Raw genomic sequence first — 56754 nt, 5'->3', positions numbered from 1 at the left:
CGGTGTTTGAAACAACACCTATGAATGCTATCCGCGGGGTTTTCGAGACCAATGTCTTCGGTACGATGAACGTCATTCAGGCGATTACGCCTTATTTCCGCGGGCAAGGCGGCGGAACCATTGTAAATATCACTTCGAACATAGGCTTTACCTCATTCCCGCTTTTTTCGGTCTATGCAGCGTCAAAGCATGCAGTCGAAGGACTGTCGGAATCGCTGGCCTACGAGCTTGAATCGCAAAATATCTCCCTCAAACTGGTGGAGCCAGGTTCCATGCTAACGACAAGCTTCGGGTCGAACACCATGTCCGCATCCCAAGATGCGTCCGTTCCAGAATCGTACAAGCCTTATTTCGATCACATGATGCAATGCATGATGACCTTTCCATTTGGTAATGCTGATGTGAACCAGGTGGCCGGCCAGATTTACGCTGCTGCCAACGATAAGTCTGACCGACTACGCTTTCTTGCAGGTCCGGATGCGGAAGAAACGGCCAGACTGAGATGGACCACGTCGGAAGAAACGTACATGACTACTTTGCGGGAACTGTTGGGGCAAACCGCATGGAAAAATAGTCAAGGAAAGTAACGTTTCAAATAACCCAAACCAGCTATTGTTCATGTAGAGCACGATAAAAGCCTCAGTGATGTACCATGTACATTTTCTGGGGCTTTGCCGATCTTTAAAGAAATACTCGGGTGTGTAAAAACGAAACCAGAATGTAAATGGGGATTTAGATAAAGGAACCCAATATGCTGCTCCACACGAGCCCGCTGCTGAAATCAGCCGGAGTTAGAGGGATATAACGGCTTGAAAGCGTGCCCTACACAAATGATGGGTTGTGAAGATGATGAATAAACCACAGAGAACAACCATGAAAAAATATGAAAATCAGATTCCGACCGATATGAGAATGGGTTTAGCGACAATATTTAGCTTACTGAGGGATGCTCTATTAACAAGAGGGAGACTAAAGCCTGCAACTAATCTTGCTGTAGAGACATTTACGTTAGCGGACATAATGACTGTTCCGAATGCTGCACGTGTAACATGGTTTGGCCATTCGGCTTTTCTACTTGAACTAGAGAATAAAAGACTTCTCTTTGATCCGATGCTAGGCACTCGAATTCCTTGGGTTGGCGAGAAACGATACAGCAGGAAGCTGCCTCTTCAGCCAGAGGATTTTCCCGCGATGGATGCGATTATCTTATCCCATGATCACTATGATCATTTGGACTATTCTTCAATCCGTAAACTAAAGGATAAAACCCATCGATTTATCGTGCCAAAAGGAGTAGGGCGGCATTTGATCAAATGGGGAGTCGCACCGGAAAAAATTTCTGAGCACCAGTGGTATGAAGAGCTCTTGATTGACGGTCTTACGTTGGCCTGTATGCCGGCGAGGCATTTCTCAGGAAGAGGGATGTTCAACCGTAATTCTACCCTGTGGTGCTCATGGGTCATCGTCGGGAGCGACACGAGGGTTTACTTCAGTGGAGATAGCGGCTATGGTCCTCACTTTAAGGAAATCGGTGAGATTTACGGACCGTTCGACTTGACAATGATGGAATGCGGGCAATATGACGAACGGTTTTTGATTCATATGAAGCCTGAAGAAACGGTGCGAGCTCATCTTGATCTTAGAGGAAAGCTCTTGATTCCCATTCATTGGGGAGCGTTCACGCTAGCCTTTCACTTATGGACTGATCCCATAGAACGGGTCACAAAAGCGGCGTCCGAACAAAAGGTCAACATCGCAACTCCAAAAATCGGCGAAACTGTTATCATAACGTCCAAGGAAATTCCAACGAGTGCTTGGTGGAGAAAAGAGATAATGGAATAAGTTTTCTCTGCCATCTATTTTTTGCTGAAGCACTCCAGGATCAACTTAGCCTCTTCAACGTACTGGTTAGTTTTTCCGCAAGAACCAAAACGGAGCCTCGCTGGATTGCGGGTTCCGTTTTCTATGTGTTTTTAATTAAAATAACGTCCAACTTCAACATGCCGTCCCTTCGGTCAAATGAAGTTGAACACATGACGAATACTCCGGTGTTCCAGCAATAGCGGGAGGTAGAAATGGGCGACATGGATCAAATCCGAATTGAACCGAAAGATGGAAAGTTTGCCGTAGTATTGAAACACGGCGGATTGATACAGGAAATGGAGCTGCGGCATCAATGGGAAGAAGCGAAGCAATTTGCTTTCTACCTGTCGGATCGTATCCGGTTGGACGTGTTTTGTAAGGGAAAGAAACTAAGCCGCAAGTAGTGAGGTGCTGTTCAACCGCAAACAGCATCCCCCCATTTGGCGGCATCGTTGCTTCTCCTTGCCTCTCATCCTATGTGTTCTTCTATATCGTGCAGGATGCAGATGCCTGGCTCCTACATCTGCTTATCGGCCCAAAAACACAAACAGGACGACGCCTAGGACAACGCATCGTCCTGTTGATGAGAGGGGCTTGAATCTCAGCAGGCGGCGTTGGCCGCCGGATCTGTACTTTAAGGCCGCAGACCGTTCGCCTCGCGGACGAGCGAGAAGTACTGATCGGCTCTGACGGCTTCAAATTCCGGCCCGAGAGAGCCGTTCAAGGCGACGACGTCCGTCGGGGTCAAGCTCCAGGCGAGCAGGCCGAGTGAGATGAAGAGAGGCGACTTGCCGTCCCACTTCGCCTTGGCTTCCGCCAGAATGCGCTGGCCGTCCTTGACCGTGCCGATGCCCTGGATCGTCGAGATCGGCAGCTTGTTTTTGGCCAGCTCGACGCCGAAGCGGTCTTCCCAGCTGAGGAACAGGCCGGGGGCGTGATACTCGTCGGCATAGGCTTTCGCCTTCGCGTCGCTGAGCGGAACGTTCTCGCTGTCGATGCGGTTGAGCACGTACGGAATCGTCATGCCGGTTTTTTTCAAGTAAGGATAGGTTGACTTCAAATAGGACGGGAAGGTGCTGTCCGGCCAGGCGTTCGCGTAGAAGTACCCCGCTCCCGAAGGTCCGGAGATGAGCTGGTCGCTGGGCGTCGCCGTCTTCAGGTAGTAGTCCAGAATGGCGGGAGCGCCGTCGTACAGCAGCGGGCTGGATGTCCAGTTGAGCGGCACCTTGCCGCGTGCGGGATCGTCCCACAGGACGCGCATCCGATGCTGGTTGTACTGGAAGTTGTCGCCTTCGCTGAACGTATAGGTGATATAGATCTTGTTCTGCAGCTTCGGAGCTTTGGCCGCCTTGAGCGGCGCCGCTACCGATCTGCCGCCCGAGAATACGGTCATGTTGCTGAACCAGTCGGCGGCAAGCACGTACACGCTGTGCCGGGAGGTAATCTCCACGGAGCTGAATTCGCCGACGGTATCGTTGCTGAACCAGCCGAGATAAGGGGTCCCCGGCTGCACATCCGACAGGATGCGCTCGAACAGCTCCCGCTGCGCCGGCACGTTGGAGTCGAGCCAGAACACCATCGCCCTGTTCGCGACGGCGTAGTCGCGCAGGTAGCCGTAAGGCTCCTTCTGCTCGGAGGAGGCCGGCTGCTCGCTGCCCGCGCTGACCTTGAACTGGTTCCACATCTCGACGGATGCGGTCAGCTGCCTGGTGCCTGCCGGAGGCGTGAAGCGGTAGACGAAATAACGTCCGTTGTCGGCGAAGCGGTGGCCGCCGCTGCCGGCCGAAACCTGGGAGCTCTGGGCGTCGTACAGGAACGGCTCCTCCGCGGGAGTGCCGGGAACGAAGCTTGCGATCGTCTGCCCGTCTGCCTTGACGGCAACCTCGTGAACGGCCGGTCCCCAGCCGTCCTCGGGGAAGGCGTCGTCGAAGCGGAGATAGACCGACTGCTGGCCGAGGTAAGGCGACAGGTCGAGATCGTACACCTTGCGGTTGCCTGCGTCCCGCTCCTGCGACGTCTCCTGCGCGACCGTCTTGTACGAGGCTGGGATGCCGGTGGACGGCAGGCGGATGGATGTATCGGGACTGAGGCCGACGAGCATCCGATGGGTCGTCTGGCTCCATAGATGCTCGTACTGCCAGGTGTAGGCATCGAGCCGGTCCTTGAAGCGGCCCTGCAGATCGTCGAGCACCTTGAAGGAATAAGGAGAAGCCGTCAGCTTTTTCGCCAGCTCGGGGCTTGCGGCGACCGCATCCTTGATTCCCGCCAGGGTAGTCGCCACGTTGATGGAATCGGGTACTTGAGGGTCATAAACGATGATGCCCTTGACCTCGCTCTTGAACTTGTCCAGCAGCGACCATTCGCTGTCGCGGACTTTGTAGGGGACGTCGAGATCGTTCAGCCAGGCGAACTTGCCTTCTTCCTTGCTCTCGAGCAAATAAATGCGCGGCTCGCTGCGGTTGACGAGGCCTTGGAGCGTGGCCAAAAGCAGCTTCACATCGCCGGGGGCGTCATAGATATCCGCCACTTCAAGCTGCTTGGCCTTGGCGAAGCGGGGGAGCTGCTGCTGCTGGGGCCAGGAAATGGAGCCGGACGGGGAGCGATTCTCCTTCTGGGCATCCGGCTCGGCGGAGACGGCGAAGGAGAAGGACAATGTGCAGGCCAATGCAAGACTGGCTGCCGCAAGCTTGCGAATCATCACGAAACACCTCTTTTGTTCGGAATAGGTTGCTTTCCAAGCCTTGTTCGGGAGAACGGTCCCTGCGCTCCCGAGGCTCACCTCCTTGATCCGGGAGTGGCGAATTAATCAGGTTTGAATGCGCTTGCATTTATATTAAATATATTATACATATATAATTCAAGCACTTCGACAAAGAATGCAGGGAAAACACGCCGAAAGGCGGAGGTTTAGTTCTGGCGAAGCAGGGAGCTTCAAAAGGGATTTGCGGCTCTGTGCCCAGGGAGGAGGAATGGGAAACGGTTGCGCAACGATAAGCAAGAATATATTATATATACAAATCTCGGACCGAAACTGGTGATGGAAAATGAGCTCGACAGATCGAACTCCGCTGTATCAGAAAATTCAGGATTACATCCGTGATCTTATCGATTCGAACGAACTGAAGGAAGGCGACCGGATCCCGACGGAAAAAGAGCTGATGGACCGGTTCAACGTAAGCAAGATCACGGTCGTCAACGCCTTGTCCGGCCTGGCTGCCGAGAAGCTGATCTCCCGTGTGCCCGGACGCGGCACCTTCGTGAGCGGCCGGCAGCCTGAAGAGGCCGCCCCGGATTTCCCGCTGCAGCAGCCGGGCGCGGCATTATCGGCTCCGGAGCGGGGAGCGGGGAGACGGCGGAGCGGCCTGATCGGCCTCGTCATGCCTTCCATCGACGATTATTTCGCCATCCGGCTAATCGACGGCGTGCGCATGGCGCTTGAGGACAAGGGTTATCGAAGCGTGATCCTGCTCTCCGGAGGCCAGGTGGACAAGGAGAAGGAAGCAATCAAGACGCTGAAGGAGATCGGGGCCGAGGGGCTGCTGATCTTTCCCGTGGACGAGGAGCAGTACAATGAAGAAATTCTCGCGATGAAGTTCTCCGGATTTCCGTTCGTTCTGATCGACCGCTATCTGCCGGGGGTGGAGACGAATTACATCGCATCCGACGGAAGGATGGGCACGAGTCTGGCGGTGGACCATCTATGGGAGCTCGGGCATCGCGAGATCGCGATCTGCTCCGACTCGCCGATGCAGACCGTTACGGTTCAGGAGCGTCTCGAAGGGTACATGAACGAGCTGAAAAATAAAGGGGCGCTCATCAATCCCGCCCACATGATTACCGGCTTCCGGGTGGAAAGCCTCAAGAAAGCGGAGACTCATCCGCTGTTCCGGTATATCCGCAACCGGATGGCGACCGCTTATATCACGCTGAACGGGCGGCTCGCGGTGCAGATCTACCAGATGGCCCTGCAGGCCGGACTGCGCGTGCCGGAGGATCTGTCGATCGTCAGCTTCGACGATCCGACCTCGATCGTGGAGGAATTCAGCATGTTCACGCATATCCGGCAGTTCGAATTCGATATGGGCAGCCGGGCGGCCGAAAAGCTGCTGGAGGTCATACGTAAAGGCGGAGCCGGAGGCGGCTACACGAAAACGCTGCTGGAGCCCGAGCTTGTCGTCCGCCAGACGACATCGGGTCCGCCGCTTCAAGGATGACGACGCTTTGCGGTGGATCGTTCCGGCATATGCCGCGCGCTCCCGCAGAAGGCTTCCAGCAGACGGCTTCTCGCCTTCAAGGCGGCGGAGCCGTTTTTGGATGGCGCTGCTTATTCGATTCCGGTTCCTTCAGGGGACCGTTTTTTTATTCCTTTTTTTTCTAAAAAACATATTGAACATATACAATAGATATATTATAGTTGGATTGAGCTTGGGAAAAGAAATAGAGGCTGAGCCTGCATAAAGGAGACGGTTAAAGCATGCCATACGAAGTCATCCGGCCTGAACAATTGAGAGGCGTGCTGGGACGCCTGCAGGCGAATATATACGAGCCGGTCGCCGAGCTTGCCGTATCGGCCTGGGTAACGCCCGAGCCGGTGCCCTACGGGGAGCGCCGGTCGGGACGGCCGATCCAGCTTCAGGCTGGAGACCGCTGGGGAGAGCTGTGGGACTGCGCCTGGTTCCATTTCTCCGGTTCCGTGCCGGAACGGGCGAAGGACGAAAAGGTCGTGCTGCTCATCGACGTGAACGGCGAGCTTTGCCTGGTGGACGAGGACGGGTCGCCGGTCCAGGGGCTGACCAACATCAATTCCGAGTTCGACTTTTCGCTCGGCTTGCCCGGCAAGCGGGTCGTGCATGTAAGCGAGCGCTCGAGCGGAGACGAAGCCATCGACCTGTGGGGCGATGCGGGCTGCAACGACCTGTTCGGCCGCTACCGCAGCGGCACGCTCAAGGAAGCGGTCGTCGCGATCTGCCGGGAGGAGCTGCGGCAGCTGTACTACGATTTCGAGGTGCTGCTGGAGACGGCGGAGCGCCTGCCTGCCGGCTCCGCCCGCAAGGAGCGGATCTTCCGCACCTTGCATGACGCCTCGCATCGGCTCGTGGGCTTGACGGAAGAGGAGATCGCGCAGGCGCGGAGCCTGCTCGGCGAGCAGCTCGCCAAGCGCGGCGGCGATCCCGTCCTGACGATCAGCGCCGTCGGCCATGCGCATATCGATCTGGCGTGGCTCTGGCCGATCCGGGAGACGATCCGCAAGGGCGCCAGGACGTTCTCGACGGCGCTGTCCATGATGGAGCGCTATCCGGATTATGTGTTCGGAGCGAGCCAGCCCCAGCTGTACGAATGGATGAAGATCCATTATCCGAAGCTGTACGGACGGATCAAGGAACGCGTCGCGGAAGGCCGCTGGGAGCCGCAGGGCGCGATGTGGGTCGAGTCGGACACGAACGTTCCGGGCGGCGAATCGCTCGTGCGCCAGCTGCTCTACGGCAAGCGGTATTTCCAGCAGGAGTTCGGCCAGGAGATGAAGTCGCTCTGGATGCCGGATGTATTCGGCTACACGGCCAGCCTGCCGCAGCTGCTGAAGAAGGCCGGCGTCGATTACATGATGACGCAGAAGCTGAGCTGGAGCGTGTACAACCGCCATCCGCACCACACGTTCATGTGGGAGGGAATCGACGGATCGCAGGTGCTGACGCATATGCCTCCGGAGGATACGTACAACAGTCCGGCGGCGCCGCGCTCGATCGTGAAGGCGGAGCAGGAGTATTTGGACAAAGGCATATCCGACCGCGCGCTCATGCTGTTCGGCATCGGCGACGGCGGCGGCGGACCTGGGGAAGAGCATCTGGAGCGGCTCGCCCGGGAGCGCGATCTGCTCGGTCTCAGCCCGGTGGAGCAGGAGCCGTCCTCGCGCTTCTTCGAGCGGCTCGCGAAGGGCTCGGAGCGCTACGAGACGTGGCGCGGAGAGCTGTACCTGGAGAAGCATCAGGGAACGCTGACGAGCCAGGGCCGGAGCAAGCGCTACAACCGCAAGCTGGAGAAGGCGCTGCGCGAGCTGGAATTCGCCGCCGTGCTCGCCGGGATGGCGGACGGCAGTCCGTATCCGGCCCGGGAGCTGGAGGAGATCTGGAAGGAAGTGCTTCTCTATCAATTCCACGATATTCTGCCGGGCTCCTCGATCAAGCGGGTCTACGACGAATCGTTGGACCGGTACGCCGTGCTTCTGGACAAAACGGAACGGATGACAGAGGCGGCTTACGCCAGCGCGGCAGGCGGCGCATCCGGCACGGCCGTCTTCAACTCGCTCCCCTGGGAGCGGGAGGAATGGCTCCGGCTGGACGGCCGCTGGCAGCTCGTGCGCGTGCCTGCGATGGGCTTCGTTTCGGTGGAAGGAGCGGCTTCCGGGGCGAAGGATGCCGCCGAATTCCCTGATCTGCGGGCTTCGGCCGAGAGCCGGGTCATCGAGAACGGGCTGCTGGCGCTGGCCTTTGATGCGGAGGGCGGCATAACGTCCATCCTCGACAAGGAAGCCGGCCGCGAGCTCGTGCAGCCGGGACGGGGCGCCAACGCGCTGCGCGTCTACTCCGATGACGGGGACGCCTGGGACTTCCGCCAGGATTACCGGGCAGCCGGAGGGACGGCGCTGCGGCTCGAGGAGATCGAGGCGTTCGCGGACGGGCCGAAGGCCGGCCTCATCATGCGGTACGCGTTCGGCGGCTCGATCCTTGTCCAGCGGGTGGTGCTGACGGAAGGCAGCCGCCGGATCGACTTCGAGACGAAGGTCGACTGGAAGGAAGCGGGCAAGATGCTCCGCACGTCGTTCCCGCTCGGCATCCGCTGTGATTCCGTCAGCTGCGACATCCAGTTCGGCTACCTGAAGCGGCCGACGCATCGCAACACGATGTGGGATTACGCCAAGGACGAGATCTGCGCCCATCACTACGCGGATCTGTCCGAGCCCGATTACGGCGTGGCGCTGCTCAACGACTGCAAGTACGGCCACCGCGCCGAGGGCGGCGAGCTGGATCTCAACCTGCTGCGCAGCCCGTCCTATCCCGATCCGGAAGCCGACAGGGCCGAGCATGAGTTCACCTACTCCCTGTATCCGCATGCCGGCGACCATGTCCAGGCCGGCATCTACCGGCGCGGCTACGAGCTGAACGTGCCTCTGCGGACCGTGGCCGCGGCATCGCCGTCCGTCCGGTCCTCCGGGGACGGTGCCGAGCCGACGGCGGTTCAGGCGGCGGTGTCCGCCTGCGCGGCTGCAGCCGAGACAGCCGCAGCGGCCGATATGCTGTCGGCGGGAGCATCATCCGGCTGGGAGGAGGGACGCTCGTTCCTGCTGCCGGACCATCCGCATGTGATGGTGGAGGCGGTGAAGCGCGCCGAAGATGACGGAGACCTCGTCATCCGGCTGTACGAGACGGCCGGCACGAGACTGAAGACGACGGTGCGGGCGGGCTTCGCTCTCTCGGAAGCATGGCTGGCCGATCTGATGGAGCAGAAGCAGCGCCCGCTGGAAATATCCGGCGGAGCGGTCGAGCTGGCCTTCGACCCGTTCGAGGTCAAGACGCTCAAGCTGTCTCTCCAGCCGTAGCCGTCCGGTCGAGCCGATCGGCTGACCGCCAATAGGCTGCCGTTCTGAGAAGCCGAGGGATTGCTTTTGCGAACCGATGGTCTTCTTATTACCGTTCAGCGAAGCCGCGGCATTGCCCTTGCGGACCGATGGTCCGCTCGCCGCTTGGTGAGCCGCGGCTTCGCTCGACCCGATTCACCCGGAGAAGCGGCGCCTGCCGAACGACCGCAGGCGCCGTCATATCCGGCCGCTTCCCCATCCGACAAGGAGGTTGAATCCCATGATGGCTAACCCGCTCCTGAAGCGGATCTGGCGGCACAAGCTGTTCTACCTGTTCATGCTGCCCGGCATCGTCTGGTTTTTCCTGTTCTCCTACGTGCCTCTCTACGGCATTCAAGTCGCCTTCCGCGATTTCCGGTTTTCCGGCGGCTTTACCGGCAGCCCGTGGGCCGGCCTGAAATACTTCCATCAATTTTTCGATTATTACCAGTCCAGCCAGCTCATCCGCAACACGCTGCTCATCAGCGGCCTCAAGCTGCTCATCGGGTTCGCGATGCCGATCCTGCTGGCGATCCTGCTCAACGAGGTTCGGAGCCTTAAATTCAAGAAAACTTTGCAAACGCTTTCTTATTTGCCTTACTTCGTCTCCTGGGTCGTCGTCGTGACGCTCATGCAGCGCCTGCTCACCCCTTACGGCGGTCCGGTCAACGACCTGCTCCTCTCCTCCGGGGCCTTGAAGGACCCCATCCAGTTCCTCAACAACACCACCTGGTTCTACCAGATCATCGTCGGCTCCGACGTATGGAAGAACATCGGCTGGAACTCCATCATCTACATGGCCGCCATCGCCGGCATCGACCAGCAGCTGTACGAGGCGGCGAAAATCGACGGCGCGGGCCGGTTCCGCCAGATCTGGCATGTCACGCTGCCGGGAGTCCGCAACATCGCGGTCATCCTGTTCATCCTCGCCACCGGCAGCCTCATGAGCGCGGGCTACGAGCAGCTGCTGCTGCTGAACGGGCCGGCGACCGCCGCCATCGGCAGCGTGCTCGACGTGCATGTCATCAGCGCCGGCATCGGCGAAGGACGGCTCAGCTATGCGGCCGCGGTCGGCCTGTTCCAGAGCTTCATCGCGCTCGTGCTGATCCTGACCGTCAACCGGCTCGCCCGCAAGGTCAGCGACGTATCCCTTTTCTAATCCGAAAGGAGGTTCCGTTCATGGGAAGGCGCCAATTCTCCCTCTTCAGCGTGTTCAATTACACCGTCCTGACGCTGTTCGGGCTGTCGATGATCTATCCGTTCATCTATATCCTCGTCTACTCGCTGAACGACGGCAAAGATTCCATGCTGGGGGCGCTCTACTTCTACCCCCGCCAGTTCACGCTCGACAACTACGTGCAGATCTTCGACAACGCCAAAATCTGGCAGGCGTACAAGATCACGCTGCTGCGGACGCTGCTCGGCACGTTCCTGCATGTGACGCTGTGCACGCTGATGGCCTACGCGCTGTCCAAGAAGACGCTGCCCGGCCGGACGTTCTTCACCTTCTACATTTTCCTGCCGACGATCTTCAGCGCAGGCTTCATTCCCTACTTCATCACGCTCCAGAAGCTCCATCTCATCAACAGCTTCTGGGTCTATGTCATTCCGATGCTGTTCAGCTTCTTCCACATCGTCATCATCCGCACGTTCCTGCAAGGAATTCCGGAGGAGCTGGAGGAGTCGGCCCGCATCGACGGCTACGGCGATTTCCAGATCTTCCTGAGGATCATTCTCCCTCTGTCGGGGCCGGTGCTGGCGACGATCTCGCTCTTCATCGGAGTCTCCCATTGGAACGACTGGTTCAGCGGGGCTTACTACGTCTCCGACAAGAGCCTCATTCCTGTCCAGACGCTGCTTCAGCAGATGCTCACCGAAGCGGAAGCGCTGTCGTCCTCCATGCAGCGGGCGGCCCAGCAGGGCGGCCAGACGATGAACGTCAACGTGGCGGGAGCGACGCCGGAATCGCTGCGGATGGCGCTGCTGGTCATCACCGTGTTTCCGATTCTGTGCATCTATCCGTTTCTGCAGAAATACTTCGTCAAGGGCGTCATGATGGGCTCGGTCAAAGGCTAGGGTAAACGTCCCGCAGCCGGTGAACCGGGCTCAAGCCGGGCGGCTGGGAAGGGACTTTATCATATACCACTTACGAATATCGGAGGGGTTACCATGAGGAACAAGCGGAGCAAGGCTGCGGCGGCGCTGCTCGCGGCGGCGATGATGGGCGGCACGCTCATCGGCTGCAGCAACGGCGGCGGCAACGATGCGGCAGCGGGAAATGGCGGCGGGGACGGCGGCTCGGGCAAGGAAGTGACGTTGAAGATTTTGCACAACTGGAACGGATCCGGCACCGGGGACGTCGATCCGACGCCCGTCGCCAAGGCGATCGAGGAGAAGACCGGCGTCAAGGTGAAGATGGATTACACCAAGGGCAGCGAGGTCGAAAAGGTGAACCAGATCTTCGCGACGCAGGATCTGCCGGACATCTACACGGGACCGGCCTGGGGCGGGGAGCTGGACGGCATCATCAAGGCGGCCAAGGAGGATCAGCTCGTCGACATCTCCGGCAAGCTGGACAAATACCCGAACCTCGCCAAGGCGATCGCCAAGGAAAACGTGCCGCCGGCCCTGTACGACAAGGCGATCGGAGCGTTCGGAGACAAGAAGTACATGATGTACCAGAACCAGCCTTCGACGGACAAGGACGCCATGGACTGGTTGTACGGCTTCTACGTTCGCAAGGACATCGCGGAGAAGGTCGGCATCGACCCGCAGTCGGTCAAGACGAAGGACGACATGTACAATTTCCTCAAAAAAATCAAGGACGCGGGACTGAAGGAGAGCGGCATGCCGGTGTTCCCGCTTGGCGGCTTCTCCAACGGCTGGGCCGTCGGCATCGGCAATACGATGTTCTACGGCTCCGACTACGTGGACAAGGGCGACGGCACGCTTGAGCATGTCTTCTTCACCAAGCCGTACGAGGAGTACACGCTTTACTACCGCAAGCTGATCTCCGAAGGGCTGCTCGATCCGGAGACGTTCACCCAGACCGACCCGATCGCGCAGGAGAAGATCAAGCAGGGCCGCATCGCCGTCCTGGCCGCGCATCTGCCGGCGATCATCGATGCTTCCAAGAATTATGTGAAAGCGCATCCGGGAAGCGACTACGTGCCGGTAGGCCCGCTGGAGCGCGCCGGCGCCGAGCCGGACCGGCCGGTCGATCTCGGCATCCAGGGCAACAACGTGACCGTCATCACGAAGGCATGCAAAAACGTCGACGCCGCGCTGAAGCTGCTCGATTTCCTCGCGTCGGACGAAGGCTTCAAGCTGGTCCGCTACGGCGTTGAGGGCGTCCATTACGATATGGTGGACGGCAAGCCCGTCGCCAAGCAGGAGTTCTTCGACAAATTCGCGAGCGATACGACGGGCAAGGCCAAGAAGAACGAAGGCTTCAGCATCGGCTATGAGGATATGACCGGCCAGGACCGCTTGAATTCTCTTGGAGGCGACATCTGGGCGGATCAGGACCGGATCGCCAAGATGGACAACGCGCGCAAGATTTTGCGCCCGAACGGCATCTCGGTCATCTCGGCCTACAACCCCGGCGATGTCATGGCCAAGTCGCCGCAGTGGGAGGCGCTCAAGCCGTCCATGGATAAGATCGGGGACGTATGGAAGGAAGCGATCTTCGCCAAGTCCGACGATGCGGCGCTCAAGGTCATCGGCGCGCTGCGTGACCAGATGAACAAGACCGGTTATCCGGATGCAATCAAGTACGTGAACGACAACCTGAAGGGCAAGGAAGTCGTCAAGCTGGCGATGCCGAACTGACCCTGAGTCCGCAAGGCGCGGGGAAGCCGGAGACGTACGGGAAAGGCTGCGGGCGGGCTAGAAACCGCAGCTGGAAAGGGGACGGGCGAATTTGAACCGGAACGGGCAGGAAAGGCAGGAGTGGACGGGATTCCAGGAATCCCGTCCGTACGGGCCGAAGTATGATCTGCGTACCGACTTCGTCATGGTGTACGGCATCTCGGAGGATCTGTCCCGGCGGATCGAAGGGTGGAAGAAAGCCGGCTACAGCATCCATCTCATGACCGGCGTCTCCTGGGGAGAGTACCAGGATTATCTGTACGGCCGCTTCGACGGCCGGGAGCATTGGGATGAAGCGCAGACGGAGTCCTCCGGCAGTCGTCTGCTGCATGGCAAGGATGTGCCGTACATGGTGCCGACGATCTCGTTCGCCGACTACCTGGCCGCGCAGATCAAGAAGGCGATCGACTGCGGCGTCGAGGCGATCCATCTGGAGGAGCCGGAGTTCTGGGCGCAGGCGGGCTACGAGGAGGCGTTCAAGCGGGAATGGCTGAACTATTACGGGGAGGAGTGGCAGGAGCCGCATTCCTCGCCGGATGCCCAGTACCGCGCCTCCAAGCTGAAGGCGGCGATGTATTACCGCGCTCTCGACCGGATCTGCAGCGAAATGAAGGAGTACTCCCTCGTCGCCTACGGACGGAGGGTCCGGTTCTACGTGCCGACGCACAGCCTGATCAACTACACGCAGTGGCGGATCGTCAGTCCCGAGGCGCTGCTCGTCTCGATGCCGGCCTGCGACGGCTTCATCGCCCAGATCTGGACCGGAACGGCGCGCACGGCCAACGTCTACAAGGGAGTCCGCCGCGAGCGGACGTTCGAGACGGCGTACCTGGAGTACGGCATCATGCAGGAGCTTACGCGCGGAACGGGGCGGGAGATGTGGTTCCTGCATGATCCGATCGAAGACAATCCGCGCTACAGCTGGAGCGACTACCGCCGCAACTACCGGGCGACGGTAGCCGCCTCGCTGCTGCATCCCGGGGTCAGCCGGTACGAGGTCTGTCCTTGGCCCTGGCGGGTGTTCGAGCTTCCCTACCCGACCGAGGACGGGAAGGGCAAGGAGACGATTCCCGGCGGGTACGCCACCGTTCTGCTGACGGTCATGAACGTGCTGCGCGACATGCATAACCACGACGAGGTGTCGGGGGCTGACGGCGGAGAGGCTGCGGAAACGGGCGGCATCGGGCTCTGCCTCGCCAACTCGGCCATGTACCAGCGCGGCGACGTTCTGGCGGAGGGCGATGAGGGAGAGGGCTTCAACTACGACGGCACCGCAGCCGCAGGCGCCCTGACGGAGCGGCAGCAGGAGCTGCTCGACTGGTCGGCGTTCTACGGGCTGGCGCTGCCGCCGGTGAAGAAGGGCATTCCTCTTCGCCCTGTCCAGCTGGACAACGTGTTGACCTTCCCCGGTTATCTGGAGGGCTACCGGGTGCTGCTGCTCAGCTACGAATTCATGAAGCCGGAGCATCCCGGCATCCATCAGGCGCTCGGCCAGTGGGTGCGCGAGGGCGGCGTGCTGGTCTATGCCGGCGACGGCTCGGATCCGTTCCATCGCGTCAGCGAGTGGTGGAACCGGGGAGCCGGCAGCCGCATCTATGAGCGTCCCGAGGAGCATTTGTTCGAGTCGATGGGGCTCGGGAGAAATCCGGAGGAAGGAGAGCATGCCGTCGGAGATGGAGCGGTTCTGTATCTGAGGTCCCATCCGGCGGGGCTGTCCCGTTCCCCGGAAGGCGCGGAGAAGGTGCTCGCCTCGATCCGGCGCGCGCTGGAGCTGCGCGGAGAAGCGGATGAGTACAGGGAAAGCGGCATGCTGCGCATCCAGCGCGGCCCGTATGTGATCGCGCATGCGCTGGACGAGGAGGAAGCGGCGGGATCGGATGGAGCGGCAGGGGCGAATGCGGCAGAGGCTGAGATTGCAGCAGAGGCTGAGATTGCAGCTGGAGCAAGTACGGCAGGATTCAATGAGGAGGCGGCTGCCGCGCCCGCGACAGGCAGGGAGGCCGCCACGGCGGCGGTGCTTCAAGGATCGTTCATCGATCTGTTCGAAGCCGATCTGCCCGTTCTGCAGCGGGTCGAGCTGGCGCCGGGCGAGAATTGCCTGCTCTATGACCTGAGCTATGCCGGCGCAAGCGCCGAAGCTTCTGCGGGCTCTGCGCCGGAGGGAGGAGGCCGTAATGCCGGAGAGGCCGGCGGCTGCGCGGCCGCGCTGCTTGCCAGCTCGTCGCGCATCCGGGACGAGCGCCGGGAAGGCTCCGTCTTCTCCTATGTGTCGGAGGCGCCGGCCGGCATCCTGGTGAGCACAAGGCTGCGGGTCCCTTTCCGTCCCGCCCGGGCATCGGCTGAGCCGGCCGATGATGGAGCATCCGGGGAAACGTCGGGGGAAGCGTCCGGCTCTGCCGGATTATCCGGCCTGGATGGAGCCGGAGCCGCCGATGAGCTCTCCGTGGAGACCGTATTCGATTCCGCATCGTCCACGCTGCTTCTTCGGCATCCCGGCCGGCCGACCGGCGTCCGGATCACGTTGGCATGGAGTTGAATGGATGAGGAGAAGCCGCCTTTCCCCTGGATAGGCGGCTTTTACTTTTCTTTAAACTCATGGGTAAAAAGACCTAATTATTTGAACCGGATCTTCCGTTAATAAAGATGTCGGTAGAAGAGGACAAATTCAGCCAAGAGGTGGATCATGAGTTCCGTCAAAATCATTCACAAAGCCAAGCGCATCCTGGAAATCGTATGGGCTGGCAACGTCGCTCCGGAGGAAGTCGATGCCATCAATGCGGAACTGCTGCAAATGGTGAAGGACGAGGGCATGAACGATTTCAGCCTTGTCGTCGACATGCGGGAGATGAAGGCGTTCACTCCGGCGGCGAGGGAGCGGCTGGTGGAGCATCAACGCGATATCAAGGCTGCGGGCTTGAGCGCGGCGGCTGTCGTCGTCGCCAGCAAGATCACCGAGCTTCAGCTGCGCCGCGCGGCTGCGGAATCGCAGCATTCGACCGAAACGCATTGGTCCTCCTATGAAGAAGCGCTGCAGTATTTGATTGAAAAAGCCTGATTGCCGGGAAGGGCCTAGCAGCCCTGCGGGGCATCCAGGCTTGAATCGGCGGATGGCGAAAAAAATATCCGGAACAGGCCCGTTCGCTCCATGGAGCGTCCCGGACCTGTTTTTTTATTCCTGGTCGAGACGGAAGGCGATGATGGCATTGCCGGACGTCCGTGTACAGTACAGTCCAGTCCATGGGCAGCGGCGCGGGAGCGGAAGTCAGGAGCGGTCTATCCTCCTGGAAATTTTTGTGGCATGATAAGGCGGGAGGGGATTCTGTGAAGGCAAGAGCGGCTTGGACCGGAATCGGATTCGTGCTTGCGCTGGCAGCGGTCGTGTTCGTTCATCTCTTTACGCTGAGGCTGGAGCCGGGCAGAGGCCTTTCGGGCAACGGCAATCCCGGCTTGATTCCGCTCTTCTTCGTCTTCTTGTTCTATCCTTTGCTGCTGCTGCTGACCGCCAGGCTCCTGCGCGGAAGCGCCGCGGCGACCCGGGGCCGGTCCGCTCAGAATGCGCTGTCAGGATTGGCGCTGATCGTCCTGCTCCTGCTCGACGCGGCTTATATCCGCCGCAAGACCGCTCATCTGGATCTCATTCCAGAGTTCGGAGCTTTGAATATTTACACCAATACGATCTATGCCAACGTTTATCATTTCTTCATCGGGCTCGTCATGCTGCATCTCGTCATTCTGAACACCCGCTGGGGCGGCCGCAAGGTCCCCCTCCGGAGCGCGGAGCAGCCGGATCCGTACGGCACCGTGATCGACTGCGGCGGGGAAGAGAGGCGGCGGTAGCTGCTGAACGGGCTGGGAGAGGGGAGGGAGCTGTCCCCCCGTTCCATAGAGACGGCCGCGAAGGGACGGCTGCACGTCAATTGGATATTCATGGAGATTACCTTGGAAAAGGAGGGGCAGGCATGCCGGAACAAAAAGGACTGGGGAAGCCGATCCTGACGTTCGCCGATGCGGCTCAATTTGACGCCTGGCTGGAAGAGTTCCACGGGGAATCGTCCGGCATCAGGCTGCGGATCGCCAAAAAAGGAGCCGCGGAGCATTCGATTGCGTACGAGGAAGCTCTGGAATGCGCCTTGCGCTGGGGGTGGATCGACAGCCGCAAGGAGAAGGCGGACGAGGACGGCTGGCTGCAGCATTTCACGCCGCGCCGCTCCGGGAGCGTCTGGTCGCGGATCAACCGCGACAAGGCGGAGCGGCTCATCGCCGAAGGGCGGATGCGGCCGCCCGGCCTGGAGGCGGTCGACGAAGCGCGCCGCAGCGGCCGGTGGGACAAGGCTTACGAGAGCCAAAGCCGCATGGAGATGCCGGGGGATTTCGCGGCGGAGCTGGAACGGCGGCCGGCGGCCCGGGATTTTTTCGCCGGGCTGGACAGCCGGAACCGGTACGCGATGCTGTACCGCGTCCATCAGGCCCAAAAGCCGGAGACGAGAGCGGCCCGCATCCTCGCGTTCGCGGACATGCTTGAGCGGGGGGAACGGATTTATCCCAAGAAGTGAAAGCCGGGAATCAGCTCCGGAGAGACCGGGGTCATCGGCAGACGGAGCGTCTCGGAGGGCAGATGGCCCTGCCGGAATCGATTATTGATGATGACAGGGTGGATGAACGTGGATCTGACTTATCTGCGGACACGTTGGCGGCCTATTATCTCCCTCCGCATCTCCATGGAATCCGGGAACGGTATCCCGGCTTGTCGATCACGCTGCAGACGGCGCGGGAGGAAGAAATTCTGAGCCGGAACCTGCCGCATCGGCCTGGAGCTGTCCAACCCCGAGGCGATCAAGCGGATCGTAAAAGCCGGCTCGGGCCTTTGCCTGCTGCCTGCAATGGCAGCCGTTCAGGAGATCGGGAGCGGCGAGCTCGCCGTTCTGCCGTTTCACCATCCCGATATCCGGCTGGACTTGCAGCTGGTCATCCATCCGAGAAAATGGATTTTCCGGGCGCTGGCGGCTTTCCTCGGCGGCTTGGCCGAAAAGTGAAAAAGAGCGCCACCCCTTCCGAAGGAGGGACGGCGCTCTTTTTTGCTTGCGGACGTCAAGAGTTATTTTCCGTCCGTGCGCTTTTCCCCGTCGATCGGGACGATGACCTTGTTCTTGTACTCCGGATGGCTGGCGCGATCGATGGCTTCGAGCTCCTTGGCTTCGCCATTGGAATCGATGGAGCCGTAATAGATATAATCGGCCATGACATTGTCCGTGAAGTAGTAGCCGGGAGCGATGCTTTTCGGCTTGGTTCCCTTTTCCTTGGGCGGCTGGCCGTAGATTTCGCTCCTCTGATAGACGGTCTGTGCGATACCATCCGCGTCGATGACAATGGAGGAAAGCAGCTGCTTGTACACCATCTCGTAGCGCAGCGCTTCGCCTGCCGGGAAGCTGTAGGTGACGGAGAAGCCCTCGCCCTCCACAGCCAGCGGGTCCTTCAGCGGGAGGACTGCAAGGGCGATCGCAGCCTGGCGGGCCGCAGCGAGATCGCCGCCCATGAGCGCGTCATAACTTTTCTGCCCCTTCGGCGTCCGGACGACCGTGCGGCTCTTGGCGCTGTCATAGGAGACGTAAGCCCCCATGCTCTCGCTTACGAACCGGACCGGCACATAGGTTTTGCCGTCCCGGATGACGACAGAGACGTCGAGCGGAACCGGCTTGCCGTTGACGCTCGCCGTCCTGGAGCCCTCCTTCAGCTCGATGACCTTGCTGCTGTCCTTGCTGGCGGCCCGCACGGTGCGAGTCTTGGCATCGTACGAGTACGTCAGCCAGTCCGGGTCCTGAAGGGAGCGGAGCTGGATCAGGATGCGTCCGCCTACGCTGAGAGCGGATGATTGGGCCTGCCCGTCGATGAAGAGGAGAGGGGCGGGAGCCGCCGCTTTCGCTTCGGCCAGGCCGCTGCCCGGCAGGACCGCTCCCGCGATCAGCGCCGCAGCCGCGGCAGCTTTCAAGGCTTTGATTGGATTCATTTGATTTTTCCCCCGCTTTCGAATGAGTTTCCGTATAACTGACGTGAATGGAGGGGAAATGTTCCAAATGAAGGAAATATCCGGCCGGAACGGAGCCGGGGGACGGATGCCCTGGTCCTTAATTCGCCTCTGCTGCCTCCAGGACGACGAAGCCGTAGGGCGGAAGCTCGACAGCAAGCCCGCCGCCATTTTCCGTCCGGATGGAACCGCGTTCCTCGAAGTTGGAGAGGAGCGTCCTCCAAGCGGGACTTCGTCGGGCGGAATCGATCCCCGACGGAGCTGCCGGGAGCGCCGGCGAGGCGGCTTCAGGCCGGACGGCTTGTCCGGGCGAAGGGCTCGAAGCCGCGGCTTCGCCCTCCTCGCCGAACCCGCGGAAGGAAAGAGGCTGAGCGGCATCGCTGCCGTGCTGAGGCGCCGAGCCGAACCGCAGGCTCGCCGTCCCGCCGCGGGCGTTCATCGCGATGAGCAGGCGCTGTCCGCCGCCCTTGCGCTCGTAGGCGAGCGCGCCTTCCCCCGGCTCTGCCAGCAGGAAGCGGAGTCCGGCGCTCCGCAGCGCGGGAGAGGAGCGGCGCAGGGCGATGGCCGCCTTGTAAAAGGCGAGCAGGTCCGCGTTTTGCCGATCGGCATCCCATTCCATGCATTTGCGGCAGCCGGGATCCCCGCCGCCGTCGAGGCCGACCTCGTCCCCGTAATAAATGCAGGGCGCGCCGGGATAAGCGAGCAGGAAAAGGGCGGCCAGCTTCATCTTGGGGACGCTGCCGCCGCATATCGTCAGCAGGCGCGGCGTGTCGTGGCTGCCGAGCAGATTGAACGCCGCCTCGGTCGCCTGGCGCGGGTAGGCGGCCAGCTGGCGGCCGATCGCATCGGCGAATTCGCCGGCCCCGATGTCCTCCTGGGCGAAGAATTCCAGCACGGCGCTGGAAAACGGGTAGTTCATGACGGCGTCGAACTGGTCGCCCTGCAGCCACATCATGGAATCATGCCAGATTTCGCCGAGAATGTACGCATCGGGTTTGGCCTCCTTGACGGTCAGACGGAATTCGCGCCAGAACCGGTGATCGACCTCGTTGGCCACGTCCAGGCGCCAGCCGTCGATGCCGATCTCCTCGATCCAGTACCGCGCGACCTCCAGCAGGTACTTTTTGACCTCGGGATGGGCCGTGTTGAGCTTGGGCATGAGCGGCTCGAAAGCGTAGGTCTCGTAAGGGGAGAGCCCGCCGCTGCCGCTCGGCCACGGACGCCTGTGGAACCACCCGGCATAGCGGGAGCGCTCCCCGTTCTCCAGGACGTCAGCGAACGGCGCGAACGATTGTCCGCAATGGTTGAAGACGGCGTCCAGCAGCACGCGTATCCCGCGCGCATGGCAGAGGTCCACGAGCTCCTTCAGCTTGGCGTTGGTGCCGAAGCGGCGATCGACCCGCATGTAATCCTGCGTGTCGTATTTATGGTTGGTCTCGGCTTCGAACACGGGCGTGAAATAAATCGCGTTCACGCCGAGCTCCGTCAGATGGTCCAGACGGTCCATCACTCCCTGGAGGTCTCCTCCGAAAAAACTCTCCTCCGTAGGCTCCCCTCCCCAGGGCAGCGTTCCTTCCGGGTTGAGGGACGGATCGCCGTTCGCGAACCGTTCGGGGAAGATCTGATAGAACACCGCGTCCTTCACCCAGGCGGGGGGCTCGAACACATCCGCGGGGTTCAAATAGGGGAACTCGAACAGCGCCGGCGGATTGTCGGGAAGCTCCTCGAAGAAGCCTGCTTCGGTCCTATAGAGCGTCCGGCCGCCGGAATAGAGCTTGAAGGCGTAGCGGAGGCGGCGGAAGGCGGGGGTGACCGCCGCTTCCCAATAATCGAACATGGCGTCGCTCGCGAATAGGCGCAGCTCGATGTCCGTAACCGTCTGCTCCCATCCATACTTGTCGCCGGCTGCTGCCTGTACCCGGTCGACGTCGCCGCGCTTCGTGCGCAGGCGCAGATGCACCGTTTCCCTGTCATACGCGTAGGCCCAGTTCAGCTTGGGCCGGTGATAGACCGCTTCCAGCAGCATCGTCATCTCTCCCTGATCGTTCTGGTTGCGCCGGATACCGCCCTCATAGGGCAGGCGGACATCCAGCTCCAGACATAAAATACCATTCCGATCCGCTTTCCAAACAAGGGAGAGGGCCGCGCCTCCGGCAAGCGGAAGCGCGAGGCTGAGTTTGCCGGGAGCCTCCGGGAGCCTCCGTCTCCAAGGACGCCGGACGTCGTCCTCCCAGCCTCGGCGCGGCTTCGGCAGCTGGATGATTTTTCTCCTTGCATAGGGAACATATATTCGGTATATAATACGTCTAGAGTCAGATGCGAACATACATTCGATCGACAGGGAGAGGGGAAGTCTCCGCGAGCCCGCTCCCGCAGAACAGGAGGTGCGCGGTGGAGAGAGTGATCATGCTGGCCGACTGCCAGTCGTTCTACGCTTCCGTAGAGAAGGCGGCGCATCCCGAATATCGCGACAAGCCGGTTGCCGTGGGCGACCCGTCCCGGATGAACGGCATCGTGCTGGCCGCCTGCCCGATGGCCAAGGCCCGCGGCGTGACGACGGCCTCGCGGGTCGGAGAGGCGCTGGCCCATTGTCCGGAGCTGGTCGTCATCCGGCCGCGGATGGCCATGTACATTGAAGTGTCCCTGTTCATCACGAAGATATTCGAGACGTACACCGATCTCGTGGAGCCTTACAGCATCGACGAGCAGTTCCTCGACGTCACCGGCTCGGCAGGCTACTACGGCTCGCCGGACGAGATGGCGCGCAATATCCAGAACCATATCCAGCTGTCCACGGGCATCTGGTCGAGGGTCGGCATCGGTCCCACCAAGATCCTCGCCAAGATGGCGACGGACAATTACGCCAAGAAAAGCCCGGAAGGCGTCTTCGAGCTGAATCCCGGCAAGCTGGAGTCGACGCTGTGGACGCTGCCCGTGCACCAGATGTTCATGGTGGCCTCGCGGATGACGAGGCATTTCACGCGGATGGGGCTGAACACGATCGGGGACATCGCGCGGCTGGACTTCTCCGAGTTCAAGCGGCGGATGCGGCTGGAGATGGGCAAGCAGAGCGACATCCAGGCGGGCTATTATTGGCAGACGGCGAGAGGGATCGATCCCAGCCCGGTCGTCACCGGCATCCGCCACCAGCTGAAGTCGGTCAGCCACGGCAAGGCGCTGCGCTGGCGGCTGTACCGCCATCTGCCCGACATCGAGGTCGTGCTGCTGGAGCTCGTCGTGGAGGTGTGCCAGCGCACGAGGCGGCATGGCTGCATGGGCTCGGTCGTCTCGGTCGCCGCCATGGAGACCGACGGCGAGCGCTCGTCCTGGTTCAGCCGCCAGCTGACGCTGCCCCAGCCGACCTCGCTGACGCATGAGGTCGCTGCGGCGGTTCGGGAGCTGTTCGTCCGGCATTGGAGCGGCCTGCCGGTCGGCCGGCTGAACATCTCCCTCTCGGGGCTGACGGACGACAGCGTCATGCAGCTGACGCTGTTCGAGGATCGAACCCGGGCGTACAGCAAGGAGAAAACGATCGACCGGATCAAGGAGCGGTTCGGATCCGACGCCATCATGCGGGCTTCCTCGCTGCTGGAGTCGGGCGTGGCCCGCGAGCGGGCCGAACAAATTGGGGGGCATTACAAATGAGCAAGCTGGACGGCAACGAGCGCTGGAAGTCCAAGATGCTGCTGACGGAGCATGTGGAGCAGTACGACGGGCAGCATTCCGCCCGGGAGGCCAAGGTGACGACGGCGGAGGAGCGCGTCATGATCCGGGATTACATCCTGCTGCCTCATATGGAGAAGATGGTCCAGAAGAGCCTGTCCGAGCTCGAGAACTCGTCCAATCTGATGAGGCGCCTGTACGGGATGGCGGGCCACCGGGTGCTGGACCGGATCATGCACGACCTGTACGCCCTGCGGCGGGAGCTCAAGGCGCGCAACATCCGCATCCTCGCGGAGGAGCAGTCGAACTCGGTCGTGTACCACCGCTACTATTGCCGGGGCTACGAGGAGCACTTCGGCATGACGCGGGAGGTCATGCGCTCGGAGATCAGCTGGCAGCTGTCCCGTTATACGGCGGAGATCGGCGAGCTGCTGAAGGGCGGAGCGGGGAAGTGAAGCCGAATGAGGCGCGACATAGGAGCAAGGAGCCGTCTGCCCGGGGCAGACGGCTCCTTTGCTGTTGGGCTGATTCGTGGAATGGATTCATCATGTGAGCAGCAATTTCCCTTGCCGTCCCGGTCGTTCGGCTGCCTGCACCGCTTTTGCGATTTTGGCCAAAGGATATCTCGCTTCGATATTTCCCAGGCAGAGCTGCTTTTGACGAAGCAATGCAAAGATGTTCAGGAAGGAATTTTGCCAGTCCTCCACGGAGATTCCTTGTATCCAATGCCGCAGATGAAACAGTTTCGATCGGAGATCAAGCTCCGTTGCGAGTCGCTTCCAAGAGTCCGAACTCCGCACGACGGCGATGAGCCTGTATCCGAAAACAGCCGACAATTGAGCGAACATGGGTCCGATTGCAGAACTGAACGCATTGACGAGCAGGAAGGAATCCGGGGAACGCCCAAGAAGCTCCTTGCAAAGAATCCATGCCGTGAGAGGGTTGATATAGGATCGGGAAGCCTCGTCGTCCGGAATGAAAGGGGGGATCTCGATAGACAAGGAGGAAGAAGCCTTTACATATTGCTGCCAGGTTCCTTCTCCCCGAAGGGGCAATACATGCTTGCCAAGCATGGATTTCTGCACGCTGCTGCCAATCGCGATGACGGATCCCACGCCCTCATAGCCTGGTATGCACGGCAGCGGGATACGGTGCCGATAAGCGCCGCGAATCGGGATCAAGTCCGACGGATTTATCGGGCGGGCGATCATCTCCACCCGTATCTCATCAGGCTCCAGGCGGGAGGCATCCCGCTGTTCCACGATCACATTGTCCGCATGGCGAGCACAGTTCGTCGCCCGACAGGTTATTGGGATCCTTCTGTCCATCGGCTTCTAAGACAGCTGGAACAACGAGGGTTCGAGGGAGCGCCGAGATTTCTGGGAACCGATTCCTCCGATCGTGAAATATGGACCTTACCCGATGATTTGCCGAAGGGGATCGTTCAGCGCCTGACGGCACTATGCGATACATGGAAGACCGGTGCCGCCAAAGGGAATCCAGCCTTTCACAAAATGGCTGACGAGGGACAACTGGCGCACTATGAGAGCGAAATCCGCTTTGTGGAAGATCATATTGAACGTTGGATCAAGAATCAGCGTCCGCAGAGCGCCGCATATCGGCATGCGCAAGGCGGACTATAAATAAAGGTCGAGCGGGTTCCCTGCGGAGCCCGCATGTTTTACTATGGAAAAGACAAGGAGAGTGAGTACATATGATCAAGGTGCTTGTATCCGGCTTCGAGCCGTTCGGAGGCGATGACGTCAATCCGACGGGCTGGCTGATGGAGAAGCTGGCCGAGGAGCAATTCGAGGGCGTGGAGCTGCACACGGTGCTGCTTCCGGTTCATTTCGACGAATGCGCCGACCGGCTCATCGAGGAGATGGACAAGTTCAAGCCCGATGCCGTCATCGCATGCGGACTGGCCAAGGGCCGGACGGCGATTACGCCGGAGCGGATCGCGGTGAACGTCAAGGATGTCCCGGTCCGTTCGCATGGCGACAACCGGGGCGCCCGGCCTACCGACGAGCCGATTGCCGAGGAGGGGCCGGACGGACTGTTCTCCACGCTGCCGATCCGCGCCATGGCGCAGCGTCTGGCGGAACTCGGCATCCCGTGCGAAATTTCCAATACAGCCGGAACCTACATCTGCAACAACACGATGTACCGGGTGCTGGACCATATCCGTCGCCGGGAGCTGCCGATCCGGGCCGGCTTCGTGCATTTTCCCGCCTCGGCGGAGATGGCGGCCGCGCAGCCTTCGGTCCCGTTCATGCCGCAGCCGATGATGCTGGAAGGACTGCGCGCGATTATCGGCGTAACCGTATCGGCCCTGCAGGCGAGGTAGTTCTTTGCGGACTTCCGCCTGTAATCTCCCCTTTTCATGCCTTGTTTGAGCTATATTGGATAGGTTGAACCGAGATCCCAGCAGCAGGAGGTTTTCAAATGCCGGTCATTCGCAAGGAGCAGGCGCAGGAGTTGTCCTTGTTTCCGGATTGGAGCGAGATCAACCACTACGGAATCAATCATCTGAAGGCGGGACAAGAAGTTCCCTTGCATTATCATGATTGCAATGAATATTGGATCATCGTCAGCGGCAGGGGGATTTGCACGACCGAAGGGGATGAATACGAGATCGGTCCCGGGGATCTCGTGCTGACCAGGAAGGGCGAGGAGCATTCGCTCGTTGTCACGGAGGAAATGACGGCTGTTTATATCTACGGCATTCTTGCTCCAGGCTGCCGGCTGGGCTACTTGTACCGGCAAGGGCCGGATGCGGAGTAAAGAAGCACTAGCGGAGGGGGAAACAATGTGCGTCTAAAACTGATCCAGGTAGGGCTGGGCAATCATGGCCAAGGGGTGGGCGAGCATTTTGTCCTGGCATCCCGAGATTTTGCTTACGCAGGGCTGGTGGATATCAACCGCAGCGCCGTGACTGAATATGCCCGGAAAAACAAGTTGCCTGAAAGCTTATGCTACACCGACCATGAGCAGGCGTTTCGAGAAGCGGATGCGGATGCCGTGTTCATCTCGGCCTTCTCTCCGGTGCATTATGAGATAGCGAAGTCCGCATTGGAGCATAAGCTCCATGTGCTGATCGAAAAGCCGTTCGTGCTGTCCCTGGAGGAAGCGGAGGAGCTGAATTCGCTTGCAGCCCGGAACAGGCTCAATGTGATGGTCAATCAGAACTACCGTTATTTTGCGACGGTGATCGCCTTGAAGCAGACCCTGCAGAGCGCAAATCTGGGGAGATTGTCGTTTGTTCAATCGGAGTTCTTTTACGGGCATGAGGGCAAGCCTTATCAGAAGACGATGGACAATTACGTTCTGCTCGAGATGAGCGTCCATCATGTCGATATGATTCGGTTTCTATTGGATTCCGATATCGCGCAGGTGACGGGAAAGACGTGGAATACTCCCGGCAGCGGCTATGCAGGCGATCCGCATGTGCATGCCGTTTACCAAACGGAATCAGGCGTCAACGTCTTCTACCTGGGCAGCCTGCTGGCGAAAGGCGCTGCGACGCCATGGGAAGGCGCCTGGAGATTTCAGTTCGAGGGCGGAGCGGTCCATCTGGACGATCTGGGCGACGGCTACGGCGTCTATATTGCAGACGGCCGCACGAAGAGCAGGATCGGCTTTCAGGCGCAAGAGCTGGAAGGCATTCATGGCGTCCTGGCTGAATTCGCAGCTTCCATCCGGGAGCAGCGGGAGCCGAAAATCTCGGGCGCGGACAATATGCGCACGCTTGCCGCCCTCCTGGCGACGGCGGAATCATCCAAGCAAGGGAAAGCGATTCGGCTCATCCCTGAAGGATGATGCTCCCGGACAACGAACCAATGCTGGATAAAAATCCCCTCCCATGCCCAGAATAAGGTCATTCTGGATAAGGGAGGGGTTTGTTTTGTCTGGAGCCCAAAACGGAAACGGCTCGGCGGAAAACAGCGCAAGCGGCAGCCAAAGCCACAGGGGCGCCAGCGGCGGCAAGGACGGCAAAGGAAGAGCCGGCAGCGGCAATGGCGGCAATGGCGGCGCAGCGAAGCCCCCTCCTCTCGGAAGGAGGAAGACGGCTACTGCGCTGAGCCCTTCGCTGGCCGCCAACGCCCATGCAATCCGCATGCAGTTCCATCACAGCGGAGACCTCCGCCTGCGGCTGCTGTCCAGCGGGGCTCTTCCCGGCATCCAGCTGGCGGCGCTGTATTTGCAGGGGATCGTGGACGAGGAGGCGATCCGCAAGAACGTCCTTGAGCCGCTGCAGGCGGCGGAGGCAGCGGCGCCCGGCAGCCTCAAGGGAAAAGGCCGGCTCAAGGACCGCATCGAGCAGCTGCGTCTGAACGTGATCTCCACCGGCTTGACGGAGCCGGTGCGGACGCTGGAAGGAGCGCTCGACGCGCTGCTGCTCGGCTGCTGCCTGCTCCTCGTCGAAGGCAGCGACGAAGCGGTGGCGGCGGAAGCGGCCGGCGGGGAAACCCGCCAGGTCGGCGAACCGACGGCCCAGACGGTCATCCGCGGGCCCCAGCATGCGTTCACGGAGTCGGCCCGGACGAATATCGGCCTCATCCGCCGAATCATCCGCTCGGAGCGATTGACGGTGGAATCGCGGCGCATCGGGCGGGAGACATGCACGGAGGTGTCGCTGCTGTACATGAACGGCATCGTGGATGCCGAGATCGTGAAGGAAGCGCGCAGGCGGCTGGACGACATCGACATCGACAGCGTCCTGGACAGCGGCTACATCGAGGAGTTCATCCAGGACTCCTCGTTCACCCCGTTCCCGACCGTGCTCAACACGGAACGGCCCGACCAGGCTGCCGCCGGGCTGCTGGAGGGACATTTCGCCGTCGTGGTGGACGGCAGTCCTTACGTGCTGCTCGGCCCCGTGACGTTTTTCCGGTTTTTTCAATCGCCGGAGGACCATTATCAGCGCTTCGACATCGCCAGCTTCCTGCGGCTGATCCGGATCGCCGCTTTTTTCATTTCCATGCATCTGCCGGCTCTCTATATCGCCATCACGACCTTCCACCAGGAGATGCTTCCGAGCAACCTGCTCATCGGCTTGTCCGCGCAGCGCGAGGGCGTCCCCTTCCCGGCCTTGGTGGAAGCATTCCTGATGGAGCTGACCTTCGAGGTGCTGCGCGAGGCGGGGGTCCGAATGCCGCGCGCCATCGGACCGGCGATCTCCATCGTAGGAGCGCTCGTGCTCGGCACGGCCGCCGTCCAGGCGGGGCTCGTGTCTGCGGCGATGGTCATCATCGTCGCCTTCACGGCGATTTCCAACTTCGTCGTGCCGCAGATCAACATCGCCATCGCCGCGCGGCTGATCCGCTTCCTGCTCATGGTCAGCGCGGGAATTCTCGGCTTTGTCGGCATCATCTCGGTCGATCTGTTCGTCATCATCCACCTCGCCGGCCTGTATTCCTTCGGCGTGCCTTATCTCAAGCCGGTCGCTCCGTATGTCAAAGGCGAATGGAAGGATACGTTCGTCCGGGCGCCGCGCTGGAGCCTCGTCAGACGGCCGGTCATCGCGCAGAAGGGAGGCAGGCGCAGGCAGCCCGGAGGCAAGCCCAAGCGCCAGAATTCATGAGCCGGGGCATCATCAGACGTTGGGCGCTGCTGCTGGCGGCGGCGCTGTTGTTCCTTCCGCTTGCGGGCTGCTGGGACCGGAAGGAGCTCAATGAGCTCGGCATCATCGCGGCGACCGGCATCGACGTCACCGAGGAGGGGAAGTGGAAGATCAGCTATCAGCTGGTCATTCCAAGCGCCATCTCCTCCCAGAACGGCTTCACGAGCACGACGGAATCTCCGGTCAACGTCTTCTCTACGGAAGGAGAGAGCGTGCGGGGCGCCGTATCCCGGGCGACGCAGGAGATGTCCCGGAGCCTCTACTTCGGGCACAACCAGGTCGTCGTCATCGGCGAGCGTGCCGCCCGCAAGGGAATCGGCGGCTTGCTGGACGTCTATCTCCGCAACGGCAATTCCCGGGAGACGGTCATGGTGTTCGTGACCGAGGGCGAAGCCCGGCCCATCCTGGAGCAGCTGCTTCCGATGGAGAGAATATCGGGCAACGCCTTGACGAGGCTAATCGCGCTGGAAAAAGAGAGCGGGGGCAACTTCCGCCCCCAGACCGTCTATTCGATGCTGCTGCAGCTGCTGGGCCCGCTGCACGCATCCGCCGCCCCCGGCATCGCGATCAACGGATCGGGCGAGGGCGTGCGCAGCGTGGACGCGAACAAGAGCACGTCGACGCCTTCGAAGGTGAGGCTGCAGAAGCTGGCCTTGTTCCGGGACGACCATATGATCGGCTGGATCCGCACGCATGAGAGCCGGGGCCTGCTCTGGCTGCGCAGCGAAGTGTCCGGGACGACGATTTCCTTTCCGTGCCGCGAAGGAGGGCCCAAGGTCAACAGCGCCCGGATCACCGGGCTCAAGACGAAGATGAAGCCTGCGCGGAGCGGAGACGGCTGGCTGCTTCAGGCGGATGTGGAGGCGGACGCAACCTTGTTCGAGTATACATGCGGCGGAAATCTTCATGACCCGGCTGCGGTGGCCGGCATCGAGCGGATGCTCGGACAGCAGGTCCGATCCGACATCGAGGACGGACTCCAGGCTTCCCAGAGACTGAAGGCGGATGTGGCCGGCATCGGCGAAGCGGTGCGGCGGAAGTATCCGCATACATGGAAAGGAATCGCTGCGGAGTGGAACAGCAGGTTCTACCCCGAAATGAAAGCCGAGATCGGGGTCCATGTCGGACTGATCAAGACAGGCCGGAGCAACCGCTCCTACGAGCAGGCGAGCGAGGACAGCCGGGAGAGGAAGTGAGGGCATGAAAGCGAAGGAAGCAAGCGTAAGCGCGGGGCAGATCGCCGTCTTCCTCGTGCTGTTCACCATCGGCAGCACCCCGATGTTCGAGCTCGGCTCCGAGGCGGGACAGGATTCCTGGATTGCGATCAGCATCGCTGCCGCCGCGGGCTTCTGCCTGCTGCTCGTCTACCGCGCGCTCTACAACCGGGCCCCCGACACGAACTTGGTCGGGCTGTACAAGCTGCATTTCGGCAAGCTGCTCGGCGGCCTGCTCGGCGCTGCGCTGGCTGTCGTCTTCGCCCTGGAGTCGATGCGCAACGTGCGCGACTTCGGGGAGCTGATCTCCGCCACGTTGCTGCCCCAGACGCCGATGTGGTGCACGATGCTGGTTTTGACGGGAATCGTCTACTACACCGCCAGGCAGGGAGTAGAGGCGTTTTTCCGGGTCAACCAGGTGCTGATTCCGGTGCTGGCCGTCAGCTACATTTCCCTTCTGGGGTTGTTTCTGGCGTCGGGCCTGCTCGACTTCAACCGTCTGCGGCCTGTGCTGGAGAACGGCTTCAGGCCGGTCCTGCACGCGGCGTTTCCCGATATCCTGTCGTTTCCGTTCGGACAGGTCATGGTGCTGATGATGTTCTGGACCTATGCCAGGCGCTCCCCGTCCACAGGCGCGATGTCCTATGGCGCCTACATCGGCGTCTCGCTGTTCCTGATCGCGGTCAACATGGTGCTGATGATGGTGCTCGGTCCGGAGCTGTACCGGCTCGCCGAGCTTCCGACGCTGGAGGCGGTGGAGCAGATCCGGCTGTTCAACTTTCTGGAGCGGCTCGATATTCTCGTGACGCTGCTGCTGTACATCGGGCTGTACGTCAAGGCTACGGGACTGTTTTTCGGTTCGGTCATCGCTTTGCGGACAGCCTGGGGAGTTCCCTATCGGGCCGGCGCCCTCGTCATGGCCCCGCTCATCTTCACGGCAAGCTTCCTGGAGCCGATCATGTCGCAGCATTTGTGGACGGGCATGACCGTCTACCTGAAATTCAGTCCCTATTACCAGATCGCGCTGCCGCTGCTCATGCTCGTCATGGGAATCGGATGGGTCAAAAAGAAAGCGCAGCGGCAAGCGGGGCAAGGCGGCGCAAAGGCGGGAGCCGGCGGTCAGGCCAAGGGCCGGGAGGCCGGCGGTCAGAGCGGCAGCGGCCAAAGCGGAGCCGGGAATGCGGCGGCCGGCGGAGCCGAGGCAAGCGGAAGCGGACAGCCGGGAAACGGGAAGGCAGGAGCCGATGGGAGCGCCGAAAAGGCCGGAAGCCAGGACGGGCAGCAGGACGAGAGTCCTGGCTCTGACGGCAAAAACGGCGAGCGGAACAAGGCTCGCGGAGCGCCTGCCGACTCTGACGCCAAGCAGCCGTCTTCAGGCTCGGAAAGTCCGGAAGCCGGCTCTACGTGATGCCGCGCGCCCGCAAATTTCGACACGGAAGGTTGCAATAAAAGGCTTCTCTGCTATAATGGCTCTATTGACAACCGAATGAGCCTGGGGAGCTGGCGTACGCCGGCTGAGAGGGGAGAAGCATCCCGACCCGTTAAACCTGATCTGGATAATGCCAGCGTAGGAACCGCATGTCATCCGAGCCTTTTGCCGCCCTCGGGCGCAAAAGGATTCACGTGACGAAGACGTCTTCCTTGGGAGACGTCTTTTTTTTATTGTTCCTCTCATGCTGGCGCTCCGGACAAGGCCCGGGCGGGCTCACGGCTGCGAGAGAAAGAAGGGGAAGCAACATGGGCATTTCAAGCGGGATGGGCAAAAAAGCGGGGCTGGCCGCACTTGTTCTGGCGACGCTGCTGGCAGGCTGCGGCGGGAACGGGAACGGCGCAAGCGGCGGGAACAACGGCAGCGGGAACAGCGGCACAGCGACGCCTGCGCCTTCCGGCAGCGCCGGAACGAGCACGTCCGCGCCGGTCAAGAAGGTGAAGGTCGTCCTCGACTGGACGCCGAACACGAATCATACCGGCCTGTACGTCGCCCGGGACAAGGGCTTTTTCCTGAACCACGGCCTCGACGTCGAGATCGTGCAGCCGCCGGAGGGGACGGCAGCCGACACGCTGGTCGCCAAGGGAGAGGCTGAATTCGGCGTCGGCTACCAGGAGAACATTACGCTCGCCCGCAGCGAGGGATTGCCGCTCGTGTCGCTGGCGGCCGTCATCCAGCACAACACTTCCGGCTTTGCTTCGCCGGAGGCCAAGGGCATCAAGGAGCCGAAGGCATTCGAGGGCAAAACCTACGGCGGCTGGGGAGCCCCGGTCGAGCAGGAGGTCATCTCCTCGCTCATGCAGGAGCAGGGCGCCGATGTCGGCAAGGTCAAGATCGTCAACATGGGCAACGCGGACTTTTTCACCGCCGTGAAGCGGAATATCGACTTCGCCTGGATCTATTACGCCTGGACAGGGGTGGAGGCGGAGCTGCGCGGGGAGAAGCTGAACATGGTGTACTTGACCGACTACAGCAAGAAGCTGGATTATTACACGCCGGTGCTGGAAACGAGCGAAAAGCTGATCCAGGAAAGCCCTGATGTGGTGAAGGCGTTCATGGCCGGAGCTTCCGAGGGTTACGCCTACGCGATCTCCGAACCCGACGCCGCCGCGGACATCCTGATCAAGGCCGTTCCGGACCTCAATCCGGAGCTGGTGCGCGCCAGCCAGAAGTGGCTGAGCCCCAAATATCAGGATGACGCTCCCCGCTGGGGCGAGCAGAAGGCGGAAGTCTGGACGAATTATGCCGAATGGATGCATGAGCACAAGCTGCTGGACACCTTGCCGGATCTGTCCAAGGCGTTCACGAACGATTACTTGCCGGCATCCTGATGCCGGCTGACGGGGAGAGGGAACCGGATATGGCCAATGCGCTTGTAAGCATTCAGATTTTGCCGACGACGCCCGGCGGGGAAAGCGTGCTTCCGTACGTGGACCGGGCGATCGAGATCATCAAGGAGGCCGGCGTGCCGTACCGCGTCGCGCCGCTCGAGACGACGATGGAGGGCGACCTCGTGCGCCTGCTCGCCGTCGTCGCGGAGATGAGCAAGGAGATGGCGGCGATGGGCTGCCCCTCCGTCATCTCTCAGGTGAAGATATACTACAACCCGGAGAACGGCGCCTCGATGGACCGGCTGCTGGAAAAATACCCGGATGGACAGTAGAACGATACGCTGGAGGGCTCTGCTGCCTCCGGTCGTCGTCATGGCCGCCTTCCTGCTCTTGTGGGAGGCGGCCGTGCGTCTGTCCGGGACGGAGGCGTGGCTGCTGCCCGCCCCGAGCGATATCGCCCGGGATGCCTGGTCGGCGCGCCCGAGGCTGGCGCAGCACACGGGCGCGACCTTGAGCCTGACGCTGCTCGGCTTCGCCGGGGGCGCGGCCGCAGGCCTGCTGCTGGGAGCTGTCCTGCATTTGCTGCCGCTCGTGCGATCGGGCTTCTATCCGCTGCTCGTCCTGTCGCAGAACATTCCTGTCATCGCAATCGGGCCGCTGCTCGTCATCTGGTTCGGCTTCGGACTGCTGCCGAAGCTGCTGCTCGTCATGCTCGTCTGCTTTTTTCCCGTCTGCGTCGCCATGCTCGGCGGCCTGCAGGGAGCCGACCCGGGCCTGGAGCGGTACATGCGGATGATCGGAGCGGGCCGCTGGCGCCGCTTCCTCGGCCTGGAGCTGCCGGGCGCGCTGCCGCAGCTGTTCTCGGGCCTCAAGATCGCGGCTTCGTACAGCGTGACGAGCGCGGTCGTGGCGGAGTGGATCGGCTCCGACCGGGGGCTCGGCTACTTCATGCTGCTGTCCTCCAAGGGCTTCAAGACTTCGCTTGTATTCGCCGGAGTCGCGCTTGTCGTGATGCTCAGCCTGATGCTGTTCGCGGCCGTCGCAGGCGCGGAGAAGCTGACGCTGCGCTGGCGGCCGCGCAAGGAGGATGGAAGATGAACGTGCTGGAAATACGGAATCTGCGCAAGTCGTTCGGCAGCGGGGGCCGTCGCGTCGAGGTGCTTGGCGGAGTGTGCCTGACGGTGGGCGAAGGCGAATTCGTCTCGCTCGTCGGCCCTTCCGGCAGCGGCAAAACGACGCTGCTCAGCCTCATCGGGGGGCTGGAGCGGCCGGACTCCGGCGAAATTATGCTCGCCGGGAAGCCGGCTTCGGAGGGAGCCGGCCGCGCCGCGTATATGCCGCAGCAGGCAGCCCTGCTGCCGTGGCGCACGGTCCGGGGCAACATCGAGCTGGCGCTGCGCATCGCGGGCCGAGACCGCGCCGAAGCGAAGCGCCTCGCCGACGAGGGGCTGCGCAGGCTCGGACTGGAAGCCTATGCCCGCTCTTACCCGCATGTGCTGTCCGGCGGCATGCAGCAGCGAGTCTCGTTCCTGCGCGCGCTGCTGTCGCCGCAGCCGCTCATGCTGCTCGACGAGCCGTTCGGCGCGCTTGATGCGCTGACGCGGCAGCGGATGCAGCGCTGGCTGCTGTCGCTGTGGGAGGAGGAGCGCCGCTCGGTGCTGTTCGTCACGCATTCCATCGAGGAGGCGCTGCTGCTGTCCGACCGCGTTCTCGTCCTGTCGGCATCGCCGGCCGTCGTCGTTCGGGAGCTCCAGGTTCCGTTTGCGCGGCCGCGCAGCGCAATGCTGGGAAGCGATCCGCGGTTCGGCGAGCTGAAGGAGTCTCTCTATGAATCGCTCGGAAGCCTGGAAGAGGGGGATATGCCGTTATGAAACCGATCCATCTGCCTCTCGTCGATGCCCATATCCATCTGGAGCAGTATGCTGCGGATGAGCTGGAAGCGATGCTCGAGCAGTTGTTCAACGGCGGCGTGGCCGCTGTCGTGGCCGTATCCATGGATCTGGATTCCGCCGAGCGGACGCGCAAGCTGGCCGGGCGGCATCCGGGCCGGATCATGCCCGCTTATGGCTGGCATCCCGAGCAGGAGCTGCCGGACGAGGCCGAAATGCAGGCGCTTCTGGCCTGGATCCGGAATCGCCATGAAGCCGGGGAAGCGTTCGCGATCGGAGAGGTCGGACTTCCCTATTACATGCGGACGGAAGCGCAAGCGGAGGGAAAAGGGTTCGACGAATCCGGGTACTTGCGCATCTTGAGGGAATTCGTCTCCCTTGCCGCCGACACCGGCCGTCCGATCATTCTGCACGCCATCTACGAGGATGCCGCCAAGGCGGCGGAGCTGCTGCGGGAATTCGGCGTCGCACGCGCGCATTTTCACTGGTACAAGGGAGATGAGGCCACGACGAGAATGCTTGCGGATGCCGGATGGTACGTCTCGCTCACTCCGGATGTGCTGTACGAGGAGGAAATCCGCCTGCTTGCCGCCACATACCCGCTTGAGCGCCTCATGACGGAGACGGACGGTCCCTGGCCGTTCGAAGGGCCGTTCGCCGGGCAGGCGACCCATCCCCTTATGATTCGGGAGTCGGTCAGGGAGATTGCCCGACTGAGAGGAATGGACGAGCGGGAGGCTGCCTCTATGCTGGCCGCGAACGCGCGCAGATTGTATTTTTCCTGAACACAAAGGCGGCGCCCGGATCCTATCCGGGCGCCGCTTCGGTTATTTTGCCAGCTGGCGAAGTCCCTCCATGTACGTATCCACCAGCATGCGAAACGTAACGTTGAGGTCAAGCGGCATGCCGAAGCCTCCGATTCTTTCCAGCGAGGCGAAGCCATGCAGCAGGCTGCGGATGCCGCGCACCGCGTGGATGGCGGCATCGCCCTGCAGCCCGAAGCCCGACATGGCTTCGAGCGCAAGCCGCACGATGGTGCCGCCTGCCTGCTGAAGCTGCTCGTCGTCCGGCTCGGGAGCCCTTTGGATCCCCTCGTAAAGCCCAGGATGCGATCGCGCGAACTGAAGATAAGCGGCGCAGAACGATTTCAAGGCTTCGTCGCCTTGCTTGCCGTCGAGCGCCAGCGCGAGGCGTTCGTTAAGCCGCTCCAGCGCGTTCAGGGCGAGCAGTCTCCGAAGCTCGGGCAGTCCCGCGACATGATTGTAGAGAGAGGGAGAGCGGACATTCAGCTTCTGGGCCAGCGACGCCAGCGTTACGGCCTCGAAGCCTTGGGCGTCGGCCAGCTCGGCCGCCGCTCCCAGCAGCGTCCCTTGATCAAGACCGATTCGCGGCGACATGGCTTTTGCCTCCTTGGCGGAATTCGGCTTGCCGGATGGCCCGCTCCAGAACGGCTGCGGGCTGCTGTATCATCCGTCCATGCCCGGCAGCGATAAGCGAGGGCTTGAGCGCGGCGAGCTTGCGGGCAGACTCCAGCGCAGCGTCCGCGTTCCAGGTAGCCATGGCCGGAAATGGGAACAAAATCCGCATCTGGCCGCTGACGGCGAAGCCGCCGCGGACTTGGAACGCATCCCCGACAACGAGCGCGCGGCTCCGCGCATCGAGAAACGCCATCGAGCCGGGAGTGTGTCCGGGTGCGGCGATGGCGGTCAGCGAACCGATCCGGTCTCCGTCCCGCAGCAGCACGTCGGGGCGGGTCTTCACCTTCTTCGGAATATCGCCGCGGATCGGAGTGGACGGTTCTCCCTCGTCCAGAGACAAATCCCCGTCGAGCAGTCTGGCATCCCGGGCCGACAGGTAGACGGGAACGTAAGGAAGGGCTTCTCTGAGAGCGTCAAGCGCTCCGACATGGTCGCCGTGGGCATGCGTCAGCACGATGCGGGTGATCGGTTTGCCGATGATTTTGGCCGCTTCCATAATGCCCTTCGAGCTGTAGGGAAGCGCGGCGTCGATCAGCGTCAATCCGTCTTCCTCTTCGACGAAATAAGCGTTGACCGGGAACAGGCGGGGAAGGAAAGCCAGCTGGTGCACCGTTTGATGACGAACCGTTTTCATGGGGGCCGCTCCTTTTATTGAAAACTAATCTAATTAGCTTTAATATAACTAATGCAATTAGCTTTTGCAAGCCCCCATTTCCGAGCGGTTCCCTTGGATGGATAAGGAGCTGCAGGATGCGGCCATTCGTTCCTCCCTATGAAGAAGACCGCCAGCATAAAAACAGCGGCAGAACCGTTTGGGCTCCCAAGCCCGGTTCTGCCGCTGTCATGTGGCTGCCGTGAGATCAAGTCGCCTACCATAGCATTCGTTCGCCGAGCTCCAGTTGCACGCCGCCTGATCGGAACGCATCGCGACGGCTGCGGGCTCTCGGGGACGCGAGATGAAGCATGGTCGCGAGGCCGAGGGAATCGCTGCGGAAAGGCCGCTCGCGAGTGCCGCCGATCAAGGCCAGCCCGTCGGCCCGTTCCCATCCGCCCCGGGAATAAAAGGAGACCAGATCCGGATGGCAGGTGAACAGGCTGACATCGGCGTTTTGCGACATCGTGTAGGAAAAGGCTTCCCGGATCAGCTTCAGGCCGAAGCCTTTCCGGCGATAGAGCGGATTCGTCAGCACTTCGCTGATTCCAAAGGCTTCGTACGTCTCTCCCTCATGAAAAATCGTCGTACGAGGGACGGCGAGATGGCAGATGACGACGCCATCGTCGACATAAATCAGCGAATAAGGCCGGGTGGACGGATTGCCTGGCCAAGCGACGGGCTCCCCGTCCTGGAACGCTTGGGGCCATTCCGTCCGCATGAAGGCTATGATCTGGTCTTTCAGGTGTGCAGGACAGTCCTCCTGGGGAATCTGCAGCAGTTCCATCATGGCATTCGTTCTCCTTGTCTCGTCAGGCTGCGCCGATAACAGCAGTCGGCTGCCTGTCCTGTCAGGATACCCGAACTCGGCTTGGAAATGAAGCCCGGCCCATTACCGAACGCCAAGCTGTCCCTGCCGGCTGCGCCCGGTTCTCTCTGCAGCCGCCGTTCAAGCCGGACGGCCGCAGTCAAGATGCCGGCCGCAGTCGGAAGACGGGCTGGATTTCCAGGCCTCATGCCGGCCCGGTCTCGCTCGGCGATCGGAGCAGACCGTCACGCCGACGCCGGGACCGTTTCGGTCTTGCCGGCGGCCCGGGATTTTTTCCATCCCGATCCCAGCAGCGCGAGAAGGAACGCGCCTGCGATGCCCGCCAGCACGGCGGCGCTGCCTCCTGCCGAATCCAGACCGCCGAAGTACATCACTTCCCTCATGCCGTAGGCCGCGAAACGAAGCGGAGTCCACGAATAAATCCAGAAATGAGTCGTATCGGTCAGAAATTCCGGAGCCATGTTGAGCAGCGGCATGGAGAAGAACATGAGCAGGACGAGGATCGCCATCGCCGGGAGCCCGATCCAGTTGAGCAGCGCGGACTGCAGCATATAGAAGGTGACGGCGGCCAGCCACAGGAACAGCCAGGTGTCCAGCGAATGCGCAAGCTCCATGCCGTACCAGGAGGAAGCGGTCCACACCAGGAAGCCCGAAGCAATGCCGGCGATGGCGACGCCGATGACCGGCTGCCAGGCGACCGCCGCCGGCCTTCCCGCTCCCGACTGGATCGCTTTTCCTCCGGCCAGGAACAGCATCATGGCGGTGACGAGGCTGCCCATCCACATGATCTGGGTGAGCAGGCCGGGTGCGCTGCCGGAAGCGTTGTTCGCTCCTACGGGATGAACGGTTTCTTCCTGCACCTGAATCGGGGAGAGGAGAGCCTGGGCGACGGTGACCGGAAGCTGCTGCGATTTCTGGGCGATTCCGGCGAGCATCGACTTGGACAGCTCCGCTCCCGCCATGCTCATGACCTGGCCCAATCCTTGCCTGAGAACGGTCGAAGCCTGGGCATTCAGGCCTTCGCTGACAAGAACCCGCACAGCGGGCTGCTGCGGAGAGGCGCCGGCTATCGAGGCGACGCCGGAGCTGAGATCGGCGGGCAGGATAAGCGCTCCATAATACTCTCTGGCGTCCAAGGCCTCCCGTGCAGCTTGCTCCGAATCGAGGACGGTCCATTTGATCGGCAGCTTGTCATTGGAGAGCAGCTGCTCCTTCAGCTTTTCGCCGACCGCCAGCGAGCCGCCGCCGGGAAGATCCGCAGGATGGTCGAGGACGACCAGAGCCGCGGGAACCTCCTTCGGCTTCGTGCCCAGCACGGACCCCATCATTGCCGCGCCGAACACGACAAGAACGGCCAGAACGATGATTGTTCCAGCCCACACCATTTTTTGCTTGAATATAGCCATGGCTTCTATCGACTCCTTCTCTATCTATTAATGAACACTCTGTTGAATACAAAGCACGTTGTTAATTATAATGAGAACAGCAGAAAGCACAATGATCACATTTCTCCGAAGTGTCGAGTACTCGCCACGATGAGATGGAGTGTTCATTAGCAGGTTGATTTTCGGGAGGAAAAGACATGCAGGACAACGCAAACAAGCCGGACCGGAGGCAGGCTCGGACGAAGCAGCTGCTTTATGAAGCGCTCATGGACCTCGTCAGGGAAAAAGGAGCGGAGAATGTGACCGTGACCGACATCGCCAGCCGCGCGAACATCAACCGGGGGACGTTCTACCTGCACTACCGGGACGTGCCGGATATGCTCCAGCAGCTGAAGGACGATGTGTTCAGCCGGATCCGGGCTAAGGTCGAGAAGCTGGATATAAAGGAGGCGTGGGCTTATGCGGATCGGGACGAAGCCTATCCCCAAGGCGTAATCGTTTTTGACGAGCTGGCTAAGCATGCCGATTTTTTGCGCACGATGGTCGGAGCTCAAGGAGATATGTCCTATGCCCTGCGCTTCCGCGAGCTGTTCACGGCCCATATCTATGAGAAGGTCAAATACGTGCCGGAAGGCAAGTCGATCATGCCGCCGGATTACTTCGTCGCTTATGTGACATCGGCCAACTTCGGCTTCCTCATGCACTGGATCGAGTCGGGCATGAACCTGACCTCCGAGGAGATGGCGAGGATCATGATCCGCCTCATGCACTATGGGCCGCTGGTGTCGCTCGGCTTGAAGGAAGTTCCGCCTGGAGGGGCGAAGATAGCGGAGGAGCGCTGAAGCCTGCCGGTTCCGTCGAGCGCTCTATGAAGGGAGGCAAGCAGATGAATCGCTTACAGCGCACTCGTGCCTATGAAAAGGAATACCATGATGATTGCTACGAAAATCGAATCTTGTTCGAGAGCGGCTCCTGGCTGGAAAAGCCGGTGCGGACCGTGCTCGACCTGTTCGAACAGCTGGAACGCCCGAACGGCCTCCGCCTTCTGGATCTTGGCTGCGGGGTCGGCCGCAACAGCATTCCGCTGGCTTCGCGGCTTTCCGGCACCGGGGGCAAGGTCGTCTGCGTCGATCTGCTGGAGTCCGCCATCTGCCATTTGGAGAAGTACGGCCGCGAGCATGGAGTGGAGGAGGAGCTGGAGCTGCATCGATGCGACATCGCAGCCTTCCGAATCGAGCCGGATCGGTACGACTATATCTTCTCGGTGTCCAGCCTGGAGCATCTGGACTCGATGGACTCCTTCGTGAAGGTGCTGGGCGCGATGGCGGCGGGGACGCGAACGGGAGGCATTCACTGCCTCATCGTCAATGCGGGAGTCAAGGAAGTGTGTCTGACGACGGGCGAAGAGCTGGATCCGAAGTTCGAGCTGATGCTGGATACGGAGGAGCTGGGCTCACTGCTGGCGGAGAAGTACCGGGGCTGGGAGCTGCTGCGCCATGCCGTGAAGCCGTACGAGCTTGAGATCCAGCGCGACGGCGAGCCGGTATCTCTCCGGAGCGATGTCGTGACCTGGGCAGCGAGGAAGAAATAGAACTAGGATATCCATATGGGAACGAACGTTCTACTATAGGGTGGGAAGGACAAGAGTCCGCTGGCCCTAGTTTCCAGACCTCAAAGGAGGTGAAGCGAGTTGGGAACGAGCCAGGTCATCGTCATGGAATACGATCCGTCATGGCAAACGGAATATGAAAGCGAAAAGGCCCGCATTCTTGCCGCGCTGGCCGGGGAGAGCATATGGGTGGAGCATATCGGCAGCACCTCGGTGCCGGGTCTTGCCGCCAAGCCGATTGTGGACATAGCTGTCGGCGTGGCGCATTTGTCCATCGCCGACGCATTCATCCAGCCGCTCGCGGCAATCGGGTATGAATATGTGCCCAAGCCGGAATTCCCCCCGCGGCGCTTTTTCCGGCAGGGCGAATGGGGAAAGGGAACCCATCATCTGCATGTCTACGAGATCGGGAGCGAGGAGTGGAAGGGCAATCTGCTGTTCCGCGACAGCCTCCGCAGCGATCCGGGACTGCGGAGGCAATATGCCGAGCTGAAGGCTGATTTGGCCAGCCGGCATCCGGATGACCGGGCAGCTTATACCGCTCATAAGGGGCCGTTCATTCGGACCGTGATGGAGCGGGCCGGGAAGCAGGCACAGGGCAGGGTGACGAGTCCATAAAGCCATAGAAGGGAGAGCCGAATAATGGCCGTAAAAGAAATCTTGCCGTTCGGAGACCCGATTCTCCGCCGCAGGGCGCGCGAGGTCGACAGCGTCGATGAGCGGACGATCCGCTATCTCGACAGCCTCGCCGAGACGCTGTACGCCCGGGAGGGCAGAGCGGGACTTGCCGCTCCGCAGGTCGGCATCCTGCGGCGCCTCATCGTGATGGACTGCGGAGAGGGCTTGATCGAGCTCATCAATCCGGAGATCATCCACCGGGAAGGCGAGCAGACAGGTGCGGAAGGCTGCCTCTCCCTGCCGGGGTATTACGGCAACGTGACGCGCTCGCAGAAGGTGCAGGTACGGACGCTGAACCGGTCGGGCGAGACGGTCGTGCTGCACGGAGAAGGCTACTTGGCCCGGTGCATGCAGCATGAGATCGATCATTTGGACGGAATCCTGTATGTGGACCACGTCCGTGACAGCTGGCTGACCGAGGAGCACACGGGACGAAAGGCCAATCTCCTTCCGATCCTGCAGCTGAGCCGGAGGACTTGAGATTTGGACACGTCGGAGCGGAGTCTGGATCCCTTCAGAAACGGCACTCCGTCGGAACCTTGCCGGTTTTTATTCCACCGCGTCGTTCGTTTTGGTCATGATCGCGAAATGCTTGGCCAGGAAGGCCGGCGAATAAGGCATGTCGTTCCTCACCCAAGCTACGATGGTTCCGATCAGGGCGGCGGAACCGTACCAGATCGCGATGTCCTTTGGAGTGCCTGATTTCGTGAACGCCAAGTCGCTGCCCGATCGTTCGATCCTCAAGGCAATCGATTCCGACAGCATCTTGAGCAGCCGCTCCGTAAAGATCGGCGTCCGTTTCGAACCGAGAACAATCTTGTAGAACTTGGAATGCGCGGCGATATGCTCAAGCAGATGGACCAGCATCCGCGATTCGGTTTGTTCCGGCGTTCGATCGTTCGCCTCGGATTGGTTCCATACCCGCCGGATATCCTCCACCATATCGTCCGCCATCTTCTCCAGCATGTCGGGAATATCGCGATAGTGCAAATAAAAGGTGACGCGGTTGATCGTTGCGCGCTCCGCGATCCGGTTGACGGATATTTTTTCGAGATCCATTTCCTGCAGAAGATCGATCAGAGCATCCTTCAACAGCTGCCGCGTCCGGAGCACTCGGGGATCGACACGAGGTTTGGCGGGGTCTGTCATGGTTTTTGGCTCCTTCATCAGATACTTTACAAAAATCCAGTTTATGTCTGTTATGTGCGAATTGAACGACATATCCCCACAAACTGCTGACTAGTTTACATTTTGCCCCGATGCGTTACTTGTAAGATACTTCTTTCCGAATATAATCTAATTTATACAGTGTTGATTATCTTACACATTGTAAATTAAGTCTAGATTATAGGTTTGGAGAGGATGGAGCAAGTGAACGCAAGCAAGGAATTGAACGCAAGTACGATAAAAAAGGGACCGATCTTGTTCATCATGATTTTGGGAGCCTTTTTAGCGACGCTGAATCAAACGATCATGAGCGTCGCCACTCCGGAATTGATGAATGATTTCAACATTACGGCTGCGACCGCGCAGTGGCTGACGACGGGTTATATGCTCGTCAACGGGGTGCTGATCCCGATTACCGCCTTCTTCATGCAGCGGTTCACGACGAGGCAGCTGTTCCAGGCCTCCATGATGATCTTCCTTGTCGGAACGATCGTATCGGCTCTCTCGCACAGCTTCCCGGTCCTGTTGACCGGTCGGATGATCCAGGCGGCAGGCGCAGGCATCATCATGCCGCTGCTCATGAATGTCATTCTGACGCTGTTCCCTCCGGAGAAGCGGGGAGCCGCCATGGGGATGATGGGCCTGGCCATCATTTTCGCCCCGGCTATCGGCCCGACGCTCGCCGGCTACATTCTGGAACATTACGCCTGGGAAACTCTGTTCTACGGAATGATTCCCTTTACTCTTATCGTCATCGTCTGCGGATTCATCTTCTTGCGCAATGTATCCGAGCGGGGCCATGCCAAGATCGACGTGCTCAGCGTTCTTCTGTCCACCGTCGGCTTCGGCGCCTTGCTCTACGGCTTCAGCCGGGCCGCCGGCAAAGGCTGGTCCAGCGCGGAAGTCATCGCGACCATCGCTGCCGGCGTGCTGGCTCTCGTCCTGTTCTCGGTGCGGCAGCTGATCTCCAAAAGTCCGCTGCTTGACCTGCGGGCGTTCAAGTACAATATGTTCTCCTTGACGACGATCATCAATGTCGCGATTACGATGGTGATGTACGCGGATATGATGCTGCTTCCGCTCTATCTCCAAAATGCCCGGGGCTACACGGCTCTCGAATCCGGCCTGCTGCTGCTTCCCGGCGCGCTTGTCATGGGCTTCATGATGCCGGTCGCCGGCAAGCTGTTCGACCGCTTCGGCGCCAAGTGGCTGGCTGTTGCAGGCTTGATCATCACCATCGTGACGACAATCGGCTTTACGGATCTGACGGACTCCACCAGCTATACGTATCTGGTCCTCATGTCCACAGGCCGCCGGATCGGGATGGCGCTGCTGCTGATGCCGGTGCAAACCGCAGGCTTGAACCAATTGCCGAACCGGCTTAATGCGCATGGCACCGCCATCTCCAACACGGTGCGGCAGGTAGCCGGAGCCGTGGGCACATCCCTGCTCATTACCGTCATGTCCAGCCGGGCCAAAACGCATGCGGCGGAAATGATGTCTTCGGGAGCGGCCCAGACGAAAGAGCAGCTTGCGATGCAGGCTTCCATCCAAGGCATCAACGATGCCTACCTCGTCATCGTCGGCATCGGCGTTGTCGCGCTGCTCCTGTCCTTCTTCATCAAGAAAGTGAAGCAAGCGACGGAAGTGGAATCCACAAGCACGGCGACAAATTCAGCCGTGCAAGAAGCTTAAGCGGGCCCGCGGCGGCAGCAGCCGGCTTCCGCAAGCCAGCCTGTCCAGACGGCTTTCCTTTTCGAGAAGGAAGGCCGTCTTTTTTCCATTTGGACCGCAAGGCTCCGCATGCCGGTGCGGCAGGACGGACACTGAAAGCGCCTGTTGGACGCCCCCCTTACTGCGGCATGCAGGGCATGGTAAGATGAAGCCATTCGGGTTCGAATTCGAGCAGGGAAAGCATCATTAAAGCCGATGCCGCTGCAGAAGAGGAGGAAACCATTTTGTCCAAGGATTACTCCAAGTACTTTGATTTTTCGAATGCCAAGCTTATGCGCCAGGAGGACGGAAAGACGGCCTACCGCATCAACGGCCGTACGATCCAGATCAGCTCGGCTCCGTCCTACAAGGAGGAGAAGAAGCGCGGCAAGGAAGAGGTGGAGATCCACCGGGGGTTCCGCATTCCCGAGCGGATGAAGGATTTCGGCCGGGGCAAGCGCTATCTGATCCGCACCTACGGCTGCCAGATGAACGAGCATGACACCGAGGCCATGCGAGGCATGTTCGAGCAGATGGGATATGAGGCGACGGACGAGTACGCCCTGTCCGACGTCATCCTGCTCAACACCTGCGCGATCCGCGAGAATGCGGAGGACAAGGTGTTCGGCGAGCTGGGACATCTAAAAAAGCTCAAGACCGAACGGCCCGGCCTGCTGCTCGGCATTTGCGGCTGCATGCCGCAGGAGGAGACGGTCGTCGGCCGCATTCTCCAAAAGCATGGCTTCGTCGACATGGTCTTCGGAACCCACAACATCCATCGGCTGCCCCAGTTGCTCGAGGAAGCGGCGCTGAGCAAGGAAATGGTCGTCGAGGTATGGTCCAAGGAAGGCGACATCATCGAGAACATGCCCAAGAAGCGCGAGGGGCTTCGGGCATGGGTGAACATCATGTACGGCTGCGACAAGTTCTGCACGTACTGCATCGTCCCGTATACGCGCGGCAAGGAGCGCAGCCGCCGTCCGGAGGATGTGCTGGCCGAGGTCCGGGAGCTGGCCGCGCGAGGCTTCAAGGAAGTGACGCTGCTCGGCCAGAACGTCAATGCCTACGGCAAGGATTTCGAGGATATGCATTACCGGTTCGGAGATCTGATGCGGGATATATCCGGCATCGCCGTCCCGAGGGTCCGGTTCACGACCTCCCATCCGCGCGACTTCGACGATCAGCTCATATCCGTGCTCGCGCAGCGGGGCAATCTCGTGGAGCATATCCACCTGCCGGTCCAGTCCGGCAGCACGGAGGTGCTGAAGAGGATGAGCCGCAAGTATACGAGAGAGGCGTATCTGGAGCTGGCGAGCAAAATCCGGGCTGCGATTCCGGACGCGGTGCTGACCAGCGACATCATCGTCGGATTTCCCGGCGAGACGGAGGAGCAGTTCGAGGAGACGCTGTCGCTCGTTCGCGAGGTCAGGTTCGACTTCGCCTATACGTTCATCTATTCGCCGCGGGAGGGGACTCCGGCTGCAGGCATGGAGAACGACGTGCCGGAAGAGGTCAAGAAAGCCCGGCTGCTGCGGCTGAACGCCCTGCTCGCGGAGATCGGCCGGGAAGCCCACGAGGCGCTGCTGGGGCGGACGGTTGAAGTGCTGGTCGAGAGCGAGAGCAAGAACCGGCCGGATGTCCTGTCCGGGCGCACGCGCAGCAACAAGCTCGTTCATCTGGAAGGGCCGAAGTCGCTCATCGGACAGTTCGTCCAGGTGAAGATCGTCGATGCCCACACCTGGTACATCAAGGGAGAGATCGCGGCGGAGACGAGCGAGGCGGGTTAGGATCCATAGCAGGCTGCGGCGGCAGCCTGCTATTTTTGATGGCTGGAGCGGCGCCAGCCCGAGAGAATCCGGAAGTCCGATCATAGACTGATAGGGAGAGTTCGGATGCAAGGAGGAGAGGGAAAATGAAAGGAATCGATTGCGCGGTTCCGTTGACGGTTTCAACGGCCAAGGCGGCGGCCGCAGCCGGCTATGTTTTCGCTTGCCGCTACCTGGTGCCGGCGGCGTATGCCTGGAAGAGGCTGACGCGCGCCGAGGCCGAGGCCATCACGGGAGCGGGCATGATGATCGTCTCCGTATACGAGACGGTGAACAACCGTGCGGCCTCGGGAGCCGCGGCAGGCAAGGCCGACGGAGCGGCGGCGCTTCTGGAGGCGCAAGCCGTCGGGCAGCCGGCCGGCAGCGTCGTCTATTTCGCCGTCGACTATGATGCCCAGGCATCGGATTTTGACGCTATCGAGGCCTACCTGAAGGCGGCGCGGGCGCAGATTCCGGCCTATCGGATCGGCGTGTACGGCTCCTATGCCGTCGTGGAGGAGATGGCCAGGCGAGGAGCGGCCCAGGCTTTTTGGCAGACGTATTCCTGGAGCCGGGGCAGGCTCAGCAGCCGCGCCAATATCCGCCAGTACAGCAACGATCAGAAGCTTGCGGGCATGACGGTGGATTTCAACGAATCTTTCGGAGGAGAAGGATGGTGGAACACGATGGCATCGGCGTTCAAGGATGTGCCCGACAGCTATTGGGCGAGCTCGGCCATTGAGAGAGCGGTGAAGGAAAATCTGATGGGAGGGTATCCTGACGGGACCTTCAAGCCGGATCAGCCGCTTACGCGGGCGGAGATGGCAGTCATCCTGTCCCGTCTGCTCGACCGGGGCTGAGCCCGCCGGGAGGCAGGGAGAAGAGCAAGCGGCAGCCGGGAATGTCCGGCTGCCGCTTTTTAGTTACGGCCTGCCTTCAATCGATCGGAAGGCGGGAATGTTTTTGACCAGAAGCAGAAGGAGGGAGACGAAAGCCATCAAGCCTTCCATGGCCGCCAGCAGGATGCCTTTCCAGCGGATCTGCTAGAGCAGCCGGAAAGAGAAGGATGCCGTTGTACCGTTTCATGCGCAGCCCCCTTTTCATCGCTATCAAAGGTATTGCTTTCCACTCGCATGCTTCCAAATCCTCCCTTTCTTCCGGAAAAGGCTAACAGCGGCAAGCGTTGAGGTCGACATAAATAAAGGCGGCCGGACCGCGGCTGCAGTGCGGTTGGTCTGCGACTACAGCAAGGCTGGAACGAAAGGGAGTCAGGCAATGAAGACATCATCTGCAAGCCGAAAATCGAGGGGAATGCTGCTGCTGGCGGCAGCATCGCTGCTTCCAGGCCTGGCGCTGGGAGCCGTTCCGGCTCAAGCGGCGGAGAAAACATACGGATACACGGACGCCGACGCGTCGTTCGTGCCGCTCCGCGCGCTCAAGCAGCTGCCCGGAGTAAGCGTGTCCTGGGACGCAGGCAAAGGGACGGCCGAAATCGTGCGGGACGGCAGCAAGGCTGTCCTGACGATCGGCAACAAAGAAGCCGTCGCAAACGGGGAGAAGGCCTCCCTGAATAGAGCTCCCTTTCTGGAAAACGGGGCTGCTTACGTGCCCCTTTCCTTTTTGAGCAAGCAATTCGGCATTGGGACGGAACGGCTTGTGTCGGCTAATGCCGTGTCCCTGTCTCTGGACGGCGAGAAGCTCAGGCTGCCGCTCGTGCCGAGAGGCGCCTTCAGCGTGGCGAGAAAGCCGATCGTCATCGAAAGCAAGTCGGTCAAGGCGGCAGGCAGAAGCTTCTCCGTCCAGGCGGCGACAGTGTCGCTGATGGACCCCCGCGTCGACCTGGAGGTGGCTGTCGCCGGAGGCAAGGCGGGCCGCACCGAAGAGCTGGCGGCGATGGCGAAGCGCGGAGGGGCGGTTCTCGCCGTCAACGGAGCTTTCTTTGATGCCTATACCGATTCCAGCGTCAAAAATCCCTACGGCTACCTGTTCAATGGAGGGCAGATGCTCTACAAGAGCTCCGGCGACAAAAAGACGGTCGTCGCCTTCGATTCCAATATGCTGACGGAGCTGCTGTCCGGCGCCGAGTTCGAAGCCCGCTATCGGGACGGCGGCGTGGACGGAGCCGTACAGGCAGGACCAAGGCTGCTGAAGGATGGCGTTGCGGCGATTGATCCGAAGGCGGAAGGCTTCCGCGATCCGAAGATACTGACGGGCGGCGGTTCCCGCAGCGCGCTGGGCTTGACCTCCGACCATAAGCTGATCATTGTGACGACCGGAGGCGCGACCATTCCGCAGCTGGCGGCCGTGATGAAGAGCCTCGGCGCCTGGCAGGCGATGAATCTCGACGGCGGCGCTTCGAGCGGCCTTTATTACGACGGCAAGTATTTGACGAGGCCGGGCCGCCTTCTGAGCAACGCCTTGATGGTCCGTCTGGTGAAATGATTGCAGGCGGATGACATCCCCCCGCAGCTCCGCTAGGCGATAAAGAGCCTTTGAATCGCTGGAACGGAATGAAGCTGGCCCCGGTATTCCGCCGGGGCTTTTTGGCATGCTAATCCAGAGGCCTTTCGCAAACGGCATCGAAATTTGGTACAATGAAAAATCCCCGCCGAATGCGTAAATCGTGGGGGATTCGTTTATAAGCATTTGTACGGTTTGAAAAAGAATGCGGAGGTCTGTATGAAATCATTGCGCGCTTTATGGTTTACAATGGCAGTTGTGCTGTTTGCGGCGGCGGGAATGGCCGGGTACGCCCAGCCGGCTTCGGCGGCCGAGCAGGCCGTCAAAACGTATGACATCGCCACGGATGTCACGTTCGCTCCGTTCGAGTTCCAGGATGCCAACGGCCAGTATGTCGGCATCGATATGGATCTGATCCGGGCGATCGCGGAGGACCAGAACTTCAAGGTCAACATCAAGCCGCTCGGCTTTAACGCAGCCGTACAGGCGCTGGAGGCGAAGCAGGTGGACGGCGTCATCGCCGGCATGAGCATCACCGACGAGCGCAAGGCGAAGTTCGACTTTTCCACTCCGTACTTCACATCCGGGGTGATCATGGCGGTCAAGGCCGACAACGACTCCATCAAAGGCTATGAGGATCTCAAGGGCAAGCGGGTAGCGGTCAAAACCGGTACGGAAGGATATTCGTATGCGGAATCCATCAGCGCCCGATACGGCTTCACGCTCGTGCCGTTCGATGACTCCGCCCAGATGTACGACGAGGTCAAGGGGGGCAACTCGGCCGCTTGCTTCGACGATTACCCCGTGCTCGAGTATGGAGTCAAGCAGAACAACGGCCTGAAAACGGTCGGTGAGCGGACCGAAGGGGCTTCCTATGGTTTTGCGGTAGGGAAGGGCCAAAACGCCGAGCTGCTGGAAAAGTTCAACCAAGGCTTTGCGAACCTGGAGCAAAACGGCAAGCTGAAAGAAATCAAAGAAAAATACCTCGTAGCTTCTGCGAACAAGACCGGCTGGGCGCTCGTCGCCGAATCGCTGCCGGCGCTGCTCAAGGGACTCGGCAAAACGCTGCTGTACACAATCGTATCGCTCTTCTTCGCCTTCATTCTGGGTCTGATCTTCGGCTTCATGAAGGTCGGCCGCAATCGCTGGCTGCGCGGCATCGCCACGGTATTCGTGGACGTCTTCCGCGGCATACCGCTGATCGTGCTGGCATTCTTCATTTATTTCGGCATTCCGCAGGCGCTCGACTTCAAGATGCCGCTCTTCCTGGCGGCCGTCCTGACGCTCTCGCTCAACGCCGGCGCGTATATGACGGAGATCATCCGCGGCGGCATCCAGTCCATCGACCGCGGCCAGATGGAAGCGGCGCGCTCGCTGGGCTTGTCCTACCGCAAGTCGATGATCAAAATCGTCATTCCGCAGGCGGTGAAGGTCATGATTCCATCCTTCATCAACCAGATGGTCATCACGCTCAAGGATACGTCGATCCTGTCCGTCATCGGACTCGTGGAGCTGACCCAGTCGGGCAAGATCATCATCGCCCGCACGTTCGAGTCGTTCAACATCTGGGCGACGGTAGCGGTCATGTACCTCATCGTCATCACGGTGCTGACGAAGATTGCCGACGGGATGGAAAGGAAGATCAAGAATGGGTAAAATCAGCGTCACCGGACTTAAAAAGAGCTTCGGCACGAACCATGTCCTCAAAGGCATCGACCTGAAGGTCCAGGAAGGCGAGGTCGTCTGCGTCATCGGACCTTCCGGCTCCGGCAAGAGCACCTTGCTGCGCTGCCTGAACCGGCTGGAGGACATTACGGAAGGCACGGTCATCGTGGACGAGATGGACATCAACGACCGCCGCACGGACATCAACAAGGTTCGCGAGAACATCGGCATGGTGTTCCAGCATTTCAACCTGTTCCCCAATATGACGGTGCTCAAAAACATCATGTTCGCTCCCGTGGAGCTGAACAAGCTGAAGACGGAGGAAGCCAGGGCCGCTGCCCTGAAGCTGCTCGACCGGGTCGGACTGGCGGACAAGGCGGATGCCTATCCGGCCTCGCTGTCCGGCGGGCAGAAGCAGCGCGTCGCGATCGCCCGCGCGCTGGCGATGAACCCCGACATCATGCTGTTCGACGAGCCGACCTCGGCTCTCGATCCGGAAATGGTCGGCGAGGTGCTCGGCGTCATGAAGGATCTGGCCCGCGAAGGCATGACGATGGTCATCGTCACCCACGAGATGGGCTTCGCCCGCGAGGTGGCCGACCGCGTCATCTTCATGGACGGCGGTTATATCGTGGAGGAGGGCTCGCCGGAGCAGGTGTTCGGCAGTCCGAAGCATGAGCGTACGATCAGCTTCCTGGACAAGGTATTGTAGGGTGAAAAAAAGCGTTCCGCACCTGTGCGACAGGGCGGAACGCTTTTTTTTGTGCGACAGGGCCGGCCCTCAGCGGACGACTATGCGGACTCTCGTCCCGTCCGGATAGTCGCTCAGCTGGTTGCCGATCCACGAGCCGGCGCCCCTGTTGTCGGAGGATTTGACGTAAGCGACATCGGCGCCGCTGCCTCCTTCTCGGCACATCGCCATCGGCCATTCGTCCCGGTCGTATTTCTTTTTGGTCGGAACGCCTTTGAGCGACAGCTTGCGGTTCTCCTCCGCTCCTTCCCTTTCAATCGTGCAGATGGAGGAGGCGCCTTTGGAGACGGCGCTGCGGATATGCTCCGCCGTCTCCGGGTAGCGGTCGGACGGAAAATAGATCGTGACGTCGTGGCCCGCAGGAGCGGAGGGCGTCTGCTCCCATTGTATGCTGCAGCCGCCTGCGAAGGCAGCCAGCAGGAGCAGCAGGGCCAGGCTCCATAACGGCAAAAGTTTCTTCATGTTGTCGATCCTGTTCCTTTCCGTGGCTTCGCCGCAAGTATGTACTAGAAAAGTATACCAGCGCGGAGGAGGAAAAAAAGACTTGAATTGTCACAAGCAGGCCCGAAAGGGCTAGTCTAAGCGGCTCCAAGCTTCTATAAACTGTAGAAACGGCCTTTAGGGCAGATGCGGTTCCGCTTGGAGGAGGAGGCATGGGCAAGCTGAGAATCGGGATGGCGCTGATGGTGCTGATGATTGTTTTGGCTTTGCGCGCAGGTGCGGCCGAGCCGGCTGCTGCCGCCGCAGGCAGGCCGCTCATGGGGGCGGATGAGCGGGGGATGACGGCAGGGATATCTTTCCTCTCAAATCCTTTGCCGAATGTTTCGGAGAGAGCGGGCAGAGAGGTTCAAAAGCAATCAGGGGAAGCGGCAGATGCTGGACATACAGGAGCGGCCGAGCTGCCAGGAGATTACGGCGATGCAGGAAATTCGGAGCTGGCGGGAGCTGATGGGGAGGCGGCCGCTGCCGTGACCGGCATGCAAGGGATGGACCACGGTAAACCGGCTGGCGGGGCGGAGACGTTTGGATATGCGGCTGCCAAAGTAGTGTCCTTGCTGGCGGCTGGTATAGCCGTCTTCTACTATACGCTTCGAATTCGATGGATGAGGAGCGCGCCGCGCATGCATCTCATGATGGCCTGCATGACGCTCGCGATGGCGGCGGGGCTGACGGGCGGGACTCTGCTGACTCTCGTCACGGCCAGCTTTTCGCTCTCTGCGATGGCCGCAGCGGCGGCCTGCGCTGCAGCCGGCTATATGGCGGGCAGCCCCCACGGAGTCTTGCCTTCTCTTGAAGGAGCTCTTGCCGGGCTTATGGGCGGACTGATGGGGGGCATGATGGGCTACATGTCGCTCGCGGATCATCCATTTGCCGTGCTGGCATTCGTGGATGGGGCGCTTGCTGCGGCGGCCGTTCTGCTGTCGAGGCTGCTCCGGGAGTGCTCGGTCCTGCTCGCCGCCGCCGAACAGAAGGAGCCATGGCAGGGCGAGGAAGGCGGCTCTTTCGAAGAGCGGCTGGTCCAGAATTTCGTAGGCGATTAGGTATAAATGTCCGGGAACCGGGCATCATGAGGATATCGGCGTCGAGAGATGCCGTAGACACCGCGGAGAAGGCTTACGTTTCCCCATAAGCTCTTCGTCCGGTTTCTCCTCTCCCATGATAAGGGCGCCCCGCAAGGGGCGCCCGATTTTTTTGTTCATGATTGCCGCCCTTCGAGAAGAAATTCTTCTTGCAGACGGTCATGGGAAGACATATGGTTTTGCCGCAAGACGAGCCGCAAAAATAAAAGAGTCCGCTGGTTTCGAGCGGACTCTTTTATTTTTTTGTAGCATTCAAGCTGCAGCAGGCGCCGCTGCGGAAGGAGCCGGAGCGATTTCTCGGTCAATGGTGGGGACGGAGGACATGCCTGCCGCCAAGGCGCTAATAAACATAAAGACCGACTGCGGCAGCCAGGCTGGAAGCCGCCGCGGCCTTTCTCATGTGTTTGCCGCGGTGGTACAATGAATGACGTTGAACTCATTTGTGAAGGGGCTGCGGAAAACATGGACAAGCAATATGAGCAGGTGAGGCGATTCCACGCCGCCTTCGGGGCTCCGGTTGCGGAAGCTCCGACGATGGCTTCCAGAGGAGAAGGGGAAGCCGCGGCCGAAGCCGGACGGGCGACCGAGGAGCTGGCGGGCCGGATGAAGGCAGCCTCTCTGCAGGGGCAAGGCGGAAGGGCGCTGGCGAGAGCATCGTGGATGACCGAGGAAATCGGCGAATTTTTGGCTGCGGAGACGGTTGAGGATCAGGCCGATGCGCTGATCGACTTGATGTATTTCGCGCTGGGGACTTTTGTCGAGATGGGCGTGGAGCCGGAGAGGCTGTTCGAGATCGTGCATGCCGCCAATATGGCCAAGCTCGGACCGGACGGAAAGCCGATCTACAACGAGCAGGGCAAGGTCGCCAAGCCGGCTGGCTGGCAGGCGCCCGAGCCGCTGCTGATCGCAGAGATCGAACGGCAGAAGGAAACGGCGAAAGCCTAACCGAAGCCTAGGCCGGCCCATGGAGCCGTTGAAGCGAGAAACGCCGAATCCTCTTCCTTTTTAGGGAGAGGGTCCGGTGTTTTTTTTAGCAGGCTTAGGTAGACTTAAGGGTTGATTTATGCTCAAAAAAAGGGAGCTAAGCACCCGAGGTTACTTTCTTTTTTAATTTTGACTCCACGATAAGAACGACAGGGTATGCAGCAATTAAACTGAGGGTGAAAGAAATGGATTTCTCAAATATGTCTCGAAACTTCTCCTGAGACCAGCCGTCCTCACCAATAATCGAGTACGCCACTAGATTTGAACTTCCAATTCCATCGTTTGCTTCTGGAATTAGGCTTTGAGTATAGTTTTGAGCAAGACAACCAGCAGCTACAATGGATAAAACAACAGCGAGGGCGAAACCTTTCGAATATGGGTTAGAAAGCCCGGCTCTTCCAATCGAAAATATTGAGATGGCAATAAATATGAGACAGATAAGCATAAATAACATCTTCACACCTCTGATTTCGCTATTCGTAATGACTTATTTGTTGCTTGGACTAAATAGAGGCAAGAATCAACTAACACAGTTTTCATATTCGATGAGGTATTTTCATATTACTTGCTGCCTATATACTTGCTGTCTATATACTGTTGTCTATATAACAGAACCAAGCCCAATAATGTTGCAGCTAGTTGGTTGAAACCCCATTGAAGCGGTAAATGAGCTAAGCCCTTTGCGTTCGCATAGGAGCTGAATGCCCCCAGGCATCCTTGTCCGATACAACACATTCGACACCCAAGAGGGCTGCTTCATTCAAAGGGTCCTTCTTAAGGGGCGCAATTCTCGCCGTGCATGGGACCCCATTAGACAGCTTTTTCATTTTTCCGTCCAAGCGCATTTCGTCCGGCACAATCGGGAATCCCAATATCATCATCGGCAGGAAGCGAATCGGAGGAATCGGAATGGATGGAGTCAAGGAAGAACGGCGCGGGCATTTGTCGGAAATTGAAGAGGCAGGAGGGCAGGGACGGCCTTCCGGCCTGCTCGCGGCAGCTCTCGGAGGCGTCAACGAAATCGGCAAGAACATGTACATGCTTCAGTGCGGAGACGATATCGTCCTGATCGACTGCGGCTCCAAGTTTCCGGACGAAAGCCAGCCCGGCGTCGATCTGATCGTGCCGGATCTGTCCTATTTGCTCGAGCGCAAGGACCAGGTGCGGGCGCTTCTTGTGACGCACGGACATGAAGACCATATCGGAGGCATCCCCTATTTATTGAAGCAGCTGCCTGTGCCGGTGTACGCGACGAGGCTGACGATGGGGCTGATCGAGATCAAGCTCAAGGAGCATGGCCTGATGGGCGGAGCGCAGCTTCATATCATTGACGCAGACTCGGCCGTCGAGCTGGGCAGCTGTTTCAGGACGGCTTTTTTCACGATCAGCCACAGCATCCCGGACTGTCTGGGCATCGTTTTTGACACCCCTCAGGGAACGATCGTGCATACGGGGGATTTCAAGTTCGACATGTCTCCGGTCAGCGGTCCCTATCCCGATCTGCACCGGATGGCCGACATCGGCAGCAAGGGAGTCCAGCTGCTCCTCTCCGAGAGCACCAACGCCGAACGGCCGGGCTTTACGCCTTCGGAGAGGGTAGTCGGAGGCCATATTCTGGATGCCTTCTCCAAGGCGAAGCAGAGAGTGTTCCTGTCCACCTTCGCCTCCAACGTCAACCGGGTGCAGCAGGTCGTCGACGCCTCGGCAGCGACAGGCCGCAAGCTGGTGCTGCTCGGGAGAAGCATGGTGAATGTAGTGGATGTCGCGTCTTCTCTCGGGTACTTGAACGTGCCGGAGGAGCTGATCATCGACGCTGGCGAAGCCGGGGATCATCCGCCGGAGCGGATTGCCGTGCTGTGCACCGGCAGCCAGGGAGAGCCGATGGCGGCGCTTGCCAGGCTGGCCGCAGGGAGCCACCGCCAGATGGCCATAGCTCCGGGGGACACCGTGATCATTGCGGCCGGCGCGATTCCGGGCAACGAGCGGAGCGTCTCCCGGATCATCGACCATCTGTACCAGATCGGGGCGAGCGTCATTTACGGAGCGGGAAGCGCGACCGGCATGCATGTGTCTGGACATGGCAGCCAGGAGGAGCTGAAGCTCATGCTGACCTTGATGAAGCCGCGATATCTCATTCCGGTCCACGGAGAGTTCCGGATGCTGCATCAGCATCGCTTGCTAGCGGAAGCGGTCGGCATTCCGCAGGAGCGCGTCTTCATCCTGAACAACGGCGATACGGTAGAGCTGGCAGACGGCGAGGCGCGCAAGGGGAAATCGATTCCGGCCGGAAGCAGCCTGGTCGACGGCCTCGGACGGGATGTGGGCAAGATCGTGCTGCGGGACCGCAGGCAGCTGTCCGGCGACGGCATGCTTGTCGTCGTGGTGACGCTGAGCGAGTACGACGGGCGCATGCTGGCGAAGCCGGAAATCATCTCCCGCGGCTTCGTGTACGTCCGGGACAACGAGGAGCTGATGGCCGGCATCCAGGAGCTCGTGCTGAAGACGGTGCAAGGCTTGGAAGAAGAACAGCCGGGCCGGTGGAATCTCGTCAAGCGTTCGCTCAAGGACGATCTGGCCCGCTATATTTACGCCCGGACGAGAAGAAGGCCGATGATTCTGCCGATCGTCATCGAGGTATAGAGCCGGCCTGCTAGAGGATCTTCTCTCCGAAAAGGGAAGCCAGCAGCTCGACCGCCAGGCGGGCCGTCCGGTTCCCGCTGTCGAGCCGCGGGTTGACCTCGACCAGCTCCGCCGAGGTGAGAATGCCGGCTTCATGCAGCAGCTCCATGGCCAAATGGGCTTCGCGGTAAGACAGCCCGCCGCGCACCGGCGTGCCGGTGCCTGGCGCCTCTCCGGGATCGACGCTGTCGATGTCGAAGCTGAGATGGACGCCGTCCGATCCGTTCGAGACGATCGCGATCGCCTCCTTCATGACGTCGGCCATGCCCCTGCGGTCGATGTCGTGCATGGTGAAGCAGGCGATGCCGAGCCGGCCGATGATTTCCCGCTCCCCCTTGTCTAGGGAACGGGCTCCGACCAGCGCGATGCGCTCCGGCTGAAGCTTCGGGGAATAGCCCCCGACGGCAGCCAGGTGCGGATCTCCGAAGCCGAGGCAGGCCGCGAGCGACATGCCGTGAAGATTGCCGGACGGAGTGGTGTAAGGGGTATTGAGATCGGAATGGGCGTCGATCCACAGGACGCCCAGCCTCTGTCGGCGGGAGGCTAGGCCGGCTATGGTCCCGATGGCGATGCTGTGGTCGCCGCCGAGTATGAGGGGGAAGCCCCCGTCGGCTGCCGCAGCGGCTGCCGCAGCGGTTTCTTCGGCCATTCCCAGCACCCGGCCCCAATGCTTCATGCCTGGAGCGCTTCGGAAATCGGCCTGCAAGCTCGCCGCCGGGACGCGGGGCAGCCGAACGGCTTGC

The 56754-nt window shown here is 60.5% G+C and carries 54 protein-coding genes and 1 riboswitch (1 of these 55 only partly in view); of the genes, 41 read left to right on the top strand and 13 right to left on the bottom strand.

The window, feature by feature from the left end:
- The 3 genes from PHU01S_RS16235 to PHU01S_RS16225 all read left to right on the top strand — a co-directional run.
- Positions 1–587, top strand: partial view of an SDR family oxidoreductase gene (locus PHU01S_RS16235; protein WP_021879348.1) — the 3' portion only. Its footprint begins 262 nt before the window's first position; the window shows 587 of its 849 coding nt (coding positions 263–849); its start codon lies off the left edge, out of view; its stop codon occupies positions 585–587.
- Between the two features lie 286 nt (positions 588–873).
- Positions 874–1842 carry an MBL fold metallo-hydrolase gene (locus PHU01S_RS16230; protein WP_127508527.1) on the top strand — a complete coding sequence of 323 codons (969 nt, stop codon included), beginning with the start codon at positions 874–876 and terminating at the stop codon, positions 1840–1842.
- A gap of 233 nt (positions 1843–2075) precedes the next feature.
- Positions 2076–2267 carry a hypothetical protein gene (locus PHU01S_RS16225; RefSeq protein WP_021879350.1) on the top strand — a complete coding sequence of 64 codons (192 nt, stop codon included), beginning with the start codon at positions 2076–2078 and terminating at the stop codon, positions 2265–2267.
- 230 nt (positions 2268–2497) lie between these two features.
- On the opposite strand, the gene PHU01S_RS16220 is transcribed toward PHU01S_RS16225, so the two are convergent.
- Positions 2498–4561, bottom strand: a complete 2064-nt coding sequence (locus tag PHU01S_RS16220; protein ID WP_127508524.1) for a GxGYxYP domain-containing protein — start codon at positions 4559–4561, stop codon at positions 2498–2500.
- A gap of 346 nt (positions 4562–4907) precedes the next feature.
- On the opposite strand from PHU01S_RS16220, the gene PHU01S_RS16215 reads away from it, so the two are divergent.
- The 10 genes from PHU01S_RS16215 to PHU01S_RS16170 all read left to right on the top strand — a co-directional run bounded on the left by PHU01S_RS16215 (position 4908) and on the right by PHU01S_RS16170 (position 18378).
- Positions 4908–6077: a GntR family transcriptional regulator gene (locus PHU01S_RS16215; RefSeq protein WP_048746564.1), complete on the top strand. Its 1170-nt coding sequence runs from the start codon at positions 4908–4910 to the stop codon at positions 6075–6077.
- Between the two features lie 260 nt (positions 6078–6337).
- Positions 6338–9457, top strand: coding sequence for an alpha-mannosidase (locus PHU01S_RS16210; protein WP_127508521.1), 3120 nt, complete (start codon positions 6338–6340; stop codon positions 9455–9457).
- A 259-nt stretch (positions 9458–9716) separates the two neighbouring features.
- Positions 9717–10634, top strand: a complete 918-nt coding sequence (locus PHU01S_RS16205; RefSeq protein WP_049867584.1) for an ABC transporter permease — start codon at positions 9717–9719, stop codon at positions 10632–10634.
- Positions 10635–10654: 20 nt separating this feature from the next.
- Entirely contained in the window at positions 10655–11551 is an 897-nt protein-coding gene (locus tag PHU01S_RS16200; protein WP_021881432.1) for a carbohydrate ABC transporter permease, read from the top strand.
- Between the two features lie 93 nt (positions 11552–11644).
- Positions 11645–13306 carry an extracellular solute-binding protein gene (locus PHU01S_RS16195; protein ID WP_127508518.1) on the top strand — a complete coding sequence of 554 codons (1662 nt, stop codon included), beginning with the start codon at positions 11645–11647 and terminating at the stop codon, positions 13304–13306.
- Positions 13307–13397: 91 nt separating this feature from the next.
- Positions 13398–15881 carry a hypothetical protein gene (locus PHU01S_RS16190; protein WP_127508514.1) on the top strand — a complete coding sequence of 828 codons (2484 nt, stop codon included), beginning with the start codon at positions 13398–13400 and terminating at the stop codon, positions 15879–15881.
- 147 nt (positions 15882–16028) lie between these two features.
- Positions 16029–16400 (top strand): hypothetical protein, encoded by a 372-nt coding sequence (locus PHU01S_RS16185; RefSeq protein WP_048749960.1) that lies wholly within the window; start codon positions 16029–16031, stop codon positions 16398–16400.
- A 266-nt stretch (positions 16401–16666) separates the two neighbouring features.
- A complete protein-coding gene (locus PHU01S_RS16180; protein ID WP_164763091.1) occupies positions 16667–17182 on the top strand; it encodes a hypothetical protein in 516 nt (171 codons plus the stop codon).
- Between the two features lie 122 nt (positions 17183–17304).
- Complete coding sequence (locus PHU01S_RS16175) at positions 17305–17898, top strand: YdeI/OmpD-associated family protein (protein ID WP_127508509.1); 594 nt, start codon at positions 17305–17307, stop codon at positions 17896–17898.
- Between the two features lie 249 nt (positions 17899–18147).
- A complete protein-coding gene (locus tag PHU01S_RS16170; protein ID WP_127508506.1) occupies positions 18148–18378 on the top strand; it encodes a LysR substrate-binding domain-containing protein in 231 nt (76 codons plus the stop codon).
- Between the two features lie 62 nt (positions 18379–18440).
- On the opposite strand, the gene PHU01S_RS16165 is transcribed toward PHU01S_RS16170, so the two are convergent.
- Positions 18441–19349 (bottom strand): copper amine oxidase N-terminal domain-containing protein, encoded by a 909-nt coding sequence (locus tag PHU01S_RS16165; protein WP_164763090.1) that lies wholly within the window; start codon positions 19347–19349, stop codon positions 18441–18443.
- A 118-nt stretch (positions 19350–19467) separates the two neighbouring features.
- Positions 19468–21393, bottom strand: a complete 1926-nt coding sequence (locus PHU01S_RS16160) for a glycoside hydrolase family 13 protein (protein WP_127508546.1) — start codon at positions 21391–21393, stop codon at positions 19468–19470.
- A gap of 365 nt (positions 21394–21758) precedes the next feature.
- Here PHU01S_RS16160 and PHU01S_RS16155 point away from each other — a divergent pair, with 365 nt between their 5' ends.
- Positions 21759–23012 (top strand): DNA polymerase IV, encoded by a 1254-nt coding sequence (locus PHU01S_RS16155; protein WP_127508501.1) that lies wholly within the window; start codon positions 21759–21761, stop codon positions 23010–23012.
- Complete coding sequence (locus PHU01S_RS16150; protein ID WP_021881952.1) at positions 23009–23485, top strand: YhjD family protein; 477 nt, start codon at positions 23009–23011, stop codon at positions 23483–23485. The genes PHU01S_RS16155 and PHU01S_RS16150 overlap by 4 nt, the downstream gene beginning before the upstream one ends.
- 90 nt (positions 23486–23575) lie before the next feature.
- Here PHU01S_RS16150 and PHU01S_RS16145 read toward each other — a convergent pair whose 3' ends face one another.
- A complete protein-coding gene (locus PHU01S_RS16145; RefSeq protein WP_069202433.1) occupies positions 23576–24358 on the bottom strand; it encodes a zinc-dependent alcohol dehydrogenase family protein in 783 nt (260 codons plus the stop codon).
- Between PHU01S_RS16145 and PHU01S_RS26375 the strand changes: the two genes are divergently transcribed.
- From PHU01S_RS26375 to PHU01S_RS16085, 12 genes are all read left to right on the top strand, one after another.
- Entirely contained in the window at positions 24308–24673 is a 366-nt protein-coding gene (locus tag PHU01S_RS26375; protein WP_084781690.1) for a hypothetical protein, read from the top strand. The two genes, PHU01S_RS16145 and PHU01S_RS26375, sit on opposite strands and share 51 nt — an antisense overlap.
- Before the next feature lie 71 nt (positions 24674–24744).
- Entirely contained in the window at positions 24745–25377 is a 633-nt protein-coding gene (locus PHU01S_RS16135) for a pyroglutamyl-peptidase I (protein WP_049867573.1), read from the top strand.
- Between the two features lie 98 nt (positions 25378–25475).
- Entirely contained in the window at positions 25476–25814 is a 339-nt protein-coding gene (locus PHU01S_RS16130) for a cupin domain-containing protein (RefSeq protein ID WP_021881113.1), read from the top strand.
- Between the two features lie 27 nt (positions 25815–25841).
- Positions 25842–26849 (top strand): Gfo/Idh/MocA family protein, encoded by a 1008-nt coding sequence (locus tag PHU01S_RS16125; protein WP_127508498.1) that lies wholly within the window; start codon positions 25842–25844, stop codon positions 26847–26849.
- A gap of 85 nt (positions 26850–26934) precedes the next feature.
- A complete protein-coding gene (locus tag PHU01S_RS16120; protein ID WP_246029253.1) occupies positions 26935–28614 on the top strand; it encodes a spore germination protein in 1680 nt (559 codons plus the stop codon).
- A complete protein-coding gene (locus tag PHU01S_RS16115; RefSeq protein WP_164763089.1) occupies positions 28611–29849 on the top strand; it encodes a Ger(x)C family spore germination protein in 1239 nt (412 codons plus the stop codon). Before PHU01S_RS16120 ends, PHU01S_RS16115 begins: the two co-directional genes overlap by 4 nt.
- A gap of 4 nt (positions 29850–29853) precedes the next feature.
- Positions 29854–31275: a GerAB/ArcD/ProY family transporter gene (locus PHU01S_RS16110; protein ID WP_127508492.1), complete on the top strand. Its 1422-nt coding sequence runs from the start codon at positions 29854–29856 to the stop codon at positions 31273–31275.
- A gap of 75 nt (positions 31276–31350) precedes the next feature.
- Positions 31351–31459, top strand: a riboswitch (TPP riboswitch).
- A 145-nt stretch (positions 31460–31604) separates the two neighbouring features.
- The gene (locus PHU01S_RS16105; RefSeq protein WP_048749822.1) at positions 31605–32687 is read left to right on the top strand and encodes an ABC transporter substrate-binding protein; all 1083 of its coding nucleotides are present in this window, start codon (positions 31605–31607) and stop codon (positions 32685–32687) included.
- Between the two features lie 29 nt (positions 32688–32716).
- Positions 32717–33019, top strand: coding sequence for a thiamine-binding protein (locus PHU01S_RS16100; protein WP_048749819.1), 303 nt, complete (start codon positions 32717–32719; stop codon positions 33017–33019).
- A complete protein-coding gene (locus PHU01S_RS16095) occupies positions 33009–33785 on the top strand; it encodes an ABC transporter permease (RefSeq protein WP_048749817.1) in 777 nt (258 codons plus the stop codon). Before PHU01S_RS16100 ends, PHU01S_RS16095 begins: the two co-directional genes overlap by 11 nt.
- Positions 33782–34558, top strand: coding sequence for an ABC transporter ATP-binding protein (locus PHU01S_RS16090; RefSeq protein WP_127508489.1), 777 nt, complete (start codon positions 33782–33784; stop codon positions 34556–34558). The genes PHU01S_RS16095 and PHU01S_RS16090 overlap by 4 nt, the downstream gene beginning before the upstream one ends.
- Positions 34555–35361, top strand: a complete 807-nt coding sequence (locus PHU01S_RS16085) for a TatD family hydrolase (protein ID WP_127508486.1) — start codon at positions 34555–34557, stop codon at positions 35359–35361. The genes PHU01S_RS16090 and PHU01S_RS16085 overlap by 4 nt, the downstream gene beginning before the upstream one ends.
- A 42-nt stretch (positions 35362–35403) precedes the next feature.
- Here the strand turns inward: PHU01S_RS16085 and PHU01S_RS16080 are convergent, their stop codons facing one another.
- From PHU01S_RS16080 to PHU01S_RS16065, 4 genes are all read right to left on the bottom strand, one after another.
- Complete coding sequence (locus tag PHU01S_RS16080) at positions 35404–35973, bottom strand: TetR/AcrR family transcriptional regulator (RefSeq protein WP_021880482.1); 570 nt, start codon at positions 35971–35973, stop codon at positions 35404–35406.
- Positions 35951–36688, bottom strand: a complete 738-nt coding sequence (locus PHU01S_RS16075) for an MBL fold metallo-hydrolase (protein WP_048748667.1) — start codon at positions 36686–36688, stop codon at positions 35951–35953. Before PHU01S_RS16075 ends, PHU01S_RS16080 begins: the two co-directional genes overlap by 23 nt.
- 235 nt (positions 36689–36923) lie before the next feature.
- Complete coding sequence (locus tag PHU01S_RS16070; protein ID WP_127508483.1) at positions 36924–37496, bottom strand: GNAT family N-acetyltransferase; 573 nt, start codon at positions 37494–37496, stop codon at positions 36924–36926.
- A 263-nt stretch (positions 37497–37759) separates the two neighbouring features.
- Positions 37760–38941 carry a YhgE/Pip domain-containing protein gene (locus PHU01S_RS16065; protein ID WP_127508480.1) on the bottom strand — a complete coding sequence of 394 codons (1182 nt, stop codon included), beginning with the start codon at positions 38939–38941 and terminating at the stop codon, positions 37760–37762.
- A gap of 176 nt (positions 38942–39117) precedes the next feature.
- Here PHU01S_RS16065 and PHU01S_RS16060 point away from each other — a divergent pair, with 176 nt between their 5' ends.
- From PHU01S_RS16060 to def, 4 genes are all read left to right on the top strand, one after another.
- Positions 39118–39762 carry a TetR/AcrR family transcriptional regulator gene (locus tag PHU01S_RS16060; RefSeq protein ID WP_048748669.1) on the top strand — a complete coding sequence of 215 codons (645 nt, stop codon included), beginning with the start codon at positions 39118–39120 and terminating at the stop codon, positions 39760–39762.
- A 44-nt stretch (positions 39763–39806) separates the two neighbouring features.
- On the top strand, positions 39807–40511 hold the full coding sequence (locus PHU01S_RS16055; RefSeq protein WP_127508477.1) for a class I SAM-dependent methyltransferase: 705 nt from the start codon (positions 39807–39809) through the stop codon (positions 40509–40511).
- A 99-nt stretch (positions 40512–40610) separates the two neighbouring features.
- A complete protein-coding gene (locus PHU01S_RS16050; protein WP_246029252.1) occupies positions 40611–41147 on the top strand; it encodes a GrpB family protein in 537 nt (178 codons plus the stop codon).
- A gap of 24 nt (positions 41148–41171) precedes the next feature.
- Positions 41172–41687, top strand: a complete 516-nt coding sequence (gene def, locus PHU01S_RS16045; RefSeq protein WP_127508474.1) for a peptide deformylase — start codon at positions 41172–41174, stop codon at positions 41685–41687.
- 69 nt (positions 41688–41756) lie between these two features.
- Here def and PHU01S_RS16040 read toward each other — a convergent pair whose 3' ends face one another.
- On the bottom strand, positions 41757–42356 hold the full coding sequence (locus PHU01S_RS16040) for a TetR/AcrR family transcriptional regulator (protein ID WP_127508470.1): 600 nt from the start codon (positions 42354–42356) through the stop codon (positions 41757–41759).
- Between the two features lie 213 nt (positions 42357–42569).
- On the opposite strand from PHU01S_RS16040, the gene PHU01S_RS16035 reads away from it, so the two are divergent.
- The 3 genes from PHU01S_RS16035 to PHU01S_RS16025 all read left to right on the top strand — a co-directional run bounded on the left by PHU01S_RS16035 (position 42570) and on the right by PHU01S_RS16025 (position 46752).
- On the top strand, positions 42570–44069 hold the full coding sequence (locus PHU01S_RS16035; RefSeq protein WP_127508468.1) for a DHA2 family efflux MFS transporter permease subunit: 1500 nt from the start codon (positions 42570–42572) through the stop codon (positions 44067–44069).
- Positions 44070–44380: 311 nt separating this feature from the next.
- On the top strand, positions 44381–45874 hold the full coding sequence (miaB, locus tag PHU01S_RS16030; RefSeq protein ID WP_218032462.1) for a tRNA (N6-isopentenyl adenosine(37)-C2)-methylthiotransferase MiaB: 1494 nt from the start codon (positions 44381–44383) through the stop codon (positions 45872–45874).
- A gap of 125 nt (positions 45875–45999) precedes the next feature.
- A complete protein-coding gene (locus PHU01S_RS16025) occupies positions 46000–46752 on the top strand; it encodes a glycoside hydrolase domain-containing protein (RefSeq protein ID WP_084781324.1) in 753 nt (250 codons plus the stop codon).
- Between the two features lie 76 nt (positions 46753–46828).
- Here the strand turns inward: PHU01S_RS16025 and PHU01S_RS25845 are convergent, their stop codons facing one another.
- A complete protein-coding gene (locus tag PHU01S_RS25845; protein ID WP_157053916.1) occupies positions 46829–46978 on the bottom strand; it encodes a hypothetical protein in 150 nt (49 codons plus the stop codon).
- Positions 46979–47167: 189 nt separating this feature from the next.
- Between PHU01S_RS25845 and PHU01S_RS16020 the strand changes: the two genes are divergently transcribed.
- The 3 genes from PHU01S_RS16020 to PHU01S_RS16010 all read left to right on the top strand — a co-directional run bounded on the left by PHU01S_RS16020 (position 47168) and on the right by PHU01S_RS16010 (position 50729).
- Complete coding sequence (locus tag PHU01S_RS16020) at positions 47168–48334, top strand: phosphodiester glycosidase family protein (RefSeq protein WP_069202432.1); 1167 nt, start codon at positions 47168–47170, stop codon at positions 48332–48334.
- Positions 48335–48571: 237 nt separating this feature from the next.
- Complete coding sequence (locus PHU01S_RS16015; protein WP_127508462.1) at positions 48572–50008, top strand: amino acid ABC transporter substrate-binding protein/permease; 1437 nt, start codon at positions 48572–48574, stop codon at positions 50006–50008.
- Complete coding sequence (locus PHU01S_RS16010; protein WP_048749336.1) at positions 50001–50729, top strand: amino acid ABC transporter ATP-binding protein; 729 nt, start codon at positions 50001–50003, stop codon at positions 50727–50729. Before PHU01S_RS16015 ends, PHU01S_RS16010 begins: the two co-directional genes overlap by 8 nt.
- Positions 50730–50798: 69 nt before the next feature.
- Here PHU01S_RS16010 and PHU01S_RS16005 read toward each other — a convergent pair whose 3' ends face one another.
- Positions 50799–51230: a NucA/NucB deoxyribonuclease domain-containing protein gene (locus PHU01S_RS16005; RefSeq protein ID WP_048749337.1), complete on the bottom strand. Its 432-nt coding sequence runs from the start codon at positions 51228–51230 to the stop codon at positions 50799–50801.
- Between the two features lie 191 nt (positions 51231–51421).
- On the opposite strand from PHU01S_RS16005, the gene PHU01S_RS16000 reads away from it, so the two are divergent.
- From PHU01S_RS16000 to PHU01S_RS15990, 3 genes are all read left to right on the top strand, one after another.
- Complete coding sequence (locus tag PHU01S_RS16000) at positions 51422–52309, top strand: hypothetical protein (RefSeq protein ID WP_127508459.1); 888 nt, start codon at positions 51422–51424, stop codon at positions 52307–52309.
- Between the two features lie 157 nt (positions 52310–52466).
- Complete coding sequence (locus tag PHU01S_RS15995; RefSeq protein ID WP_127508456.1) at positions 52467–52772, top strand: hypothetical protein; 306 nt, start codon at positions 52467–52469, stop codon at positions 52770–52772.
- Between the two features lie 38 nt (positions 52773–52810).
- Complete coding sequence (locus PHU01S_RS15990) at positions 52811–53293, top strand: pyrophosphohydrolase domain-containing protein (RefSeq protein ID WP_232313308.1); 483 nt, start codon at positions 52811–52813, stop codon at positions 53291–53293.
- 136 nt (positions 53294–53429) lie between these two features.
- Here PHU01S_RS15990 and PHU01S_RS15985 read toward each other — a convergent pair whose 3' ends face one another.
- Positions 53430–53792, bottom strand: coding sequence for a hypothetical protein (locus PHU01S_RS15985; protein WP_218032459.1), 363 nt, complete (start codon positions 53790–53792; stop codon positions 53430–53432).
- 449 nt (positions 53793–54241) lie between these two features.
- Here PHU01S_RS15985 and PHU01S_RS15980 point away from each other — a divergent pair, with 449 nt between their 5' ends.
- Positions 54242–55972, top strand: coding sequence for a ribonuclease J (locus tag PHU01S_RS15980; protein WP_127508453.1), 1731 nt, complete (start codon positions 54242–54244; stop codon positions 55970–55972).
- Positions 55973–55982: 10 nt separating this feature from the next.
- Here PHU01S_RS15980 and rocF read toward each other — a convergent pair.
- On the bottom strand, positions 55983–56754 hold a 772-nt coding region (rocF, locus tag PHU01S_RS15975), incomplete at its 5' end, for an arginase (protein WP_127508450.1).

The sequence above is a fragment of the Paenibacillus humicus NBRC 102415 genome, assembly GCF_004000905.1.
GTDB lineage: Bacteria > Bacillota > Bacilli > Paenibacillales > Paenibacillaceae > Paenibacillus_O > Paenibacillus_O humicus.
The sequence above is the reverse complement of the archived record's forward strand: the minus strand, read 5'-3'. Positions and strand labels throughout refer to the sequence as shown.

Coding starts and splice junctions, on each gene's coding strand:
- PHU01S_RS16215 (WP_048746564.1), top strand. CDS start 4,908: ATGAGCTCGACAGATCGAACTCCGCTGTATCAGAAAATTCAGGATTAC.
- PHU01S_RS16230 (WP_127508527.1), top strand. CDS start 874: ATGAAAAAATATGAAAATCAGATTCCGACCGATATGAGAATGGGTTTA.
- PHU01S_RS16100 (WP_048749819.1), top strand. CDS start 32,717: ATGGCCAATGCGCTTGTAAGCATTCAGATTTTGCCGACGACGCCCGGC.
- PHU01S_RS16055 (WP_127508477.1), top strand. CDS start 39,807: ATGAATCGCTTACAGCGCACTCGTGCCTATGAAAAGGAATACCATGAT.
- PHU01S_RS16200 (WP_021881432.1), top strand. CDS start 10,655: ATGGGAAGGCGCCAATTCTCCCTCTTCAGCGTGTTCAATTACACCGTC.
- PHU01S_RS16020 (WP_069202432.1), top strand. CDS start 47,168: ATGAAGACATCATCTGCAAGCCGAAAATCGAGGGGAATGCTGCTGCTG.
- PHU01S_RS16130 (WP_021881113.1), top strand. CDS start 25,476: ATGCCGGTCATTCGCAAGGAGCAGGCGCAGGAGTTGTCCTTGTTTCCG.
- PHU01S_RS16025 (WP_084781324.1), top strand. CDS start 46,000: ATGAAAGGAATCGATTGCGCGGTTCCGTTGACGGTTTCAACGGCCAAG.
- PHU01S_RS16005 (WP_048749337.1), bottom strand. CDS start 51,230: ATGAAGAAACTTTTGCCGTTATGGAGCCTGGCCCTGCTGCTCCTGCTG.
- PHU01S_RS16000 (WP_127508459.1), top strand. CDS start 51,422: ATGGGCAAGCTGAGAATCGGGATGGCGCTGATGGTGCTGATGATTGTT.
- PHU01S_RS16095 (WP_048749817.1), top strand. CDS start 33,009: ATGGACAGTAGAACGATACGCTGGAGGGCTCTGCTGCCTCCGGTCGTC.
- PHU01S_RS16150 (WP_021881952.1), top strand. CDS start 23,009: ATGAGCAAGCTGGACGGCAACGAGCGCTGGAAGTCCAAGATGCTGCTG.
- PHU01S_RS16165 (WP_164763090.1), bottom strand. CDS start 19,349: ATGAATCCAATCAAAGCCTTGAAAGCTGCCGCGGCTGCGGCGCTGATC.
- PHU01S_RS16225 (WP_021879350.1), top strand. CDS start 2,076: ATGGGCGACATGGATCAAATCCGAATTGAACCGAAAGATGGAAAGTTT.
- PHU01S_RS16175 (WP_127508509.1), top strand. CDS start 17,305: ATGCCGGAACAAAAAGGACTGGGGAAGCCGATCCTGACGTTCGCCGAT.
- PHU01S_RS15990 (WP_232313308.1), top strand. CDS start 52,811: ATGGACAAGCAATATGAGCAGGTGAGGCGATTCCACGCCGCCTTCGGG.
- PHU01S_RS16010 (WP_048749336.1), top strand. CDS start 50,001: ATGGGTAAAATCAGCGTCACCGGACTTAAAAAGAGCTTCGGCACGAAC.
- miaB (WP_218032462.1), top strand. CDS start 44,381: ATGCGCCAGGAGGACGGAAAGACGGCCTACCGCATCAACGGCCGTACG.
- PHU01S_RS15995 (WP_127508456.1), top strand. CDS start 52,467: ATGATTGCCGCCCTTCGAGAAGAAATTCTTCTTGCAGACGGTCATGGG.
- PHU01S_RS16195 (WP_127508518.1), top strand. CDS start 11,645: ATGAGGAACAAGCGGAGCAAGGCTGCGGCGGCGCTGCTCGCGGCGGCG.
- PHU01S_RS16080 (WP_021880482.1), bottom strand. CDS start 35,973: ATGTCGCCGCGAATCGGTCTTGATCAAGGGACGCTGCTGGGAGCGGCG.
- PHU01S_RS16135 (WP_049867573.1), top strand. CDS start 24,745: ATGATCAAGGTGCTTGTATCCGGCTTCGAGCCGTTCGGAGGCGATGAC.
- PHU01S_RS16085 (WP_127508486.1), top strand. CDS start 34,555: ATGAAACCGATCCATCTGCCTCTCGTCGATGCCCATATCCATCTGGAG.
- PHU01S_RS26375 (WP_084781690.1), top strand. CDS start 24,308: ATGGCGAGCACAGTTCGTCGCCCGACAGGTTATTGGGATCCTTCTGTC.
- PHU01S_RS16220 (WP_127508524.1), bottom strand. CDS start 4,561: ATGATTCGCAAGCTTGCGGCAGCCAGTCTTGCATTGGCCTGCACATTG.
- def (WP_127508474.1), top strand. CDS start 41,172: ATGGCCGTAAAAGAAATCTTGCCGTTCGGAGACCCGATTCTCCGCCGC.
- PHU01S_RS16065 (WP_127508480.1), bottom strand. CDS start 38,941: ATGGCTATATTCAAGCAAAAAATGGTGTGGGCTGGAACAATCATCGTT.
- PHU01S_RS16070 (WP_127508483.1), bottom strand. CDS start 37,496: ATGATGGAACTGCTGCAGATTCCCCAGGAGGACTGTCCTGCACACCTG.
- PHU01S_RS16090 (WP_127508489.1), top strand. CDS start 33,782: ATGAACGTGCTGGAAATACGGAATCTGCGCAAGTCGTTCGGCAGCGGG.
- PHU01S_RS16060 (WP_048748669.1), top strand. CDS start 39,118: ATGCAGGACAACGCAAACAAGCCGGACCGGAGGCAGGCTCGGACGAAG.
- PHU01S_RS16035 (WP_127508468.1), top strand. CDS start 42,570: ATGGAGCAAGTGAACGCAAGCAAGGAATTGAACGCAAGTACGATAAAA.
- PHU01S_RS16105 (WP_048749822.1), top strand. CDS start 31,605: ATGGGCATTTCAAGCGGGATGGGCAAAAAAGCGGGGCTGGCCGCACTT.
- PHU01S_RS16205 (WP_049867584.1), top strand. CDS start 9,717: ATGATGGCTAACCCGCTCCTGAAGCGGATCTGGCGGCACAAGCTGTTC.
- PHU01S_RS16160 (WP_127508546.1), bottom strand. CDS start 21,393: ATGCTGCTGGAAGCGGTCTATCACCGGCCCAAGCTGAACTGGGCCTAC.
- PHU01S_RS16115 (WP_164763089.1), top strand. CDS start 28,611: ATGAGCCGGGGCATCATCAGACGTTGGGCGCTGCTGCTGGCGGCGGCG.
- PHU01S_RS16015 (WP_127508462.1), top strand. CDS start 48,572: ATGAAATCATTGCGCGCTTTATGGTTTACAATGGCAGTTGTGCTGTTT.
- PHU01S_RS25845 (WP_157053916.1), bottom strand. CDS start 46,978: ATGAAACGGTACAACGGCATCCTTCTCTTTCCGGCTGCTCTAGCAGAT.
- PHU01S_RS16185 (WP_048749960.1), top strand. CDS start 16,029: ATGAGTTCCGTCAAAATCATTCACAAAGCCAAGCGCATCCTGGAAATC.
- PHU01S_RS16210 (WP_127508521.1), top strand. CDS start 6,338: ATGCCATACGAAGTCATCCGGCCTGAACAATTGAGAGGCGTGCTGGGA.
- PHU01S_RS15980 (WP_127508453.1), top strand. CDS start 54,242: ATGGATGGAGTCAAGGAAGAACGGCGCGGGCATTTGTCGGAAATTGAA.
- PHU01S_RS16040 (WP_127508470.1), bottom strand. CDS start 42,356: ATGACAGACCCCGCCAAACCTCGTGTCGATCCCCGAGTGCTCCGGACG.
- PHU01S_RS16110 (WP_127508492.1), top strand. CDS start 29,854: ATGAAAGCGAAGGAAGCAAGCGTAAGCGCGGGGCAGATCGCCGTCTTC.
- PHU01S_RS16145 (WP_069202433.1), bottom strand. CDS start 24,358: ATGGACAGAAGGATCCCAATAACCTGTCGGGCGACGAACTGTGCTCGC.
- PHU01S_RS16075 (WP_048748667.1), bottom strand. CDS start 36,688: ATGAAAACGGTTCGTCATCAAACGGTGCACCAGCTGGCTTTCCTTCCC.